General features: G+C 61.6%; 44 protein-coding genes and 1 pseudogene (1 of these 45 only partly in view). 21 read left to right on the forward strand and 24 right to left on the reverse strand.

Features of this window, described 5'->3' with window-relative positions; genetic code table 11:
- The 3 genes from DQ397_RS09665 to DQ397_RS09675 all read right to left on the reverse strand — a co-directional run.
- Window positions 1-2,012: the 5' portion of an ABC transporter permease subunit gene (locus DQ397_RS09665; RefSeq protein WP_043209934.1), read on the reverse strand. Its footprint begins 277 nt before the window's first position; only the first 2,012 of its 2,289 coding nucleotides appear in the window; its start codon is at window positions 2,010-2,012; its stop codon lies off the left edge, out of view.
- A 139-nt stretch (window positions 2,013-2,151) separates the two neighbouring features.
- Entirely contained in the window at window positions 2,152-3,150 is a 999-nt protein-coding gene (locus DQ397_RS09670) for a phosphate ABC transporter substrate-binding protein PstS (RefSeq protein WP_043209935.1), read from the reverse strand.
- A gap of 198 nt (window positions 3,151-3,348) precedes the next feature.
- Complete coding sequence (locus DQ397_RS09675) at window positions 3,349-4,638, reverse strand: MFS transporter (protein ID WP_043209937.1); 1,290 nt, start codon at window positions 4,636-4,638, stop codon at window positions 3,349-3,351.
- A gap of 359 nt (window positions 4,639-4,997) precedes the next feature.
- On the opposite strand from DQ397_RS09675, the gene DQ397_RS09680 reads away from it, so the two are divergent.
- Window positions 4,998-5,396 (forward strand): acyl-CoA thioesterase, encoded by a 399-nt coding sequence (locus DQ397_RS09680; protein ID WP_003253317.1) that lies wholly within the window; start codon window positions 4,998-5,000, stop codon window positions 5,394-5,396.
- 72 nt (window positions 5,397-5,468) lie between these two features.
- The gene (locus DQ397_RS09685) at window positions 5,469-6,365 is read left to right on the forward strand and encodes a D-hexose-6-phosphate mutarotase (RefSeq protein WP_102081156.1); all 897 of its coding nucleotides are present in this window, start codon (window positions 5,469-5,471) and stop codon (window positions 6,363-6,365) included.
- 60 nt (window positions 6,366-6,425) lie between these two features.
- On the opposite strand, the gene DQ397_RS09690 is transcribed toward DQ397_RS09685, so the two are convergent.
- The 5 genes from DQ397_RS09690 to DQ397_RS09710 form a co-directional block, all read right to left on the reverse strand.
- Window positions 6,426-6,959, reverse strand: coding sequence for a DUF3299 domain-containing protein (locus tag DQ397_RS09690; RefSeq protein ID WP_043209939.1), 534 nt, complete (start codon window positions 6,957-6,959; stop codon window positions 6,426-6,428).
- Between the two features lie 45 nt (window positions 6,960-7,004).
- The gene (locus DQ397_RS09695) at window positions 7,005-7,253 is read right to left on the reverse strand and encodes a GlsB/YeaQ/YmgE family stress response membrane protein (RefSeq protein WP_043209941.1); all 249 of its coding nucleotides are present in this window, start codon (window positions 7,251-7,253) and stop codon (window positions 7,005-7,007) included.
- A 96-nt stretch (window positions 7,254-7,349) separates the two neighbouring features.
- Window positions 7,350-8,432, reverse strand: coding sequence for a 5-(carboxyamino)imidazole ribonucleotide synthase (locus tag DQ397_RS09700; protein ID WP_043209942.1), 1,083 nt, complete (start codon window positions 8,430-8,432; stop codon window positions 7,350-7,352).
- Window positions 8,433-8,442: 10 nt separating this feature from the next.
- On the reverse strand, window positions 8,443-8,934 hold the full coding sequence (gene purE, locus DQ397_RS09705; protein WP_043209945.1) for a 5-(carboxyamino)imidazole ribonucleotide mutase: 492 nt from the start codon (window positions 8,932-8,934) through the stop codon (window positions 8,443-8,445).
- A 171-nt stretch (window positions 8,935-9,105) separates the two neighbouring features.
- The gene (locus tag DQ397_RS09710) at window positions 9,106-10,047 is read right to left on the reverse strand and encodes a LysR substrate-binding domain-containing protein (protein WP_043209946.1); all 942 of its coding nucleotides are present in this window, start codon (window positions 10,045-10,047) and stop codon (window positions 9,106-9,108) included.
- Between the two features lie 180 nt (window positions 10,048-10,227).
- Between DQ397_RS09710 and aspA the strand changes: the two genes are divergently transcribed.
- The 4 genes from aspA to DQ397_RS09730 all read left to right on the forward strand — a co-directional run bounded on the left by aspA (window position 10,228) and on the right by DQ397_RS09730 (window position 15,204).
- On the forward strand, window positions 10,228-11,652 hold the full coding sequence (aspA, locus tag DQ397_RS09715) for an aspartate ammonia-lyase (RefSeq protein ID WP_043209948.1): 1,425 nt from the start codon (window positions 10,228-10,230) through the stop codon (window positions 11,650-11,652).
- A 196-nt stretch (window positions 11,653-11,848) separates the two neighbouring features.
- Window positions 11,849-12,841, forward strand: a complete 993-nt coding sequence (locus tag DQ397_RS09720) for an AraC family transcriptional regulator (protein ID WP_043209950.1) — start codon at window positions 11,849-11,851, stop codon at window positions 12,839-12,841.
- Window positions 12,842-13,057: 216 nt separating this feature from the next.
- Window positions 13,058-14,101, forward strand: a complete 1,044-nt coding sequence (locus DQ397_RS09725) for a histone deacetylase family protein (protein WP_043209953.1) — start codon at window positions 13,058-13,060, stop codon at window positions 14,099-14,101.
- Window positions 14,101-15,204 carry a polyamine ABC transporter substrate-binding protein gene (locus DQ397_RS09730; protein WP_043209957.1) on the forward strand — a complete coding sequence of 368 codons (1,104 nt, stop codon included), beginning with the start codon at window positions 14,101-14,103 and terminating at the stop codon, window positions 15,202-15,204. The genes DQ397_RS09725 and DQ397_RS09730 overlap by 1 nt, the downstream gene beginning before the upstream one ends.
- Before the next feature lie 80 nt (window positions 15,205-15,284).
- On the opposite strand, the gene DQ397_RS09735 is transcribed toward DQ397_RS09730, so the two are convergent.
- Entirely contained in the window at window positions 15,285-16,823 is a 1,539-nt protein-coding gene (locus DQ397_RS09735) for a PLP-dependent aminotransferase family protein (RefSeq protein WP_043209959.1), read from the reverse strand.
- A gap of 89 nt (window positions 16,824-16,912) precedes the next feature.
- Between DQ397_RS09735 and DQ397_RS09740 the strand changes: the two genes are divergently transcribed.
- From DQ397_RS09740 to DQ397_RS09750, 3 genes are read left to right on the forward strand one after another with little or no spacing between them, the layout of a single operon-like run.
- Window positions 16,913-17,542, forward strand: coding sequence for an FMN-binding negative transcriptional regulator (locus tag DQ397_RS09740; RefSeq protein ID WP_043209961.1), 630 nt, complete (start codon window positions 16,913-16,915; stop codon window positions 17,540-17,542).
- Window positions 17,543-17,553: 11 nt separating this feature from the next.
- Entirely contained in the window at window positions 17,554-18,000 is a 447-nt protein-coding gene (locus DQ397_RS09745) for a GNAT family N-acetyltransferase (RefSeq protein ID WP_043209962.1), read from the forward strand.
- Window positions 18,001-18,004: 4 nt separating this feature from the next.
- Entirely contained in the window at window positions 18,005-18,676 is a 672-nt protein-coding gene (locus DQ397_RS09750; protein ID WP_043209965.1) for a GNAT family N-acetyltransferase, read from the forward strand.
- 147 nt (window positions 18,677-18,823) lie between these two features.
- On the opposite strand, the gene oadA is transcribed toward DQ397_RS09750, so the two are convergent.
- Both oadA and DQ397_RS09760 read right to left on the reverse strand, forming a co-directional pair.
- Entirely contained in the window at window positions 18,824-20,632 is a 1,809-nt protein-coding gene (gene oadA / locus DQ397_RS09755; RefSeq protein ID WP_043209967.1) for a sodium-extruding oxaloacetate decarboxylase subunit alpha, read from the reverse strand.
- Window positions 20,633-20,643: 11 nt separating this feature from the next.
- Complete coding sequence (locus tag DQ397_RS09760) at window positions 20,644-22,059, reverse strand: acetyl-CoA carboxylase biotin carboxylase subunit (RefSeq protein WP_070093419.1); 1,416 nt, start codon at window positions 22,057-22,059, stop codon at window positions 20,644-20,646.
- A 189-nt stretch (window positions 22,060-22,248) separates the two neighbouring features.
- Here DQ397_RS09760 and DQ397_RS09765 point away from each other — a divergent pair, with 189 nt between their 5' ends.
- Window positions 22,249-23,211, forward strand: coding sequence for a LysR family transcriptional regulator (locus DQ397_RS09765; protein ID WP_043209969.1), 963 nt, complete (start codon window positions 22,249-22,251; stop codon window positions 23,209-23,211).
- On the opposite strand, the gene DQ397_RS09770 is transcribed toward DQ397_RS09765, so the two are convergent.
- Together DQ397_RS09770 and hexR are read right to left on the reverse strand one after the other, a co-directional pair.
- Window positions 23,153-23,371: a PA3496 family putative envelope integrity protein gene (locus DQ397_RS09770; RefSeq protein ID WP_080642090.1), complete on the reverse strand. Its 219-nt coding sequence runs from the start codon at window positions 23,369-23,371 to the stop codon at window positions 23,153-23,155. The two genes, DQ397_RS09765 and DQ397_RS09770, sit on opposite strands and share 59 nt — an antisense overlap.
- Before the next feature lie 127 nt (window positions 23,372-23,498).
- Window positions 23,499-24,365, reverse strand: a complete 867-nt coding sequence (gene hexR, locus DQ397_RS09775; protein ID WP_043209971.1) for a transcriptional regulator HexR — start codon at window positions 24,363-24,365, stop codon at window positions 23,499-23,501.
- A 104-nt stretch (window positions 24,366-24,469) separates the two neighbouring features.
- On the opposite strand from hexR, the gene zwf reads away from it, so the two are divergent.
- Window positions 24,470-25,912 carry a glucose-6-phosphate dehydrogenase gene (gene zwf, locus DQ397_RS09780; protein ID WP_043209973.1) on the forward strand — a complete coding sequence of 481 codons (1,443 nt, stop codon included), beginning with the start codon at window positions 24,470-24,472 and terminating at the stop codon, window positions 25,910-25,912.
- Window positions 25,913-25,918: 6 nt separating this feature from the next.
- Here zwf and DQ397_RS09785 read toward each other — a convergent pair whose 3' ends face one another.
- Window positions 25,919-28,795, reverse strand: coding sequence for a bifunctional diguanylate cyclase/phosphodiesterase (locus tag DQ397_RS09785; protein WP_043209976.1), 2,877 nt, complete (start codon window positions 28,793-28,795; stop codon window positions 25,919-25,921).
- A 239-nt stretch (window positions 28,796-29,034) separates the two neighbouring features.
- On the opposite strand from DQ397_RS09785, the gene uvrD reads away from it, so the two are divergent.
- From uvrD to DQ397_RS09800, 3 genes are all read left to right on the forward strand, one after another.
- Window positions 29,035-31,218: a DNA helicase II gene (uvrD, locus tag DQ397_RS09790; RefSeq protein WP_043209978.1), complete on the forward strand. Its 2,184-nt coding sequence runs from the start codon at window positions 29,035-29,037 to the stop codon at window positions 31,216-31,218.
- Between the two features lie 228 nt (window positions 31,219-31,446).
- Window positions 31,447-32,295, forward strand: coding sequence for a Tim44 domain-containing protein (locus DQ397_RS09795; RefSeq protein WP_043209981.1), 849 nt, complete (start codon window positions 31,447-31,449; stop codon window positions 32,293-32,295).
- Between the two features lie 112 nt (window positions 32,296-32,407).
- Window positions 32,408-32,815, forward strand: a complete 408-nt coding sequence (locus DQ397_RS09800) for an SMI1/KNR4 family protein (protein ID WP_043209983.1) — start codon at window positions 32,408-32,410, stop codon at window positions 32,813-32,815.
- Between the two features lie 172 nt (window positions 32,816-32,987).
- Here the strand turns inward: DQ397_RS09800 and DQ397_RS09805 are convergent, their stop codons facing one another.
- The gene (locus DQ397_RS09805) at window positions 32,988-34,748 is read right to left on the reverse strand and encodes a cation:proton antiporter (protein WP_043209985.1); all 1,761 of its coding nucleotides are present in this window, start codon (window positions 34,746-34,748) and stop codon (window positions 32,988-32,990) included.
- Between the two features lie 324 nt (window positions 34,749-35,072).
- On the opposite strand from DQ397_RS09805, the gene DQ397_RS09810 reads away from it, so the two are divergent.
- The gene (locus tag DQ397_RS09810) at window positions 35,073-35,558 is read left to right on the forward strand and encodes an acyl-CoA thioesterase (RefSeq protein ID WP_043209987.1); all 486 of its coding nucleotides are present in this window, start codon (window positions 35,073-35,075) and stop codon (window positions 35,556-35,558) included.
- 44 nt (window positions 35,559-35,602) lie between these two features.
- Here DQ397_RS09810 and pdxY read toward each other — a convergent pair whose 3' ends face one another.
- Entirely contained in the window at window positions 35,603-36,475 is an 873-nt protein-coding gene (gene pdxY / locus DQ397_RS09815; protein WP_043209989.1) for a pyridoxal kinase PdxY, read from the reverse strand.
- 119 nt (window positions 36,476-36,594) lie between these two features.
- Between pdxY and DQ397_RS09820 the strand changes: the two genes are divergently transcribed.
- The gene (locus tag DQ397_RS09820) at window positions 36,595-36,987 is read left to right on the forward strand and encodes a DUF3301 domain-containing protein (RefSeq protein WP_043209992.1); all 393 of its coding nucleotides are present in this window, start codon (window positions 36,595-36,597) and stop codon (window positions 36,985-36,987) included.
- Here DQ397_RS09820 and DQ397_RS09825 read toward each other — a convergent pair whose 3' ends face one another.
- A complete protein-coding gene (locus tag DQ397_RS09825) occupies window positions 36,988-37,962 on the reverse strand; it encodes a GTP-binding protein (protein WP_043209994.1) in 975 nt (324 codons plus the stop codon). It abuts the gene before it with no gap.
- Between the two features lie 77 nt (window positions 37,963-38,039).
- Window positions 38,040-39,245 carry a zinc metallochaperone GTPase ZigA gene (zigA, locus tag DQ397_RS09830; protein ID WP_043209996.1) on the reverse strand — a complete coding sequence of 402 codons (1,206 nt, stop codon included), beginning with the start codon at window positions 39,243-39,245 and terminating at the stop codon, window positions 38,040-38,042.
- Window positions 39,246-39,357: 112 nt separating this feature from the next.
- Between zigA and folE2 the strand changes: the two genes are divergently transcribed.
- Window positions 39,358-40,245: a GTP cyclohydrolase FolE2 gene (gene folE2, locus DQ397_RS09835; RefSeq protein WP_043210025.1), complete on the forward strand. Its 888-nt coding sequence runs from the start codon at window positions 39,358-39,360 to the stop codon at window positions 40,243-40,245.
- Between the two features lie 4 nt (window positions 40,246-40,249).
- Here the strand turns inward: folE2 and DQ397_RS09840 are convergent, their stop codons facing one another.
- Window positions 40,250-40,777 (reverse strand): DUF3617 domain-containing protein, encoded by a 528-nt coding sequence (locus tag DQ397_RS09840; protein WP_043209997.1) that lies wholly within the window; start codon window positions 40,775-40,777, stop codon window positions 40,250-40,252.
- Between the two features lie 126 nt (window positions 40,778-40,903).
- Between DQ397_RS09840 and cls the strand changes: the two genes are divergently transcribed.
- A complete protein-coding gene (gene cls, locus DQ397_RS09845) occupies window positions 40,904-42,343 on the forward strand; it encodes a cardiolipin synthase (protein ID WP_043209999.1) in 1,440 nt (479 codons plus the stop codon).
- A 1-nt stretch (window position 42,344) separates the two neighbouring features.
- On the opposite strand, the gene cfaB is transcribed toward cls, so the two are convergent.
- Entirely contained in the window at window positions 42,345-43,529 is a 1,185-nt protein-coding gene (gene cfaB / locus DQ397_RS09850; protein ID WP_043210002.1) for a C17 cyclopropane fatty acid synthase CfaB, read from the reverse strand.
- Between the two features lie 210 nt (window positions 43,530-43,739).
- Here cfaB and lpdA point away from each other — a divergent pair, with 210 nt between their 5' ends.
- Entirely contained in the window at window positions 43,740-45,140 is a 1,401-nt protein-coding gene (gene lpdA / locus DQ397_RS09855) for a dihydrolipoyl dehydrogenase (RefSeq protein ID WP_043210005.1), read from the forward strand.
- A 73-nt stretch (window positions 45,141-45,213) separates the two neighbouring features.
- Here lpdA and DQ397_RS09860 read toward each other — a convergent pair whose 3' ends face one another.
- The 3 genes from DQ397_RS09860 to DQ397_RS09870 form a co-directional block, all read right to left on the reverse strand.
- The gene (locus tag DQ397_RS09860) at window positions 45,214-46,437 is read right to left on the reverse strand and encodes an amidohydrolase family protein (RefSeq protein ID WP_043210006.1); all 1,224 of its coding nucleotides are present in this window, start codon (window positions 46,435-46,437) and stop codon (window positions 45,214-45,216) included.
- A gap of 66 nt (window positions 46,438-46,503) precedes the next feature.
- Window positions 46,504-46,974: a cyanase gene (gene cynS / locus DQ397_RS09865; protein ID WP_043210009.1), complete on the reverse strand. Its 471-nt coding sequence runs from the start codon at window positions 46,972-46,974 to the stop codon at window positions 46,504-46,506.
- A 32-nt stretch (window positions 46,975-47,006) separates the two neighbouring features.
- On the reverse strand, window positions 47,007-47,666 hold the full coding sequence (locus DQ397_RS09870) for a carbonic anhydrase (protein ID WP_043210011.1): 660 nt from the start codon (window positions 47,664-47,666) through the stop codon (window positions 47,007-47,009).
- Between the two features lie 111 nt (window positions 47,667-47,777).
- On the opposite strand from DQ397_RS09870, the gene cynR reads away from it, so the two are divergent.
- Together cynR and DQ397_RS09880 are read left to right on the forward strand one after the other, a co-directional pair.
- Window positions 47,778-48,674, forward strand: a complete 897-nt coding sequence (cynR, locus tag DQ397_RS09875) for a transcriptional regulator CynR (RefSeq protein ID WP_043210014.1) — start codon at window positions 47,778-47,780, stop codon at window positions 48,672-48,674.
- 240 nt (window positions 48,675-48,914) lie between these two features.
- A pseudogene (locus tag DQ397_RS09880) lies at window positions 48,915-49,082 on the forward strand (LysR family transcriptional regulator); the annotation flags it as partial.
- Between the two features lie 14 nt (window positions 49,083-49,096).
- Here the strand turns inward: DQ397_RS09880 and DQ397_RS09885 are convergent.
- Window positions 49,097-49,257 (reverse strand): IS3 family transposase (locus tag DQ397_RS09885; protein WP_148921533.1); only part of this gene is annotated, 161 nt, incomplete at its 5' end.

The following is a 49,257-nucleotide window of genomic DNA, read 5'->3' on the forward strand; positions in this document are numbered from 1 at the left end:
AAAATACCCGGGCTTGCGGTGAGGATGACCACGCGGGTCAGGGTCTGCCAGGGTGTCGCACCCAGGGCCAGGGAGCCCAGGGTCAGGCTGCGTGGCACACTGAATACAGCGTCTTCGGCGATGGAGTAGATGTTCGGGATGACGGCGAAGCCCATGGCGATACCCACTACCAGGGCGTTGCGCTGGTCATAGGTGATGCCCAGGTCATTGGTGATCCACAGACGCATGTCGCCGCCGAAGAACCAGTTCTCCATGAACGGGCTCATGAACAGGGCGAACCAACCGATCACCAGGATGACCGGGATCAGGATCGCCGCCTCCCAACCGTCCGGGATACGCAGGCGGATCGACTCCGGCAGGCGGCTCCAGGCAAAGCCGGCGGCGAGAATGCCGATCGGCAGGATCAGCAGCAGGCTGAACACACCTGGCAGGTGCCCTTCCAGGTACGGTGCCAGGAACAGGCCGGCGAAGAAGCCGAGGATCACCGTCGGCATCGCTTCCATCAACTCGATGACCGGCTTGACCTTGCGGCGCATGCCCGGAGCCATGAAGTAGGCGGTGTAGATAGCGGCGGCGATGGCCAGAGGCGCGGCCAGGATCATCGCGTAGAAGGCGGCCTTCAGAGTGCCGAAGGTCAGCGGCGACAGGCTCAGCTTGGGCTCGAAATCGGTGTTGGAGGCCGTGGACTGCCAGACGTACTTCGGCTCGTCATAGTTCTCGTACCAGACCTTGCCCCACAGCGCGCTGAAAGACACTTCCGGGTGCGGGTTCTTCAGGCTCAGTGGCAACAGCTTGCCGCCTTGCTCGATGATGATGCGGTTGGCGCGTGGCGACAGGGCCAGCACGCCGGCGCCTTCTGCGACCGGCTCGACCAGCAGGGTGCGGTGGGCGGTGCTGTGAAACACGCCCAGCTTGCCTTCGCTGTCCAGCGCGACGAAGCCCTTGCGACGCTCTTCGGCATCGATCTGCACGACCGGCGCCTTGCCCAGCTGGAAGCTACGGATCAGCTTGAAGCGCGACTCGCCATCCGGGTCGCGAGCCATGAACCACTGGCTCAGCCCGCCCTTGGAATCACCGAAGATCAGCGAGATGCCGCCGACCAGTTGAGCACTGGCAGTGATTTCGGTGTCGCCATCCTCAGACAGTTTGTAACGACCATTGAGGCTCTTGTCGCGCAGGCTGAAGACGTCGGCAGTGGCACGACCGTTGACCACGTACAACCACTGCTGACGCGGATCGACGAAGATGGCCTTCACCGGCTCGGTCATCTGCGGCAGCTCGATGCGGTTCTGCTCGGTGGTGACTTCGCCGGTCATCATGTTTTCCTGACGGGTCAGCTCGGTCACGTGCAGTTGCGAACCAGTGGAGCCAGCCAGCAGCAAGGTATCGCCGTTGACGTTGACACTCACGTGCTCCAGCGCGCGGCCCTGTGGGTCGAGCACGAACGGCGCCTGACCATAGGGGTAGTCGATACCCGCATCGATGGTCTTCTTGTTGTCCGGATAGGTGATCTTGTAGGTGTGGTGGAACACCAGCGCCTGGCCGTTGGACAGACCAAGCACCACCAGCGGGCTGCCCGGCTGGTCGGCGCTGATCGACGTCACTTGAGTGCCTGCCGGCAACGGCAGGTCGACATGCTCGACTTCGCTGCCGGTCTTGGTATCGAAGAACAGCGCCTGGCCCTTATCGGAAACGCGCATACCCACGAGGTTCTGCTCCTCGAGGGCGATCATCAGCGGCTTGCCGGCATCCTGTTGCAGCCACGTCGGCTCCAGCGCTTTCTTGCTGGTCAGCTCGGCGCCCTGGAACAGCGGCAGGACCACGTAGGCCAGGTAGAAGAAGATCAGGGTGATGGCTGCCAGCACGGCAAGCCCGCCAACCAGTACATACCAGCGGGTCAGGCGATCCTTCAGCGCACGCAGGCGGCGCTTGCGTTGCAGCTCGGGCGTATTGAAGTCAATCCGCACGGGGGGAGAATTTTGGGTCATGGTGGAGTTGGCCAGATCATTCATGCGCACACCCTAGCGGTCCCGTATGACAAAAACATGACAATGCAGTGACGCAAAAAAGCCCGCCGCTCAGGAATCCTGGCTTCGGACGAGGAATTCGTGGAGGAGGCCGGCGTTCGGCGCCGGCCTCTTCCTCAGTTACTTACTTCTTTGCAACGTTACCGGCGTGGGACAAACCCAGGTCAGCCAGGGTCTTGTCGACCACTTTGGCCGGCAGCGGGATGTAGCCGTCCTTCACCACGACCTGCTGGCCCGCCTGGGACAGGACCAGTTTCACGAACTCAGCTTCCAACGGGGCCAGAGGCTTGTTCGGGGCCTTGTTGACGTAGACGTACAAGAAGCGCGACAGCGGGTAGGTACCGTTCAGGGCGTTGGCTTCGTTGTCCTCGACGAAGGCGCCGCCTTCTTTCTTGGCCAGAGGCACGGTCTTGACGCTGGCGGTCTTGTAGCCGATGCCCGAGTAGCCGATGCCGTTCAGCGAGCTGCTGATCGACTGCACGACCGAAGCCGAGCCTGGCTGCTCGTTGACGTTAGGCTTGAAGTCGCCTTTGCACAGCGCTTCTTCCTTGAAGTAGCCGTAGGTGCCGGATACCGAGTTGCGGCCGAACAGCTGGATCGGCTTGTTGGCCAGATCGCCGGTCACGCCCACATCACCCCACGTCTTGACGTCGGCTTTGCCGCCACACAGACGGGTCGAGGAGAAGATGGCATCGACCTGAGCCATGGTCAGGCCCTTGATCGGGTTGTCCTTGTGGACGAAGACTGCCAGGGCGTCGACGGCGACCGGAATGGCGGTCGGCTTGTAGCCGTACTTCTGCTCGAAGGCCTGCAGCTCGACGTCCTTCATCTTGCGGCTCATCGGGCCGAGGTTGGCGGTGCCTTCAGTCAGCGCGGGTGGCGCAGTGGAGGAGCCGGCAGCCTGGATCTGGATGTTTACGTTCGGGTATTCCTTCTTGTAGGCCTCGGCCCACAGAGTCATGAGGTTCGCCAGGGTATCGGAACCGACGCTGGAGAGGTTGCCCGATACGCCAGTGGTCTTGGTGTAGGTCGGGATTGCAGGATCGACGGCGGCAACCGCATTGGCGGTAGCGACGCCAGCGGCGGCGAACGTGAGGGCCGCCATCAAACGCTTCAGTTTCATGCCTAACTCCTAGCAGGAATATTTGGGGTGTGAGATGGATCGGGCCCAAGTATCTGCAGGCCGCATGAACACTCTATGACTTGAATGTGACAATTGGATGAAAGGCCATCACGGTCGCCCGGGATGGCCTTTACAGGATGTTGCGGTACTGCAGGATAAACATCGCCATGCCGTCTTCGCGGATACGACCGCCCTCGGTCAGCGCTTGGTCGCGAGCAGGTAGACACCCACCAGCAGACCCACGGCGCATAGGCAAGCCACGTAATAGGCAGGTGCCATGGGGCTGAACTTGAGCAGCGCGGTGACCACCATTGGCGTCAGGCCGCCGAAGATCGCGTAGGCCAGGTTGTAGGAGAACGAGAGCCCACTGAAACGCACCACCGGCGGGAAGGCCTTGACCATCACATAAGGCACCGCACCGACGATGCCGACGAACAGACCGGTCAACGCGTACAGCGGGAACAGTAGGTCCGGTCGCGTCGGCAGGCTGTGGTAGAAGGCCCAGGACGATGCCAGCAGCGCCAGGCTGCCGACGATGAACACACGCCCGGCGCCGAAACGATCGGCCAGGCTGCCGGCACCCACACAGCCAATGCTGAGCAGGACGATAGCCAGACTGTTGGCCTTCAGCGAGTCGGTGGGGCTGATGTGATAGAGGCTTTGCAGCAGCGCCGGGGTCATGAGGATCACCACCACGATGCCCGCCGACAACAGCCAGGTCAGCAGCATCGACAAAATGATCGCACCACGATGATCACGCAGCACCGCACGCAGCGGCAGCTCTTCGGCCAGGGCCTTTCGCTGCTGCATCTCGGCAAATACCGGCGTCTCGTGCAGCCAGCGGCGTAGGTACACCGCGAACAGGCCGAACACGCCCCCGAGCAGGAACGGAATGCGCCAGGCGTAGTCCGCCACTTCGTCGGCGCTATAGACCGTATTGATCAAGGTTGCCACGAGCGAGCCGAGCAGGATGCCTGACGTCAGGCCCGCCGTGAGCGTGCCGCAGGCATAACCGGTATTGCGCGCCGGCACATGCTCGGAGACGAACACCCAGGCGCCCGGAACCTCGCCACCGATGGCCGCACCTTGCACGACACGCATCAAGAGCAGCAGGACCGGGGCCCACAGGCCGATCTGCGCGTAAGTTGGCAGCAGGCCCATGACCAGGGTCGGCAAGGCCATCATGAAGATGCTCAGCGTGAACATCTTCTTGCGACCGAGCAGGTCGCCGAAGTGGGCCATGATGATGCCGCCCAAAGGCCGCGCCAGGTAGCCGGCCGCGAAGATGCCGAAGGTCTGCATCAGACGCAGCCACTCGGGCATGTCGGCGGGGAAGAACAACTTGCCGACTACCGTGGCAAAGAACACGAAGATGATGAAGTCGTAGAATTCCAGTGCTCCACCAAGGGCGGACAGTGAAAGGGTCTTGTAGTCACTGCGGGTCAGCGGCCGCGAGGGCTGCTCGATACTGCTCGGCACGGAGGTCATGGGTTGTTCTCTTATTGGTCTGCAGGCCGTTTGTCACGCGGCTTCTGGGTCAGTGACCCGCGAAGATAACAAATTGCCGCACCCGCCTCATAGCGGTACAAAATCCATACAGATATTCACGAATGCGCGGTCGTCGCTGGCTGTGCAGGTCTATATACTGACGCTCGTAGGAAAAGGTTGAGCAACACGTGGGATGCTGTGCGAAAACGCCGGTCAATGTTGCAGGCGGTTTCGCAGAGTCTCCCTTTGGCCGCCCATCGAAGCGAAATCAGCGTAGTATGTTTCAAGCTGAATCGTTTTCCCGGCGACCGTCATTTGCGCCAACCAACGAAAGCGTCACGGGTCCGAGGCCCCACCGCATGATTGAGCTCGAACAAGAAGATCCTATCCCACAGGGCGACCTTGCCCTTCAGATCACTGCCCTACCCCGTGAAACCAACGGTTTCGGCGATATCTTCGGCGGCTGGCTGGTCGCCCAGATGGACCTGGCCGGCACCGCCATGGCCAGCCGCGTCGCCGGTGGCCGCGTTGCCACCGTGGCGATCGACCGCATGGCTTTCCTGGTCCCGGTGGCCGTGGGCGCGCAGCTTTCCTTTTACACCCAGACCCTGGAAATCGGCCGTAGCTCCATCCAGATGATGGTGGAAGTGTGGAGCGACGACCCGCTTTCCAGCGAATGGCGCAAGGTCACCGAAGCTGTGTTCGTTTTCGTCGCCATCGACGGCAGTGGCCGTACCCGTTCCGTCCCTCGTCGCTGAGCCAGGGGCACGGTAAACTCGTTGCAAGGCATGAGGTCCAAGGCCTGATATGCATCACGACGAGACGAGCGCATGGCTACTTTCCAGGTCGAAACGGAACAACACGGCGAACTCAACTGCTGGCGCATCACCAGCAATCATGCCGAACTGCTGATCGCCCAACAGGGCGCCCAGGTCTTGAGCTACCAACGACTGGGTGAGCCCCCATTGCTGTGGTTGAGCGACCAAGCCATCTTCCGCCAGGGCAAGTCCGTGCGCGCCGGAGTGCCGGTGTGCTGGCCCTGGTTCGGCAATCTGCAGCGCAACCCCCAGGCCGTGCAGGCCATGTACCAAGGCGAACAGGCACCAGCCCATGGGTTGGCGCGCACCCGTGACTGGCAGCTGCTGGGCATCGAGGAGGCCGCAGAAGGCCTTCGCATCGAGTTCAGCCTACCGGAAGCGCTGGGCGACCTGCCAGGCTGGCCTCATGAGGTCGAGCTCAAGCTGCTGATCGAAATGGGCACGCAATTGAAGCTGACCTTGAGCAGCTTCAACCAGGGTAATGACAACGTCACCATCAGCCAGGCCCTGCACAGCTACTTTGCGGTCAGCGATGTACGACAGGCTCGGGTCGAGGGCGTGGAGAACCTTGGTTACATCGAAACCCTGGCCGACTGGGAACTGCGCCAGCAGCACAGCGCCCTGGGCTTTGCCGGCGAGACCGACCGCATCTACCTGCAGACACCTGATCTGCTGAAGATCGTCGACCCGCAATGGAACCGCCGCATCACTTTGCACGCGACGGGCTCACGCTCGGCGGTGATCTGGAACCCATGGACCGATCGCGCCCGGGAGCTGGCGGACATGGCCGATGATGGCTGGCAGCGAATGCTGTGCATCGAAACTGCGAATGTATGGGACGATGTGGTAAACCTGGCCCCAGGGGCGAGTCATTCGCTGAGCGTTACGATCACCAGCGAAGCACTCTGACCAGACCCGCTCCCACTGGGTTCTCACATAACCTGTGGGAGCGGCTCGGAAAAGACCGAATCAGAGGTCGGCGTCCTCTACCACCCTCACCTTCCCTGCCTCCAGCGCATAGGCCGCATCGGCCAGGTCGTTGCTGACCTTCTCCACCTTCAAGGTGCCACTGACCCACAGCGGCGTGTAGATGTCGTCGATTTTCATGCCTTTGGGATAACGCACCAGCACCAGCTGGTTGGGTGGCGGCGGCGGCACGTGGATACAGGCGCCGGGATACGGCACGAGGAAGAACAAGGTGCTGTTGCCCTTGGCGTCGCTTTCCAGCGGTACCGGATAACCGCCCAGGCGGATCTGTTTGCCATTCATGGCGGCCACCGTCTTGGTGGAGTACATCACCGCCGGCAGACCCTTGGCCTGCTTGAGCCCACCCTTTTCGGTGAAGGTGCCTATGGCTTCAGGAGAGTCGTGGTCGATTTCAGGCATCTGCTCGAGCGCCTTCTGGTCCGACTTTGGCATCAGCTCCAGCCAGTCGGTTTCGGGCAGCTCGGCATGGGCCAGTGCACTGGCCAGCAGTAGGGGAACAAGGAAAAACGCACGCATGAAAATGCTCGGCAATTCAGTCAATTGCCGAGCATTCTAAACCAGTCACCCGCGTTTCTTGATGAATCCGTAGATCACCAGAAGGATGATGGCACCCACCAGGGCGCCAAAGAAACCTGCGGCCTGCCCCGCCTGGTAGATACCCAGCGCCTGCCCGCCATAAGTCGCGGCAAGGGACCCGGCGATACCGAGAAGAATGGTCATGATCCAGCCCATGCTGTCGTCCCCTGGTTTCAGAAAACGGGCCAGCAGGCCGACGATCAGGCCGATGAAAATGGTTCCAATGATACCCATGGCAATCCCTCTGCTTTGAAGATGGAACAAGCCAAAGCCTAGACAGCACTTTGGCTTGTTGCCATTTCAGAGGGCCTGCGCAGGGCAGAGGTTCAATCAGCCGGCAATCAACTCTTCGACTTCGGCGATCTTGGCCTTGAGAGTGGCCATGTCGGCGCAGCGCAGGGTGGCGTGACCAACCTTGCGGCCGGCCTTGAAGGCTTTGCCGTAGTGGTGCAGGTGGCAGTCGTCGATGGCCACGACCTTATCCACAGCCGGCACTTCACCGATGAAGTTGAGCATGGCGCTCTCGCCGACCTTGGCGGTCGAGCCCAGCGGCAGGCCGGCCACGGCGCGCAGATGGTTCTCGAACTGGCTGCACTCGGCCCCTTCGATGGTCCAGTGCCCGGAGTTGTGGACCCGCGGGGCGATTTCGTTGGCCTTCAGGCCACCGTCGACCTCGAAGAACTCGAAAGCCATCACACCCACGTAGTCCAGCTTCTGCAGCACGCGACCCACGTAGTCTTCGGCCAGCGCCTGCAGCGGATGCGCATCGCTTGCGACCGACAGGCGCAGGATGCCGCTCTCATGGGTGTTATGCACCAGCGGGTAGAAGCGGGTTTCGCCATCGCGGCCACGCACGGCCACCAGCGACACTTCACCGGTGAACGGCACGAAGCCTTCGAGCAGGCATGGGACGCTGCCCAGCTCGGCGAAGGTGCCGACCACATCCTCGGCACTGCGCAGGACCTTCTGGCCCTTGCCGTCATAGCCCAGGGTGCGGGTCTTGAGGACTGCCGGCAGACCGATGCTGGCCACCGCCGCGTCCAGGTCTTCCTGGGACAGGATGTCGGCGAACGCCGGCGTCGGGATGCCCAGATCGCGGAACATGCTCTTTTCGAACAGACGGTCACGGGCGATGCGCAGGGCTTCGGCACTTGGATAGACCGGAACGAACTGCGAGAGGAAGGCCACGGTTTCGGCCGGAACGCTTTCGAACTCGAACGTCACCAGGTCGACTTCGTCAGCCAGCTGACGCAGGTGATCCTGATCGCCGTAGTCGGCGCGCAGGTGCTCACCCAAGGCAGCCGCGCAGGCGTCCGGGGCCGGGTCGAGGAAAGCGAAGTTCATGCCCAGCGGAGTACCCGCCAGGGCCAGCATGCGGCCGAGCTGGCCACCACCGATTACACCGATCTTCATGTTGATAGCCTCAGGCCTGGCGCGGGTCCGGATTGTCCAGGACGGTTTCGGTCTGCTCCGTGCGGAACTGCTTGAGTGCCGCGTGATACTGCGGGTACTTGGCACCCAGGATGCTCGCCGAGAGCAGCGCCGCGTTGATGGCACCGGCCTTGCCGATGGCCAGGGTGGCGACAGGTACGCCTGCGGGCATCTGCACGATCGACAGCAGCGAGTCGACACCCGAGAGCATCGAGGACTGCACCGGCACGCCCAGCACCGGCAGGTGGGTCTTGGCGGCGCACATGCCCGGCAGGTGGGCAGCACCGCCAGCACCGGCGATGATCACCTCGATGCCGCGGCCTTCGGCCTCTTCGGCATACTGGAACAGCAGATCCGGCGTACGGTGGGCGGAAACCACCTTCACCTCGTAGGGAATGCCGAGTTTTTCCAGCATATCGGCGGTGTGGCTAAGGGTGGACCAATCGGACTTGGAGCCCATGATCACGCCAACCAGTGCACTCATCGTCGAGCCTCTTCGCTTGTGCGCCCTTGGGCGCGTCAAAAAACAACAAGCCACGCGGGACGACCGGCGTGGCTTGTTTGCTGATCATGGCCGGATCGTTCCGGCCTGGGGGCCGCGAAGTATAACGTAACGCGAGGCCATCCAGGCACCCCCGGCGACCAACTGTCGGCCTTATTTTTCGGGGCTTTGGCTGACTTTCGGGTCAATAGATGCGGTCGTCGTGCCACCCTCCAGCTTGCGCCAGAGCAGACGCACGTTGGCCTTGCGGACCAAGGCGCAGCGATAGAGGCGAATTTCCAACGGCACGTGCCATTGGCTGCCTCCACAGATCGCCAGTTCGCCACGCTCCAGCTCGCCGCGCATCGACAGCCGCGGCACCCAGGCGATACCCATACCTTCAAGGGCCATGCTCTTGAGACTGTCGGCCATGGCGGTTTCATAGACAGTGGTATAGCGCAGGTTGCGCTGACGCAGCAGCAAGTTGACCGATCGACCGAGGAAAGCCCCAGCGCTGTAAGCCAGCAGAGGCACGCTGCTCTCGCCTTCAAGGTCGAACAACGGCTTGCCGTCGGCGCCCACGGCGCATACCGGCAGCATCTCGGTAGTGCCCATGTGCAGCGAGGGGAAGATTTCGGCATCCATCTGCAAGGCCGCATCCGGGTCATAGAACGCCAGCATCAGGTCGCAACCACCTTCACGCAACGCATGCACGGCATCGCCCACGTTGGTGGCCACCAGACGGGTGGCGATGTTCAGGCCGTCGTTGCGCAACTGGGCCACCCAGCGTGGGAAGAAGCCCGATGCCAGCGAGTGTGCGGCAGCCACTTGGACCACTTCACCCTGGCCGCCTTCGAGATGATGCAAATGGCGCAGAACTTCGCTCAATTGGTCGACAACCGTGCGCGCCGTGACGAGAAACAACTGCCCGGCCTCGGTCAGCTCGATCGGTGTGCGGGAACGATTCACCAAGGTCAGCCCCAGCGCCGCTTCCAGGCTGCGGATACGCCGACTGAAGGCCGGCTGGGTGACGAAACGACGTTCCGCCGCCTGGGAAAAACTACGGGTGGCGGCCAGGGCGCTGAAGTCTTCCAGCCACTTGCTTTCGAGGTTCATGAAGCGGTCTCCCAGCGCGCACCAAAATGGAACACGCTCGTTTGTCAATTGGCGTCACATGAATCGGTATGCCGTTTGTGCATAGGTTAGCGTGCAACAGCATTGGCCGCAAAATCCGGGCAGGCCTAGGATTGGCGGCATTCCGGCAGGTGCCGGGTTTAAATCGAGATGATATCCGTCATGTCCTCCGCTGCATCGTTCCGCGTCGAAAAAGACCTGCTTGGTACCCTTGAAGTCCCTGCCGATGCCTACTACGGCATCCAGACTCTGCGCGCTGCCAACAACTTCCACCTCTCCGGTGTTCCGCTGTCGCACTACCCGAAGCTGGTCGTGGCCCTGGCCATGGTCAAGCAGGCCGCTGCCGACGCCAACCGTGAGCTGGGCCACCTGAGCGATGCCAAGCACGCTGCCATCAGCGAGGCCTGCGCCCGTCTGATCCGCGGCGAGTTCCACGACCAGTTCGTTGTGGACATGATCCAAGGTGGTGCAGGTACCTCCACCAACATGAACGCCAACGAAGTCATCGCCAACGTCGCGCTGGAGGTCATGGGCCACCAGAAGGGTGAGTACCAGTACCTGCACCCGAACAACGACGTGAACATGGCGCAGTCGACCAACGACGCCTACCCGACCGCGATCCGCCTGGGTCTGCTGCTGGGTCATGACGCCCTGCTGGCCAGCCTCGACAGCCTGATCCAGGCCTTCGCGGCCAAAGGCAAGGAATTCGACCACGTACTGAAGATGGGCCGTACCCAGCTGCAGGACGCCGTGCCGATGACCCTTGGCCAGGAATTCCGCGCCTTCGCCACTACCATGACCGAAGACCTGCAGCGCCTGCGCTCGCTGGCTCCGGAGCTGCTGACCGAAATCAACCTGGGCGGTACCGCCATCGGCACCGGCATCAACGCTGACCCTGGCTACCAGGCCCTGGCCGTGCAGCGCCTGGCGACCATCAGCGGCCAGCCGCTGGTCCCGGCTGCCGACCTGATCGAAGCCACCTCCGACATGGGCGCCTTCGTGCTGTTCTCCGGCATGCTCAAGCGCACCGCGGTCAAGCTGTCGAAAATCTGTAACGACCTGCGCCTGCTGTCCAGCGGCCCGCGCACCGGCATCAACGAGATCAACCTGCCGGCACGCCAGCCAGGCAGCTCGATCATGCCAGGCAAGGTCAACCCGGTTATTCCGGAAGCCGTCAACCAGGTGGCCTTCGCCATCATGGGCAACGACCTGGCCCTGACCGTCGCCGCCGAAGGTGGCCAGCTGCAGCTGAACGTCATGGAACCGCTGATCGCCTACAAGATCTTCGACTCCATCCGCCTGCTCCAGCGCGCCATGGACATGCTGCGCGAGCACTGCATCGTCGGCATCACCGCCAACGAACAGCGCTGCCGTGAACTGGTCGAGCACTCGATCGGCCTGGTCACTGCCCTGAACCCGTACATCGGCTACGAAAACGCCACCCGTATCGCCCGCGTCGCCCTGGAAACCGGCCGCGGTGTTCTGGAACTGGTGCGCGAAGAGAAGCTGCTGGACGACGCGATGCTCGACGACATCCTGCGTCCGGAAAACATGATCGCTCCACGTCTGGTTCCGCTGAAGGCGTAACCAGACCGCTGTAAAACGTCTCACCAGGTCGAGGGACTAGACACCTCTCAACCTTTCAAGGGCCCGAGCGCACGCTACGGGCCCTTTTTTTATGCGCGCGGCCACCAAGGCCGTAGTGGACTGCAAAGCAACGCCACATGGCCGTCCGGCACACAACTTGCTCCATAATGCTTCCCAGCCCCACGGGATACCGAGCATGCTGCACAGCCACCTGACCACCCTCAACGCAGTTTCGCTGATTCTCAAGGTCTTACAGGAAGAAGGCTGCGATGCCGAGCGCCTGCTTTGCGGCAGCGGCATTGGCGCGGCGGATCTGGGCCATGCCGATGCCCGCATCACCACCCAGCAAGAACTGCAGGTATGCGCCAATGCCGTAGCCCTGCGCGAGGAGATCGGCCTGGAGCTGGGGCGGCGCATGCACGTGTCATGCTACGGGATGCTCGGTTACGCCCTGCTCTCCAGTGCCACTTTGGGTGACGCCCTGCGCTTGGCGCTGCGCTATCCCGCACTGCTGGGCACAGCCTTTCACTTGCGCCTGGAGGACGACGGCCAGCGGATCTGGTTCAGCGCCAGCGATTACCAAGACAGCCCTGCCCTGGCGGCCTTCAATGCCGAATTCTGCCTGGTGTCGCTGAAAGTCATCTGTGACGACCTGCTGGGGCGCCCACTGCCGCTGCTCGCGGCGCGCTTCGAGCATCCACGGCCGGGTTACCACGCGCTCTATGCCGATGCATTCCCGTGCCCCCTGGGCTTCGAGGCCAACGACAATGCCTTTGCCTTCGAACGCCGCTGGCTGGACATGCCCCTGCCCCTGGCCGACCCCATCACCCACAAGGCCATGGCCGAGCGTTGCCGCCAGCTGAACCTTGAGTTCACCGGGCGCCAGGCGTGGCTGGGGCGCATCCGCCAGCTGCTGATCAAGCAACTCGATGCCGCCCCCGGGCTCGAAGGTCTGGCACGACAAATGAACTGCTCCTCGCGCACCTTGCGCCGGCACCTGCAAGCCCTGGGCTGCAGCTATCAGCAATTGCTCGACGAGCTGCGCTTCGAGCGGGCCAAGCAGTTGCTGGCCGAGGACCAGATGCCAATCTACCGCATCGCCGAGACGCTCGGCTTCAGCGAGACCGCGAGCTTTCGCCATGCCTTCCAGCGCTGGAGCGGCGTTGCGCCGAGTCATTTTCGCGGCTGATCGGTGCCGGGCTTTTCGCGGGTAAACCCGCTCCTAAGGTATTTGTGCTGAATTCAAAATCAGCGGGAGGCCTGCGGGAGCGGATTTACCCGCGAACATTCCCCACACCGGACACTGTCTTTGGCCACATCGATCCCCTTTTGGCCGTTTGCAACGTTCTCCCGCCACTCGCCGACTCACACAATGAGGCCACGCCAGTAAACCCGGAGAATAAAAATGCTGACGATCTATTCTGATGATCACCGCCTGCACCACGGCCGCTGCGAGCTGATCGACGGCAAGCTGATGCCCTGCTTCGAGATGCCTTCGCGCGCTGACCACGTCCTGGAGCAAGTCAAGAAGCGCAACCTGGGTCCGGTCGAAGGGCCACGTGATTTCGGCCGCGCGCCCTTGCTGCGGGTGCATGGCGCCGACTACCTGGACTTCTTCGAAGGGGCCTGGGCACGCTGGGCACAGCTGGGCCAGGAAGGAGACCTGCTGCCCTTCACCTGGCCAGCCCGCACCCTGCGTAAGGTCAAACCGACTGGCCTGCATGGTGAGCTTGGCTACTACAGCTTCGATGCCGGCGCGCCGATCACCGCCGGTACCTGGCAAGCCGCCTATAGTGCAGCCCAGGTTGCCCTCACTGCCCAGGCCGCGATCCAGCAAGGCGCCCATTCGGCATTCGCCCTGTGCCGTCCACCAGGGCACCATGCCGCGGCCGAAGTGATGGGGGGCTACTGCTACCTCAACAACGCCGCCATCGCAGCCCAGGCCTTCCTTGACCAAGGCCACCGCAAGGTCGCCATCCTCGATGTCGACTACCACCACGGCAATGGCACCCAGGACATCTTCTACCAGCGCGGCGATGTGTTCTTCGCCTCGATCCACGGCGACCCGCAGGACGAGTTCCCGTTCTTCCTCGGCTATGCCGACGAAACCGGCGAAGGTGCAGGCGAAGGCTGCAATATCAATTACCCGCTGCCCGCCGGCAGTGACTGGGCCGCCTGGAGCGCTGCCCTGGAAGACGCCTGCCAGCGTATCGCCGCCTACGCGCCGGACGTGGTGGTGGTGTCCCTGGGCGTGGATACCTTCAAGGACGATCCGATCTCGCAGTTCAAGCTGGACAGCCCAGACTACCTGGAGATGGGCAAGCGTATCGGCCAGCTCGGCAAGCCGACCTTGTTCGTGATGGAAGGTGGCTACGCTGTGGAAGAAATCGGTATCAACGCAGTCAACGTGCTGGAAGGCTTCCAGCATGCCCAGCCAGGAGCCCGGTAATGGTCCGACTCAAGCGTCTGCTCGCCCCGTTCATCGCTGCCACCCTGTTCACCGGAGCCCTTCAGGCCCAGGCCGAACAGCGCACCCTGCGCGTGTACAACTGGTTCGACTACATCACGCCGCAGACCTTGACGGACTTCCAGAAGGACAGCGGCGTCAAGCTGATCTACGACATCTTCGACACCAACGAAGCCCTGGAAGCCAAGCTGCTCACCGGCAACTCCGGCTACGACGTGGTGGTGCCGTCCAACGTGTTCCTCGCCAAGCAGATCGAAGCCGGTGTGTTCCAGCCTCTGGACCGATCCAAGCTCCCCAACTGGCAGCACCTGGATCCGGCGCTGATGAAGCTGATCGAGGCCAACGATCCGGGCAACAAGTTCGCCGTGCCGTACATGTATGGCACCGTGCTGATCGGCTTCAACCCGGACAAGGTCAAGGCGGTGCTCGGCGACAAGGCGCCCGTGGACAGCTGGGATCTGATCTTCAAGGAAGAGAACATCGCCAAGCTCAAGCAGTGCGGCGTCGCCCTGCTCGATTCACCGTCGGAGATCCTGCCCTTGGCGCTGCAATACCTGGGGCTGCCACCGAACAGCGAGAAGCCGGCCGACTACAAGAAAGCCGAGGATCTGATGCTGAAGATCCGCCCGCACATCACCTACTTCCATTCCTCGAAGTACATGGCTGACATCGCCAACGGCGATATCTGCGTGGCGGTGGGATATTCGGGTAGCTTCTCCCAGGCCGCCAACCGCGCGCGCGACGCCAAGAATGGCGTGGTGGTGGACATGCGCCTGCCCAAGGAAGGTGCACCGATCTGGTTCGACATGCTGGCGATTCCCAAGAATGCCGCCAATCCTGAGGATGCACACAGGTTCATCAACTACCTGTTGCGCCCTGAAGTGATCGCGCCGATCAGTGACTTCGTTGGCTACCCCAACCCCAACAAGGACGCCACCGACAAAGTCAGCCCGGCGATCCGCAACAACCCCAACCTGTACCCGACCGCCGAAGCGATGGCCAAGCTGTATACCCTCAAGCCACTGCCACGCGAGGCCGAACGGGCACGCACCCGGGCCTGGACACGCATCAAGTCCGGGACTTGAGTTGGATGCTTCGCGGTTGAACCCGCTCCCACAGGTACAGCGCTGCCTGTAAGTACAGCGCTGTGTCTGTGAGAACGGGTTCACCCGCGAACAGGTCGCCACGCCCTGCGCAATCGCATCACTGCATCCGCAATCTGCGCTTCAGGCACCGCCGCGAACCCCAGCACCAATCCGGCGCGCTTATCCACAGGGACATTGCCGTCTTCGAGCCAGTAACTGCTCAGCGGGTTGACCTCCACCCCCACCGCCTCTGCCCTGGCCACCAACTCTTGCTCACGGGCAAGGTTATCCACAGCCACTTTCACATGCAGCCCAGCCGCCACTTCCGGCATGGCGCCCAGACCTGGCACATCTTCCGGCCACCCGGCTTTCAGGACATTTCGCCGCGCCAGCGCTGCCTTGCGCATGCGCCGGATATGCCGTTGAAAGTGCCCCTGGGCCATGAATTGCGCCATTACGCACTGGGTGCCGACCTCCGAATGGCGCACCGCCAACGCCCGCCCCTGACTGAATGCCTCCACCAACGGTCGAGGCAGCACCAGATAGCCTAGGCGCAGGGCCGGAAAGGCGATCTTGCCGAACGTGCCTACGTACAGCACCCGTCCCTGCCGGTCCAAGGAGGCCAAGGGCGCCAGTGGCGCACCGCTGTAGCGATACTCCCCGTCGTAGTCGTCCTCGATGATCCAGCCATCCTGACGCTGTGCCCAATCCAGCAATGACAGGCGCCGGGCCAGGCTCATGGTGACGCCAGTGGGGTACTGGTGCGCCGGGGTCACATAGGCCATCCGGCAATCGGGAAGTTGCGCCAGCTGCGCGCAATCCAGCCCTTCATCGTCCACTGGCACACCCCTGACTTTCGCCCCCGCCAACGCAAAAGTGTGGCCGGCCGCCCGGTACCCTGGGTTTTCCACAGCCACTCCATCGCCCGGCTGCAACAGCAACTGTGCACAAAGGCTGATGGCCTGCTGGGCACCGCTGGTGATCACAATTTGTTCAGCGCCACACGACAACCCACGTGAGCGTCGCAGGTAGGCGGCGACGAGTTCGCGCAGTTGCGGTTCACCCGCCGGATCGCCATAGCCGAGCGATGAAGGATCGGGATTTCGCCAGAAACCCGCTTGCAGCCTGGCCCAGACCTCGAAGGGAAACAAATCGAACGCCGGCACACCGACGCGAAAAGCCCTCGGCGCACCAGCCTTGGGTGGTGGAAGATGGTTGTTTTTAAGCCGCTGCAAAGGCTCGCTGGAGCGCCCTGAACTGGATAAATCTTCAGTATCAGAAGGCAACAATGTGGATAACTCTGTTGATAACCCCTGGGATAACCCTGTGGATAGCTGTGTGGATAGTTTGGGCAGCTGACTCACATAAGTCCCATCGCCAACCCGACTTTCAATGTAACCCTCGGCATACAGCTGGTCGTAGGCCCGCACCACGCTGTTGCGCGAGAGCGATAACATCGCCGCCAGGTCGCGGGTGGCGGGCAAACGCGTGCCACTGCCCAGGCGTCCATCCAGCACCCGCGCCCGCAATGCCTGGTACAGCTGCTGGCTGAGCCCGCGCCGGCGGTCGAGCACGATACCCGTGGGGTCGAAGAGCAGCGCGAGAGGACATTCGTTCATGGCATTGGACCTATGAAAACAGGCTGTATTGGCTCTTACAGAGTACCAATAGCCTGCCTAGGATGAAGCCATTGGACAAGGAATCTCGCATGTACAACGCCAAGCCCCACCAAGAACATGACCTCGCGCGCCTGCACCAGCAAATGTGCGACACCCGCCTCGCCGTTCTGGTCAGCCACGGCGACAACGGCTTGCTCGCGACCCATCTACCCGTGCTACTCGATACAGCTCAAGGCGAGTACGGCACTGTCTATGCTCACCTGGCCCGGGCCAACCCTCAATGGCGGGACTTGGAGCAAGGCGGCGAAGCGTTGCTGGTTTTCCCAGGCGCAGATGCCTATGTCAGCCCGAGCTACTACCCGAGCAAGACCGAAAACCCCAGGGTCGTGCCCACCTGGAATTACCTGGCCGTGCACGCCTATGGCGCGGTGCAGGTAATTCACGACGCCCCTCGCCTGCTGGCGATCGTCAGCCGCCTGAGCGATCGGCACGAACAAGACCGCGCCAAACCCTGGAAGGTGAGCGACGCACCCAGCGATTACATCGATGGCATGCTGCGCGCCATCGTCGGCCTGCGCATGCCCATTGCCCGTCTGCAAGGCGCGCGCAAGCTCAGCCAGAACCGCTCGGCGCAAGACATCGCCGGCGTACGTGACGGTCTGGCCAGCAGTTCCGATTACCTGGACAACCAACTCGCAGCGCACATGCGCCCACTCTGAAGGAAAAGACCATGCCCAGCGTTACCCTGCGCCCAGTGAGCGCCAACGACCATGCCGCCTGGCTCGCCCTCTGGCATGCCTATCTGCGCTTCTACGAAACCGAATTGGCCGATGAGGTCAGCGCCAGCACCTGGCAGCGTTTGCTCGATGAGAACGAGCCCACCCACTCGGCGTTGGCCTGGGTCGATGGCAAAGCCGTGGGGATGGTCAATTGGATCTATCACCGCTCCAACTGGAGCATCGAGAATTCGTGCTACCTGCAAGACCTGTACGTCAACGCCGACCAGCGCGGCCTGGGCATTGGTCGCCAGCTGATCGAGCATGTCTACGCGACCGCCAAGGCAGCCGGCTGCATCAAGGTGCACTGGCTCACCCACGAGACCAACGCCACCGCCATCAGCCTGTACGAACAAGTCGCAGAGCGGCCGGGCTTCATTCAATTTCGCAAAGGCTTGTAGGCCCATGACAGACGCACTGAACTGGAAGCCCGCGGCAACGCCCAACGCCGAGCCCCTCGAAGGACGCTTCGTCCGCCTGGAAAAACTCGACCCGGCCCGCCACGGCAATGACCTTTGGGACGTGTTGCAGGGCCCTGGCTCGGACCCAGTGCTGTGGGACTACCTGCCCTATGGGCCTTTCAATGAGCGCGCCAGCTTCGACCGCTGGCTCGAAGGCAACGCCGCCAGTCGCGACCCGCTGTTCTACAGCGTCATCGACCGCGCCACCGGCCAGGCCCAGGGCATCCTGAGCTACATGTCGATCGTCCCCGAACAGGGCCGCTTCGAGATCGGCCACATCGCCTTCGGCGCCGCCATGCAGCGCACCCCTCGCGGCACCGAGGCCGTCTACTTGCTGAGCCAGCTCGGCTTTGCCTTGGGCAACCGGCGCCTGGAGTGGAAGTGCAACAACGCCAATGCCCGCTCCAAACGCGCCGCCGAGCGCTTCGGCTTTGTCTTCGAAGGGGTGTTCCGCAAGCACATGGTGGTCAAGGATCACAACCGGGACACGGCCTGGTACTCGATCACCGATGATGAGTGGCCAAGCGTGGCGGCAGGCTTCGAGCGCTGGTTGAGCGAAGAGAACCAGCAGCCCGAGGGGCAAGTGAAGACCTTGGAAGCCTGCCGTAAAGGCTGAGAGTGCCGGCGGTACACCCACTCCCACGGGGATGCGTTATCCCTCTGGGAACGGGCCTGCTGGTGAAAGAGACCGACAAATTCAGCACAAAAAAAGGGGAGCATATCGCTCCCCATGAGGTAAACCGCTTGCTGTCGAAGGCTTGGATCAGCCTTCGATCTCGATCAGGATCTCGCCCGGCGTGACGCGATCACCCTTGGCCACGTGGATGGCAGTGACCTTGCCGGCAATCGGGGCCTGGACTTCGGTCTCCATCTTCATCGCTTCGGTGATCAGCACCGGTTGGCCGGCCTTGACGGTGTCACCTTCCTTGACCAACACATCGACGATGTTGCCCGGCATGGTGGTGCTCACGTGACCTGGGCCAGTGGCCTGCTTGCGCTTGCTGCCACCGCCGCTGACGAACTCGTTGAGCGGCTCGAACACCACCTCTTCCGGCATGCCATCGATGGACAGATAGAAGTGACGCTTGCCTTCGGCCTTGACGCCCACACCGGTGATATCGACGCGGTAAGTCTCGCCGTGCACGTCGATGACGAACTCGGTCGGTACACCTTCGCCGCCCGAGCCTGCCACGGCACCGGCTTCCGGAATCGGCAGCAGGGCTTCTGGAGTCAGGGTGCCGGCTTCACGCTCCTCGAGGAACTTGCGACCGATGTCCGGGAACATCGCGTAGGTCAGCACGTCTTCCTCGCAGCGAGCCAGGTTGCCGATATCGGCACGCAGCTTGGCCATCTCCGGCTTGAGCAGGTCGGCCGGGCGCACGTCGATCACTTCTTCGCTGCCGATCGCCTGGCGACGCAGTTGTTCGTTGACCACACCCGGCGCCTTGCCATAGCCGCCTTGCAGGTAAAGCTTCACCTCGTTGGTGATGGTCTTGTAGCGCTCGCCGGCCAGCACGTTGAAGAAGGCCTGGGTGCCGACGATCTGCGAGGTCGGGGTCACCAGCGGCGGGTAGCCGAGGTCTTCACGTACGCGTGGGATCTCCGCCAGCACTTCGTTCATGCGGCTCAGGGCGCCTTGCTCCTTGAGCTGGTTGGCCAGGTTGGAAATCATGCCGCCTGGCACCTGGTTGACCTGCACGCGGGTGTCCACGGCGGTGAACTCGCTCTCGAACTGGTGGTACTTCTTGCGCACGGCATAGAAGTACAGACCGATTTCCTGCAGCAGTTCCAGATCCAGGCCGGTATCGAACTCGGTGCCCTTGAGCGCGGCGACCATCGACTCTGTCCCTGGATGGCTGGTGCCCCAGGCGAAGCTGGAGATCGCGGTATCGATGTGGTCGGCACCGTTTTCCACGGCCTTGAGTTGGCACATGGCGGCCAGGCCAGCGGTATCGTGGGAGTGGATGAACACCGGCAGCGATTGTTCAGCTTTGAGCGCCTTGACCAGCTCGCCGGTGGCGAATGGGGTCAGCAGGCCGGCCATGTCCTTGATCGCGACCGAGTCGCAGCCCATGGCTTCCATCTGCTTGGCCTGGGCGACGAAGGCGTCGATGGTGTGCACGGGGCTGGTGGTGTAGGCGATGGTGCCCTGGGCGTGCTTGCCGGCAGCCTTGACCGCTTCGATGGCCACACGCAGGTTACGCACGTCGTTCATGGCGTCGAAGATACGGAACACGTCAATGCCATTGACCGCGGCCTTGGCGACGAAGGCCTTGACCACGTCGTCGCTGTAGTGGCGGTAGCCCAGCAGGTTCTGGCCACGCAACAGCATCTGCAGGCGGGTGTTGGGCAGGGCGGCGCGCAGCTTGCGCAGACGCTCCCACGGGTCTTCCTTGAGGAAGCGCACGCAGGCGTCGAAGGTCGCGCCACCCCAGACTTCCAGAGACCAGTAGCCCACCTTGTCGAGCTTGTCGCAGATCGGCAGCATGTCTTCGGTGCGCATGCGGGTGGCCAGCAGGGACTGGTGAGCGTCGCGCAGGATTGTGTCGGTGACAAAGATTTTCTTGGACATTATTCGGTTCCTCACAGGCCTGCGTGTGCAGCAATGGCGGCGGCGATGGCCAGGGCCAGCTCTTCGGGTTTGCGCTTGATCGAGTAATTGGTCAGTTCCGGGTGGCTTTCCACGAAGCTGGTGTTGAACTGGCCGCTACGGAATTCCGGATTGCGCAGGATCTCCTGGTAATACGCGGCGGTGGTCTTCACGCCCTGCACACGCATGTCGTCCAGGGCCCGCAGGCCACGGTCCATGGCTTCTTCCCAGGTCAATGCCCAAACCACCAGTTTCAGGCACATGGAGTCATAGAACGGCGGAATGGTGTAGCCGGTGTAGATCGCGGTGTCGGTACGCACACCTGGGCCACCGGGCGCGTAATAACGGGTGATCTTGCCGAAGCTGGGCAGGAAGTTGTTCTTCGGGTCTTCTGCGTTGATGCGAAACTGCAACGCGTAGCCGCGGTGCTGGATGTCTTCCTGCTTGACCGACAGCGGCAGGCCCGAGGCGATGCGGATTTGCTCGCGCACGATGTCGATGCCGGTGATTTCTTCGGTGATGGTGTGTTCCACCTGCACGCGAGTGTTCATTTCCATGAAGTACACCTCGCCATCGGCGAGCAGGAACTCCACAGTACCGGCGTTCTCGTAGTTCACGGCCTTGGCCGCGCGGACCGCCAGGTCGCCGATGTAGGCGCGCTGTTCCGGGGTCAGCTGAGGGCTGGGGGCGATCTCGATGAGCTTCTGGTTGCGGCGCTGGATCGAGCAGTCGCGCTCGAACAGGTGCACCACGTTGCCGAAGCTGTCACCCAGGATCTGCGCCTCGATGTGCTTGGGGTTGACGATGCATTTTTCCAGGAACACTTCCGCCGAGCCGAAGGCCTTGGTGGCCTCGGAGATCACGCGGGGGAAAGCTTGCTCGAGCTCTTCGCGGCTGTTGCAGCGACGGATACCACGACCGCCACCACCCGAGGTGGCCTTGAGCATGACCGGGTAACCGATGCGATCACCTTCGGCCAGGGCTTCGTGGATGTCGGCGACGTTGCCTTCGGTACCGGGCGTTACCGGTACACCGGCCTGGATCATGGTGCGGCGCGCTTCAGTCTTGTCGCCCATGCGGCGAATGACGTCGGCGGCAGGGCCGATGAACTTGATGCCACGCTCTGCGCAGATTTCCGCGAGCTCGGCGTTTTCCGACAGGAAACCGTAACCTGGATGCAAGGCATCACAGCCGGTTTCCACGGCCAGGTTGACCAGCTTGCGCGGGTTCAGATAGCCGGCCAGGGGCTCGGCACCGATGCTGTAGGCCTCGTCGGCGCGCTTGACGTGCAAGGCATGACGGTCGGCGTCGGAATAGATCGCCACAGAGCGAATGCCCATCTCGGCGCACGCACGCACGATCCGAACTGCGATTTCACCCCGGTTGGCGATCAGGATTTTTTTTATCACTGGAGTCTTCCCAAAGCCGATGGAACACACGAGCCGGATTCCCCGGTCGGCGCGTGGCCAGAGGTTGCTGGCCAGTCGCAAACCAACCCTATCGCTGTAGGTTGATAAACAAAAATCAATATTTGTTAGGGTCGACATAAGCAAAAGCTTATAGTGCCGTAACAAGGTTTTGCGGGAGGCTGTGGAAAAATGCGTAAGTCCTTGATGCGTATGACATTGCGTCAGTTGCAAATCTTTAACGAGGTATGCGATCTGCGTTCCTACAGCCGGGCGGCGGAAGAAATGGCATTGACGCAACCCGCCGTAAGTCTACAGATCCGCCAGCTCGAGGAGCTGATTGGCCAGCCGCTGTTCGAGTACGTGGGCAAGAAGCTCTACCTGACCGAAGCGGCCGAGGCCCTGCAGCGCGCCAGCCGGGACATCTTCGGTCGCCTGGAAAACCTCGACATGCAGCTCTCGGACATGCAGGGCTCACTGCAGGGCCAACTGAAACTTGCGATCGAATCCAGCGCCAAGTACTTCGTGCCCCACTTGTTCGCCGCGTTCAAGCAACGCCATCCAGAGGTCAACCTGACCCTGACGGTGGTCAATCGGGCACAGGCGATCCGCCGGCTTTCGGACAACCGCGACGACCTGATCATCATGTCGATGGTGCCCCAGGACATGGGGCTTGAGTTCATGCCGTTCCTGAACAACCCGATCGTGGCCGTGGCACCGCCGGACCATCCGCTGTGCAAGCTGGAGAAGCTGCGCCTGCAGGATCTCGAGCCTCATACCTTGCTGATTCGCGAGCAGGGTTCGGGCACCCGCAAGGCCTGCGAGGAATACTTCAAGGACAAACGCGTGCACTTCACTCAAACGCTGGAAGTCGCCTCGGCCGATGCCCAACGCGAGTGCGTGATCGCAGGCCTCGGCATCGCGCTGCTCACCCGCCATGCGCTGAACTTGGAGTTGGCCACCGGGGTGCTGAAAGAACTGCCGGTAGAGGAGTTGCCGCTGTATCGCAGTTGGTGCGTGGTGCAGTCCAAGGCCAAGCGGCAATCACCGGTGGCCTTGGCCTTTCTTGCATTCATACGTAATGAACGGGCGAAAATCAGCGGGCTTGTGGAGCGATTTTCGGGGAAGATGCCGCCGATACCTGCCAAACCGTGATGTCTCGCAGGTCGGGGTAGTCGGTAATGTCGCGCAGCAACTGACGCTGGTCGCAGTAGCTTTCGATCGCACGGCGGAACTCCATGCGGCGCTGGTCCTTTTCCTGCTGCTTGCGAGCTTTGGCGGTGGGTTGGAACGAACCGTCATGATCACGTGCCATTGCCTGTCTCCCAGTTAGGATGCGGGGAGCTTCAGGTTGGCCTTGCAGGTTTACGGTTTGGCTGTGAATTGGTGACAAAACCGTGAAATTTGCTTTGCCTGTTCTGGCCCCTGCATCGGCAGCAGGCTCAGTCGTCGGTCGCCTTGATCGACTTGGGCGACAGTCGCAGGCTACGCAAACTGCGTTTCACGCTCTTGAGGTGATTCACCAGGCTCGGTCCGCGGGCCATGGCCACGCCCATGGCCAGTACGTCGATCACTACAAGGTGAGCGATGCGCGAAGTCAGCGGGGTGTAGATCTCGGTGTCTTCGTGCACGTCGATGGCCAGGTTGACAGTGGACAATTCGGCCAACGGCGTCTGGCTCGGGCAAAGGGTAATCAGGTTGGCGCCGCTTTCACGCACCAGATTGGCGGTGATCAACAGATCCTTGGAGCGACCCGACTGGGAAATGCACACCGCTACATCGCCAGGTTTGAGGGTCACCGCCGACATGGCTTGCATGTGCGGGTCGGAGTACGCCGCAGCGCTGAGCAATAGGCGGAAGAACTTGTGCTGGGCATCGGCGGCCACCGCGCCGGAGGCACCGAAACCATAGAACTCCACGCGCTGGGCCTGGGCCATGGCGGTCACCGCCTGCTGCAGAGCCTGGGGATTGAGGTGCTCACGCACTTCCATCAGGGTGTGCAGGGTGGTATCGAAGATCTTCAGGCTATAGTCGGCGACCGAGTCATCTTCATGGATTGCGAACTGACCGAAACTGGCGCCTGCAGCCAGGCTCTGGGCCAGCTTGAGCTTGAGATCCTGGAAGCCCGAACAGCCGATCGCGCGGCAGAAACGCACGATGGTCGGCTCGCTGATGCCCACGCTGTGGGCAAGGTCGGCCATCGAACTGTGCATGACGGCAGCCGGATCTAGCAGCACATGGTCGGCCACTTTCAGTTCCGATTTGCGCAGCAAATGGCGCGATTGGGCGATATGTTGCAACAGATTCACAGGCTGGACTCGGTTATGATCGGCTGGCCGGGATGTAGCTTTCTTGTAGTTATACTACATGACCAGCGACCCGCCCAGCTAAACCAATGTGGAGAGTGGTGGTTTTGACTATTCCTTGCGACATCCTGGTCTTCGGCGGTACGGGCGATCTGGCCCTGCACAAACTACTGCCGGCGCTCTACCACCTGTACCGCGAGGCCCGCCTGCACAATGCCGTGAGGATCATCGCCCTGGCGCGGCGCAACCTGCCCCGGGATGAATACCTCAAGCTCGCCGAACGCAATTGCAGGGCGCAGATCGCCCGCCAGGATTTCGACGAAGAGGTCTGGCGACGTTTTTGCGCACGCCTGGACTACTTCGCCATGGATGCCTCGCAAAGCGCTGATTTCGTTCGCCTGGCACGCTACCTGGGCGAGCCTGGCGGCTTGGCGCGCATCTACTACCTGGCGACCGCACCCAACCTGTTCGTGCCCATCGCCAACCATTTGCGCATCGCAGGCCTTGCCGACAGCGAGGCGCGTATCGTGCTGGAAAAACCCATCGGCCACTCCCTTGAGTCAGCCACGGCCATCAACGAAGCGATCGGCGCGGTGTTCGACGAGTCCCAGGTGTTTCGCATCGATCACTACTTGGGTAAGGAGACCGTGCAGAACCTCATGGCGCTACGTTTTGCCAACGCCCTCTTGGAGCCGGTCTGGCGCAATGGCCAGGTCGACCACGTGCAGATCAGCGTCTGCGAGACATTGGGCGTGGAGAACCGCGGCGCCTACTACGACCGCGCAGGCGCAACCCGTGACATGCTGCAGAACCACCTGCTTCAGCTTCTGTGCCTGGTGGCCATGGAGCCGCCGGCACAGTTCGAAGCCGAAGCGGTGCGTGACGAGAAAGTGAAGATCCTGCGTGCCCTCAAACCGATCACCGGTCAGGACGTGCAGGACAAGACCGTGCGCGGGCAATACGGCGCCGGCCGGATCGGCGGCCAGGAAGTGCCGGCCTACTACTTCGAAAAAGACGTGGACAACGACAGCGACACCGAGACCTTCGTCGCGGTCCAGGCGCACATCGATAACTGGCGCTGGGCTGGCGTGCCCTTCTACTTGCGTACCGGCAAACGCATGGCACGACGCTCCTCGCAGATCGTCATCCAGTTCAAACCGGTGCCCCATGAGCTATTCAGTGGCGGGCAGGTCAACCAGTTGCTGATCCAGCTGCAACCCGATGAACGTATCAGCCTGCGCATGATGACCAAGAGCCCGGGCAAAGGCATGCGTCTGGAGCCGGTGGAGCTGGACCTGAACCTGGCTCAAGTGTTCGGCCAGACCCGTCGCTGGGAAGCCTACGAGCGGCTGCTGCTGGATGTGCTCGCGGGCGATTCGACCTTGTTCATGCGTCGCGATGAGGTCGAAGCCGCCTGGGCCTGGATCGATCCGATCCTGCAAGGCTGGGAAGAGCACTTCCAGGCGCCTCGCCCCTACCCTGCCGGCAGCAACGGCCCGGAGCAGGCCAACAGCCTGCTGGCCCATCAGGGCCGGCATTGGCACAGCTGAAATCGATCAGCTCATCAGGATGCTCGGGGATTTATCCAGCAAAGCCTTGAACGCCTGGGCATCCAGCGGCCTGCTGATCAGATACCCCTGCGCCTCGTCGCACCCGTGATCATGCAGGAAGGCAAGCTGCTCCTGGGTTTCCACCCCTTCAGCCACGACCTTCAAGCCCAGACTCTTGGCCATGGCGATGATCGCGCGGATGATCGCCGCATCCTGGCTGCCCTCCTGCAGACCGCGAATGAACGCCTGGTCGATCTTCACGTAGTCCACCGGGAAGCGCTTGAGATAGCTCAGCGAGGAGTAGCCGGTACCGAAGTCGTCGATCGCCAACTTGACCCCCAGCTGGTGCAGTTGCTGGAACGTCGAGATGATGTGCTCGACGCTGTCCAGCAATTGGCTCTCGGTCAGTTCCAGCTCCAGCAACTGCGGCGCAAGGCCCGTTTCCGCCAGCACCTGACGCACCAGGCTGACGATCTTGCCTTGGCGTAGTTGATAGCCGGAGAGGTTCACCGAAACCCGCACGCTCATGCCCTGACGCCGCCATTCAAAAGCCTGCCAGCACGCTTCACGCAGCACGAACTCGCCCATCGGCCCGATCAGTCCGGTTTCTTCGGCAAGGCCGATGAAGTCGCCCGGCGGCACCATGCCCCACTGCGGATGCTGCCAGCGCACCAACGCTTCGGCGGCGAGCAGGCGGCCGCTGCGCAGGCAAAGCTTGGGTTGGTAGTAGACCAGCAATTGGCCTTCGTCGATGGCTTTGCGCAAGTGGTTTTCCAGCTGCAGGCGCTCCAGGGTGCTGGCGCGCAGGCTTTCGGTATAGAACTGGAAGTTGTCGCCGCCCAGATGCTTGGCATGCTGCTTGGCCATGTCCGCCTGGCTGAGCAATGCGTTGAGGTCGAAACTGGGGTCCGACAACACACTGATGCCGACCGAGGCACTGATCACCAGCTCATGCCCACCCAGACGTTGCGGGACGCGCAGCTTGTCGAGCAGGCGGGTCGTCACTCGCACCAGGCTGGAAAGGTTGCTGTAGCCATCGAACAGCACGACGAACTCATCGCCAGACAAGCGCGCGACAGTGTCTGCTTCAGGTACCGCATTGGCGATGCGCAGGGCCATTTTCTTCAACAACTGGTCGGCCAGTTCGTGGCCCAAGCTTTCGTTGAGCAGCTTGAAGCGGTCCAAGTCGATGTGCAGCAACGCCAGGCTGCGCCCGTTCACCCGAACCCGTTGCCCGGCCTCATGCAAACGCAGGCGGAACAGGGCGCGGTTGGCCAGCCCGGTGAGGTCGTCGTAGTGGGCCAGGTAGCGCAGGCGCTCCTCCGACTCCCGTCGGGCCGACAGGTCGGTGAAGAAGCCTACGATATTGCTGATGTTGCCCCGCGCGTCACGCACGCCATTGAGCTGCAACCACTGGGGGTACAGTTCGCCGTTGCGTCGCGCCTCGACCAGCTCGCCCTGCCAGCGCCCCTGCTGCTCCAGCGCCTGGCCGATCGCCTGGCTGTGACGCCTGGCGTCCCGGCTGCAGGGCAACTCCAGGGCATTGCGCTGCAATAGCTCTTCCCGGTCGAAGCCAGTGATTTGGCAAAAGGCCTGGTTGACGGCCAGCAGTTGGAAGCCCGCATCCAGGATCGCGATCCCTTCACTGGCCGCTTCGAACACCGTGGCCGCCAGACGCTGCTGTTCTTCCTGCTCCTTTTGGGCGGTGATGTCACGCCGTGTGCCGAGCATGCGCAGGACTCGGCCGTCGGCGGCGTGTTCCACGGCACGGCCTCGGTCTTCGATCCAGCGCCAATTCCCCTGGGTATGCCGGATGCGGTATTCGACCCGGTAGTCCTCGGTACGGCCTTTGAGGTGTTCGACCAATGTCCTGCGCAGCAACGGCAGATCGTCCGGGTGCAGGCGCGGCTTTAGGTCGGCGCGGACCGAGCGGACCTGCTCCGGGTCCAGGCCGAACAAGGCGTACAGCTGCGTGTGATGCACTTCGTCGGTGAGCAGGTTCCAATCCCACAACCCCAACTCGCTGGCCTGAAGCGCCAGGGCCAGGCGCTGCTCGCTCTTGCCCAGGGCCTGGTTGGCCAGGTCCAGCTCATGGCTGCGTTGAAGCACTCGCTGCTCGAGCCCAGCCTGGGCCTGGCGCAGTTGGTCTTCGGCATGACGACGCTGCCGCACCTCGACGAGCAACGCCTGGTTCAGTTGCTCACCACGGTGTTGGGCGCTCTGCAGGTGTTCGATCAGCGCCTGGTTCTGGAAACGGCGCAACAGGCTGCGCTCGAGCAAGCGGTTAACCTGCCAGGCCACCACCATCAGCGCCCCCAGCAGGATCAGGCCGAGCCAGCCCCAGCCGCGCTGCGCACCGGCATCGAAGTAGAACAGGAACACAATGGGCGGCAACAGGCAGGGCAAGGCGAAACTGAGAAACGCCGGCAGGCTCACGGCATAGGCGACACTGGCCGACAACGCCGCCGCCCCCAACAGTCCGAACACCCAGGCCTGCTGCACGAAATCGTCCACCGGCACCAAGGCGATCGCCGCACAGGCCAAGGTCAGGCCGCTGAAGGCCGAGCCGGACAGGAACATGTGCTGCCAGGACGCCTTGGCTTGACGCGCTGGCGTGGCCGCATCGAAGGCCGCGACCTGGATCACCCGCAGGGCCACCAGCGCCAACAGCCAGGCCAGCCATACACTGACCAGCAGATAGCGCTCAGGGCTCCACAACAGCCAGGCGCACAGCAGGCCGTTGATCAGCATCAGCAGGGTGGGCAGCAATGAGCCCTGATAGAGAAGACGGGTACGCTCGATGCAGAGCTGGGTCGCAAATTGCCTGCGCACACTCCTTGCCGTCTCCGGCGATGCTCCGATCGCCGCGAAATCCTGGGTCATAGGGTCGTGTTCTTGTTGTGTTCTTGTATTGGCAGACCGCAAAAGTGCAGCGAGCATACACAAGCCATGGCCTGGGCCAAACTGCTCTACGTCATGTTTTCAAAAATACCGGCGGCCGTTTACTCAGACCGCTCAAGAACAGGCCTCTGCCCAGGCCGCCGATGAATGGCCTGGCACCGCCTGCAAGATTTCTCCGGGGGCCGTTTGCCCTGCCCCCTGCGCGGCCCTAGAATGGCCGGATGCGCAATGATGACCTCTCCCTCCTGCTGAACTCCCTCAACGATGCCCAACGCCAGGCCGTAGCGGCCCCGCTGGGGCGTCAATTGGTGCTGGCCGGTGCTGGCTCGGGCAAGACCCGCGTGCTGGTGCACCGTATCGCCTGGCTGATCCAGGTCGAACAGGCCTCCCCCCACTCTATCCTGTCGGTGACCTTCACCAACAAGGCGGCGGCCGAAATGCGCCAGCGGATCGAGCAACTGCTGGGCATCAATCCGGCCGGCATGTGGGTGGGGACCTTCCACGGCCTGGCGCACCGCCTGCTGCGCGCTCACTGGCAGGAAGCTCGGCTGGTGCAGAATTTCCAGATTCTGGACAGCGATGATCAGCAGCGCCTGATCAAGCGGGTGATCCGCGAGCTCGGCCTCGACGAGCAGCGCTGGCCCGCCCGCCAGGCCCAATGGTTCATCAACGGCCAGAAGGACGAAGGTCTGCGTCCACAGCATATCCAGGCCGGTGGCGATCTGTTCCTGGGCACCATGCGCAGCATCTACGAGGCCTACGAACAGGCCTGCGAACGCGCTGGGGTCATCGACTTTTCCGAATTGCTGCTTCGCGCCTTGGACCTGTGGCGCGACCACCCTGGACTGCTCGAACACTACCAGCGGCGCTTCCGCCACCTGCTGGTGGACGAGTTCCAGGATACCAACGCCGTGCAGTACGCCTGGCTGCGCCTGCTTGCCGCAGGCGGCAGCAGCCTCATGGCGGTGGGGGACGACGACCAGTCGATCTACGGCTGGCGCGGCGCCAAGATCGAGAACATCCACCAGTACACCGCTGACTTCCCCGACGCCGAGCTGATTCGCCTTGAGCAGAACTACCGCTCCACCGGCGGTATCCTCAAGGCGGCCAACGCCCTGATCGCCAACAACAGCGGGCGCCTGGGCAAAGAGCTGTGGACCGACATGGGCGAAGGCGAGCCGCTGACCCTCTATGCCGCCTACAACGAGCATGACGAAGCGCGCTATGTGGTGGAGACCATCGAGAGCTTCATCAAGCAGGGCAATGCCCGCAGCGACGTGGCCATCCTGTACCGCTCCAACGCCCAGTCGCGGGTGCTCGAAGAAGCCTTGCTGCGCGAACGCATTCCCTATCGGATCTACGGTGGCCAACGCTTCTTCGAGCGCGCCGAGATCAAGAACGCCATGGCCTACCTGCGCCTGCTCGAAGGCCGCGGCAACGACGCCGCGCTGGAGCGGGTAATCAACGTGCCACCGCGCGGCATCGGCGAAAAGACCGTCGAGGCGATCCGCGAACATGCCCGGCACAGCCAGTTGTCGATGTGGGAGGCCATGTGCCAGCTGTTGGCGGCCAAGGCCCTCAAAGGCCGCGCCGCCAGTGCCTTGGGCGCGTTCATCGAATTGATCGAAAACCTCGCAGCCAAGGTCCTGGAAATGCCCTTGCACCTGATGACCCAGACTGTCATCGAGCAGTCCGGCCTGATCCTCTATCACCAGGAAGAAAAAGGCGAAAAGGGCCAGGCTCGGGTAGAAAACCTTGAGGAACTGGTCAGCGCGGCGCGCAACTTCGAGACCAGCGAGGACGACGCCGACCTATCGCCGCTCTCCGCCTTCCTCGGCCACGCCTCCCTGGAGGCCGGCGATGCCCAAGCCGACGAGCACGAGGACAGCATCCAGCTGATGACGCTGCACAGCGCTAAGGGATTAGAGTTCCCCTATGTGTTCCTGGTCGGCATGGAAGAAGGCCTGTTCCCCCACAAGATGAGCCTGGAAGAACCCGGCCGTCTGGAAGAAGAACGCCGACTGGCCTATGTGGGCATCACCCGGGCCATGCGCCAGCTGATCATGACCTACGCCGAAACCCGCCGTCTGTATGGAAGCGAGACCTATAACAAAGTGTCACGTTTCGTACGGGAAATTCCGGCAGGCCTGGTTCAAGAGGTGCGCTTGTCCAACTCGGTCAGCCGTCCCTTCGGTGGCAGCCAGAGCCAAGCGAGCAGCCTGTTCGCCAATGCCAGCATCCCACAGACCGCGTTCAACCTTGGCCAGCGCGTGCAACACGCAGTGTTTGGCGAAGGCGTGATCCTCAACTTCGAAGGCTCTGGTGCCCAGGCACGGGTGCAGGTCAATTTCGCCGAAGGCAGCAAGTGGTTGATGCTGGGGTATGCCAAGCTGGAAGCGATTTGAGGCCCGCTGGCACTGACCCCGTGCGAGTAGGGCCTACCGCAGGCTTCGCCAGCTCCCCTGGTTCAGTGCTGCCGCCTCCTACAGATCTTGACGAATGGTCCTATCCAGCAATCAGTCTTGCCTCAGACCATTCAGGCAAAAGCTGGAAACATTATGGCGCTGGTCATGTCTCCTACAACATGTGCAACATGACGCGCGTGCAATCCACCCACAGGGGATATCCCATCTATGCAACGTTTTCTTAGCATCGTACTGGCGCTGTGCGTCGGCCTGACGCTGAGCCTGGATGCCAACGCCAAGCGTTTCGGCGGCGGCAAGAGCTCGGGCTCCGCGCCTATCCACCAGACCCGCCAGGCTGCGCCAACCACACCTGCCGCCGCGCCAACCGCTCCTGGCCGTGTACCGGCCGCCGCCAGCGGTGCTTCGCGCTGGCTGGGCCCACTGGCCGGTATCGCCGCCGGTGGTCTGCTGGCCTCCATGTTCATGGGCGACGGCTTCCAGGGCATGCAGATCTTCGACTTCCTGATCATGGGCCTGATCGCCTTCCTGGTGTTCCGCTTTATCGCCGCCCGCCGCCGCCAGCAGCAGCCGCAGATGGCCGGTGCCGGCCATGCGCCCTACCAGCGTGAAACCCATGCCCAGCCAGCCCAACCGTCGGTCTTCGGTGGCGCTTCGGCCGCTGCTGGCGCACCGGTCATCAACGCTCCGGCCTGGTTCAACGAGCAAAGCTTCCTGTCCGCTGCCCGCACGCACTTCATGTCGCTGCAGCAGCACTGGGATGCCAACGAAATGGACAAGATCGCCGAATTCGTCACCCCGCAGATGCTCGAGTTCCTCAAGCGCGAGCGTGCCGACCTGGGTGATGGCTTCCAGTCCACCTACATCGACAACCTCGATGTGCAGCTCGAAGGTGTCGACGATCGTGCCGACAAGACTGTCGCCACCCTGACCTTCCATGGTGTATCGAAGACCTCGCGCTTCGACCAGGGTGAAGCATTCAGCGAAAGCTGGCACATGGAGCGCGCCCAAGGCGAAAACCAGCCTTGGCTGCTCGCCGGTATCCGCCAGAACGGCTGATCTACCGCGTTGCACTCAAAACCCCGGGCTTGCCCGGGGTTTTTGCTTTTGGCACAGCGGGCTACTAGGGTATAAACCGCAGCGTTGTCATCAAGGCCAGAGGATGTAAGCCGTGGAAGAAGTGATCGATCAGCTCCGTGAAGCCAATGAACCCGTGCCGGTGCCACTGGAATTGCCGGACGAGGACCTGTTGGTAGAAATCGAGGAAGAGTTGCTGATCAACATGCCGTTCGGCCTGCGTGAGTTCCTGCTGACGGTCAGCGACGTGGTGTACGGCAGCCTGGAGCCGGTGACCGTCACCGATCCCCAGTCCCACACCTACCTGCCAGACGTTGCCGCCAACGCCTGGGATGCTGGCGTGCCACGCGACCTGGTCCCGCTGTGCCAGGATGGGGACAACTACTACTGTGTCGAGGAAGACGGCACCGTGGTGCTGTGGGACGCCGAGGAAGAAGCGATCAGCGAAGACAACTGGGAAACCGTCTGGCACTGGGTCCGGGACGTCTGGCTGGAAAGCTGAACCGTACTTCCCGCAAAGCTCGTGCACCTCGGTGCGACGTAATTTCTTGCGCCAGGAGATGGCTCATAGCCACCACCCAACGTAGAATCGCCAGGCGTTCTGCGCCTGGCGGCGGCGTTACCGTTCCATCCCCTCGGACTGCGACGTCGCCTTGCGCAGAGAGCGCAAACGCTCAATGGGTTTGATCCCGGTTGTTTTCCAGCGTTTCTAGCAAGGCGATTTGCATGCGGGTATGCACCCGGATGAACCATCGCCACAGCAAGGCCACCACCACCGCTGCCACGATTGCGATGACCAGCAGCAACTCGTTGGTCGGCAGGATGCTCGCCGAAAGCGCCGACAGCAGCAGGAAGATCACCAGCAGCGACAGCAACGGAATCACCTCGGCAATTACCCGACGGACACGTTGAGTGTGCCGTCCGGCCATCTCCGGCTTCACGCTCATCTCCGCCAACAGCATCGATAGCGCCTTGAGCTTGCGATAGGCGGCAATCAGGAAAGGCAGCGACAACAACAAGGCGGCCCCCCAGATCAGCGCCTTCTGCTGGCTGACATCGCTGACCCATTCGCTCAACCAGTTGCCAATGCGCGCGGCAAAGTAACCACCGCTAAAGAAAATCGCGATGACCAGCGCCAGGTTGACGCCCACCTGCATCAGGATACGCCGGATCATCGCCGCGACCATCGCACCCTCGCCGTGGGGCTGAATGCTGCGCAGCCACTCCCCGTATAACGACAGCACCCGCGCCAGGCGTCCGGGCACCACCTTGCCAAGCTTGAGCGAGAGCGGATCGGCAGCGCGAATCAGATAAGGCGTGAGCAAAGTGGTGATGGCCGACACGGCCACAGCCACCGGATAAAGAAAATCGCTGGTGACCTGCAAGGTCATGCCCAAGGCAGCGATGATGAAGGAAAACTCGCCAATCTGTGAAAGCCCCATGCCAACACGCAGCGAAGTGCGTCCATCATTGCCGGCGATGAATGCCCCCATGCCGCACGACAGCATCTTGCCCAGTACCACCGCCAGGGTGATCACTGCAATCGGCCAGGCGTAGTCGAGCAACACCCGCGGGTCGATCATCAGGCCGATGGCAACGAAGAAGATGGCGCTGAACAGGTCGCGTACGGGCTCGATCAGACGTTCGATCTTCAGCAACTGCCTGGATTCGGCCATGATCGCGCCGATCAGGAACGCACCCAGGACCATGCTGTATTCGAGCTTGACCACCAACAGACAAAAACCGAAGCACAGCCCCAGTACAGTGATCAGGAGCATCTCGTTGCTTTCGAACCTCGCCACATAGGCCAACAGCCTTGGCACCAGCAGGATGCCGATCACCAGTGCAACGATCATGAACAGCGACAATTTGCCGACCGTGGAAAACACTTCGCCGGAACTGACCGTGCCGCTGACGGCGATACCCGACAACAGGGCGATGATCCCGATGCCAAGGATATCCTCGACGATCAGCACGCCGAAGATCAGCTGGGCAAAGCGCTCGTTCTTCATCTTCAGGTCATTGAGCGCCTTGACGATGATGGTGGTCGAGGAGATCGCCAGGATCGCCCCAAGGAACAGCGAGTCCATGGTGCTCCAGCCGAACCAGCGGCCGATCTCGAAACCGATCCAGATCATCAGGACGATTTCCAGGAAGGCGGCGATGAACGCAGTGGCGCCGACCTTGAACAGCTTGCGCAGGCTGAATTCCAGGCCCAGGCAGAACATCAGGAAGATCACCCCCAGCTCAGCCAGGGTCTTGATGGTGTCCTCATCGTGGATCAGGCCAAAGGGTGGTGTGTGAGGCCCAATGATGAAGCCTGCGACGATGTAGCCCAGCACCACCGGCTGCTTGAAACGGTGGAAGAGAATGGTAACCACCCCGGCGACCAGCATGATCACGGCCAAATCCTGGATGAAACTGATGGCATGCATGGCGAGGTACTCCTTTTCTCGTTGCTCGGGCAGACCGCTCCTCTGCCAAGGCAAACCCAAGCGAGCAGCACGTACATACTGTGTTCAAAGCAGGAAGGCCCATGTTGCATGGGCTCGCTCAGGTTAACATCGCGCCTTCGCATGAATAGCCGATGCAATATGTAGAAACAGATCGGCGATTTTGCTGCCAGAGATGGCATGATCCGCGTGACGGAAGCACGTCAGGCGACGTCCCGTACCAGGATGGGGAAACCCTATGAGGGGGAAACAGAAGTGTCCGCAGATACCAGCCCCGTTTCAGCGCAACCAACCCGTGAGCACACTATGGAACCTGGAAACGCCCAGCTGACGATGACCGTCCTGATGACCCCGGACATGGCCAACTTTTCCGGCAACGTCCATGGCGGCACCCTGCTCAAGTACCTCGACGAGGTGGCCTATGCCTGCGCCAGCCGCTATGCCGGCACCTATGTGGTCACCCTGTCGGTGGACCAGGTGATCTTCCGAGAGCCTGTACATGTCGGCGAACTGGTGACCTTCCTCGCCTCGGTCAACTACACCGGCAATACGTCCATGGAAGTGGGCATCAAGGTCGTGACCGAAAACATCCGCGAGCGCTCCGTGCGGCACTCCAACAGCTGTTTCTTCACCATGGTTGCGGTCGACGACAATCGCCGTCCGGTGCAGGTCCCGCCACGCCAGCCCCAGAGCAGCGAAGAGAAGCGGCGTTTCCTGCAGGGCCAGCAGCGTCGACAGATCCGCCAGGAACTGGAACAGCGCTACCAGAACCTCAAGACCGATTCGATCTAGACGTCAAGCAACCAGCAGGGCTGCACAGCGGCCCTGTCATGGGCCTAGATCGCCAACCGCTGCGCCTCGAAGCGCACACGCGGATGGGCGATGCGGTCTTGGGCCCTGATCGGTTGCAGCTCGTAGCTCGCGCAGGCCTGGGTCTCCAGCAGCACTTCATGCACGGCCGCAGCGGTGAACTCGAACGCCTGGACCCAGCTGTCCCCGAGCAACACGCGGGCCAAGAACAGGCCGGAGGTCAGGTCACCCACCCCTACCGGCTGACGTGGGAAGGCCAGCAATGGTCGGCGCAGATGCCAGCTGTATTCTCGGGTCACCAGCAGCATTTCAAAGGCGTCCTCGGCGCGCCCCGGATAGGACAGATGCTTGACCAGTACCACCTGGGGACCGCGCTCAAGCAGGCCGCGCGCCATGGCCACGCAATCATCCAGGGACTCGGCCCGACGACCACAGAAGCTGTCCAGTTCAAGCTGGTTGGGGCACAGGATATCCGCCACTGAGGCGGCTTCCTCCAAGAGAAACTCACTGACTTCGACCGGCACGATGCAGCCTTTTTCCGCATGCCCCATGACCGGATCGCACAAGTACAACGCCTTGGGGTTCACCGCCTTGATCCGCTGGACACCCGCCAGGATCGCCCGGCCCTGCTCGGCGCTGCCCAGGTAACCGGAAAGCACCGCGTCGCAATGGCCCAGCTCGCCGATGTTGGAAATGCCTTCCACCAGCGCAGGAATTTGCGCCGGAGCGAGCACTTCACCGGCCCACTGTCCATACTGGGTATGGTTGGAGAACTGCACGGTGTTCAGCGGCCAGACATTGACCCCGACCCGCTGCATGGGAAACACCGCAGCGCTGTTTCCGGCGTGGCCGAAGACCACGTGGGACTGGATAGCAAGCAGATGCGGTGTACGTTTCATGTGGGAAATTCCAAAGCTGTTTCAGTAGATGTGCGCCGCGCAGTATGAACCCGTTTGCCACCTGTACGACAGGCCAGGGACACAGTTAAGCTGGATCTACCGTTTTGGAGCATATGCAAATGTTGACCCTGGAGAACCTCTTCGTCCTGATGGTACTGGCGACCGCCGGTGCCTGGTTGTGGCACAACCATGGGCTGCGCGAAAAGGCCCTTGAACGGGTCAAGCAGCATTGCACCAAGCTTGACCTTCAACTGCTCGACGATAACGTTGCCCTCAAGCGCATCGCCTTCGTGCGCGATGCCAATGGCCGCAAGCGCCTGGCGCGTGTCTATGGGTTCGAGTTCACCGTGACCGGCGAGCAACGCCACCCTGGGACAGTGACGCAGTTCGGTGCCCACACCCTGCAGATCGAACTGGCGCCCTATCCATTTGAAATCAAGGTTCCGCCGAAGGCAGACAACGTCATCGAGATGCAGCAGTGGCGCCAGGAACATAACCGCTGGCGCAACTGATCAGGTCTCCAGGCGGCAAGCGACCAAGGCTTCCTGGAGGGTGTCCAGCAGCTGCGGCTGATCGAAGATCAACTCCAGACGTGAATCCTTGCGCCATTCGCTCGGCTGCCAAGCCAGTGCCTCGCCTTCCAGGCCATTGAAGGACTGCCAGCCGGCGTCGCTGTGGATAACACCTTTTGCGCGGCGCCACGGCCAGCTTTCAAGCATTGCGAGCAAACGCGTCGCGTCGAAACGCTGCGAGGGGTGCCAGCGCCAGCCAACACTCCAGCCACCCTCGCCTTGCTGGGCGAGACAGATTGGCTGGCGAGAATCTGTCCACAGGGCGCCAGCAGGGTTCGAAGGGGTCTCCCTGGGTAGTTTGTCCACAGCCTCGAGAGGGCTCGTTGTGCCAGACGTGACGGGCAAAAGGTCCACCGACAATCGCCCATGATCGGTCCAAAGCCTCGGCAACTCGGGGAACTGTGCAGTTATCAACAGGCGCTGGGTGTCATCCAAAGCCCCAGCCTTGTTGAAAACCAGCAATGCAGCCTCGGGCAAGGCTTGCCGTTGCGCGTCAGGCAGCGGTTCACCACGGGCCAGAGCCTGTGCGTCCAGCACCATCACCAACGGCTGTACGGCCAGTACACCCACCCAGGGCGCCCGACCCAACTGGGCCAGCAAAGACTGAGGATGGCCCAGACCGGACGGCTCGATGAACACCCGATCAGGCCGAGCCTTGCGCAACAAGCGGCCCAAGCCGACCTGGAACGGCATGCCATTGACGCAGCACAGGCAGCCGCCGGCCACCTCGCCAATAGCGATGCCATTCTCGTCCCGACTCAGCAGCGCCGCATCCAGGCCAATCTGCCCAAACTCGTTGACCAATACGGCCCAGCGCTCACCTGACGGGCGCTGAGCCAACAGCTGATGTATCAGGCTGGTCTTGCCGGCGCCCAATGGGCCTGCGATCACGTGGGTCGGGATGTTCTGGAGCATGGGCCATACCTTGGAAATAGCCTCCAACTATGCGCCCTCGTTGCTATCAGTCAAGCCGCCGAAAGTTATCCACACCTTCACGCTGCTTCGTCATACCAAGGCCCGAACGGATCGGGAAGACGCAGCCATGCCATCTCCCCTTGCGCCCATTCCTCGTCGGTCAGCAGACATGCATCCAGTTCGGTGGATAGCTGTGCGAAGTCGATATTCTGACCAATGAACACCAATTCCTGCCGGCAATCGCCACATTCTTGCGTCCACTGCTTGAGGATCGCCTGGGTGCTCTCGGAGTCCTGCGGCCATTGCTCCTGCGGTACAAAGCGCCACCAGCGACCGGCGAACCCATGGCGCATCATGCCGCCTGCCTGGGACCAGCTGCCCGCCTCCTGGAACTTGCTGGCCAGCCAGAAGAACCCCTTCGAACGTAGCAACCTGCCGTTGCTCCAGGGCTTGTGGATAAAATCGTGGAAGCGTTGCGGATGCAACGGGCGACGGGCCTGCCACGTCCCTGCGGCGATCCCGTACTCTTGCGTTTCCGGCACGTGCTCGCCACGCATCTCCTGCAACCAGCCAGGTGCTTGGGCCGCTTGCTCGAAGTCAAAAAGGCCAGTATCGAGAATACGTGCCAGCGGCACCTGGCCCATGACCATCGGCACGATCTGCGCCCGTGCGTTGAGGCTGCGCAGGATGGCCGTGAGTTCGTCTCGCTCATGCTGGCTGACCAAGTCGATCTTGCTCAGCAGCAGTATGTCGGCGAACTCCACCTGTTCGATCAACAGATCGCTGATAGATCGCTCGTCGTTTTCACCCAAGGATTCACCGCGGCTGGCCAGGCTGTCGGCTGCCTGGTAGTCACGCAGAAAATTGAGCGCATCGACCACCGTGACCATGGTGTCCAGGCGTGCCATGTCCGACAGGCTTCGACCCTGTTCGTCACGGAAGGTGAACGTCTCGGCGACCGGCAACGGTTCGGAAATGCCGGTGGACTCGATCAGCAGGTAATCGAAACGACCCTCGCTCGCCAGCCGCGCGACCTCCTCGAGCAAATCTTCCCTCAGCGTGCAGCAGATGCAGCCATTGCTCATCTCCACCAGCTTTTCTTCCGCCCGGTTCAGGCTGACATTGCGCTGCACCTCGCTCGCATCGATGTTGATATCGCTCATGTCGTTGACGATCACGGCGACGCGCAGGTCTTCGCGATTGCGCAGCACATGGTTGAGCAAAGTGCTTTTGCCAGCTCCCAAAAAGCCGGAAAGCACAGTTACAGGTAAACGGTTAGGCATTGGTCGTACCTCGACAGGCAAGCGCATTCGAAACGATGCATTGCGCATTGTTATAATATAACAATAGAATTTCGCCAAGCCGCGTTTGTCGATCCTTGCCAGAGAACCCATGATGACCAGCTTGACGCTTCCCGACATCGCCACACAGTCCCTACCCGAGGCCGTCCCCCTGGAGTGGGTTGGTATGTGTGGAATCGCCGTGCCGTTGCAATTTGAAGGACGCACCCTCAATGCCCAAGCCGACGCGGGCGTCAATCTTGAAGACGGCGCCGCCCGAGGCATTCACATGTCGCGGCTTTACTTGGCGTTGGAAGCCTTGGAAAACACCGAGCTCAGTCCGCTGCTACTCCGTCGGCTGCTGGCGAGTTTCCTCGATACCCACGTCGGGCTCTCTTCAAAGGCGCAGGTGAGTTTGCGCTTCGAGCATTTGCTGAAAAGACCTGCCTTGGTCAGCCCCTTGGCTGGCTGGAAAAGCTATCCCGTCTCCTTGGATGCTACGACGGACAATGAAATGTTCCACGTGGAACTCTCGGTGGTAATTCCTTACTCCTCCACCTGCCCCTGCTCCGCAGCGCTCGCCCGACAGCTGATTCAGCAGCAGTTCCTCAAGGACTTTCCAAAGCAGGTACCCGATCAATCGACCTTACTGGAATGGCTCGGCAGCAATCAGGGCATCGTCGCCACGCCCCATAGTCAGCGCAGCGAGGCCCAGGTCCGAGTACGACTGCGAGAGAACCTGCAGCACTTGCCGCTCTGCGAGTTGATCGACACGCTGGAGCGTGCCTTGGGTACGGCGGTACAAACAGCGGTAAAGCGCGCAGACGAACAGGCGTTCGCCTTGGCCAATGGACAGAACCTGATGTTCTGTGAGGATGCCGCCAGGCGTTTGCACCAGGCGCTGAGGCAAGTGCGGTGGGTAGAGGGGTTCAGCCTGCGGGTGGAACATGCAGAGAGTCTGCATGCCCACGACGCAGTGGCGATCAGTCGCTATCGGTTTTGAAGCCTCAACTGCGAGGTTTCACCGAACCGCAGTCGTTACCCAGCCAGACCGCCTTGGTGTTCATGCTGCCCTGTTGCTGAACGCCTGAAGCGTTGAACGTGCCACTGACCTGGGTATGAAACTCCCGGTCACTGAGGAAGGTCGCCTGCCCGGTGCCTTGGGCACGAGGGCAACTGAACTGGAATTTCCATACATTGCCTGTACGGTCGGTGATCTTCTGCGTACAGCCGGACTGAGGGTCCTGCAGCGGAATGTCATTGGTCCGGACCTGCTCTGGCGTCAGGCAGGAGCGCACGCCCTTACCACCCACGGTGATGCCCTGCTTGGCCAGCATGCCTTCCATCATGGCGCGTTGCTCAGGTGGCAGGTTCTTCAATTGCCCGAGCATGAATTCCATGTCCGGTAATGGCTTGCCATCGACCTGCATATTGCTGGTGGTCAGCTCCCACAAGCCCGGTTGCAACATCTGCGCATGTACCAGTGGTGCGCTCAGGCCCAAGGCCAGCGCCAGCAGTGGCAGACGAATCTTCATGGATCAATGCTCCTCGATAGTACGGCCTCTGCCGATTGAGCCTTAGACGTCATTTCCGCTTCCGGGTTGCAAGGCGGGACAGGAACATGCTCTGTTATCGTCAGGCTCTCAGCAAGCAGGATGCATATGGATTTCCACAGCCCCTATTTCTTCGGCTATGTGCTTGGCCTGATTCATCTGCTAGGCATCATCGCCGCGCTGCATGCGGTGTTCACCGTGCGCACCGCCCAGGGTGCCATCGCTTGGGCGATGTCCTTGTTCTTCATCCCTTACTTCACGCTGATTCCCTACCTGGTGTTTGGGGCCCGCTCCTTCTATGCCTACATCCAAGCCAGACGCCAGGCCAATCAGGAAATGCACGTCGCCATGGCCAATCTCAACTGGCGGCCTTGGGTGGAGGAAGCGCTGACAGCCCGGGAGTCGGAAAGCTATGCCGCCCTGCGGGCAATGCCGAAACTCGGGCGCATGCCGTGCCTGGCCAACAACGAAGTGAAACTGCTGATCAATGGCCAGGCCACCTTCGACGCCATCTTCGCAGCCATTGCCGAAGCCCGGCAGGCCGTGCTGGTGCAGTTCTTCATCATCCATGACGACGACATCGGCAAGAAACTGCAGCAACTGTTGCTGCGCAAGGCGGCAGAAGGTGTGCAGGTATTCGTGCTGTATGACCGGGTGGGGAGCCATGCATTGCCGGCCAGCTATAGCCAGACCCTGCGGGAGGGAGGCGTGAAGATCCACGCCTTTGCCACACGCCGTGGGTGGTTCAACCGCTTCCAGGTGAACTTCCGCAACCACCGCAAGATCGTCGTCGTCGATGGCCTGCTGGGGTTCCTCGGCGGGCATAACGTGGGGGACGAGTACCTCGGCGGCCACCCTCGCCTGTCGCCTTGGCGTGATACCCACGTTCAGGTCAGCGGCCCAGTGCTTGCCTGCTTGCAGGAGTCCTTCGCCGAAGACTGGTATTGGGCCGCTCGCCAGTTGCCGCCGTTGATCCTGCCCGACACCTATCCGGATAACGGTGTGCTCTGCCAGGCATTGGCCAGCGGTCCGGCAGACCCGCAGGAAACCTGCGCGCTGTTCTTCCTTGAAGCCATCCACTCGGCTACTCAGCGCGTGTGGATCACTAGCCCGTACCTCATTCCAGATGAGGCGATCTTCGCCGCCCTGCGCTTAGCGGTGTTGCGCGGCGTGGATGTGCGTATCCTCATTCCTTCACGGCCGGATCACCGCATTGTCTACGCAGCGTCCAGTCTGTTCGCCTTCGAAGCGGTGCGGGCCGGAGTGAGGATGTTCCGTTATCAGCCAGGGTTCCTGCACCAGAAGGTGGTGCTGGTCGATGACGAGGTGAGTGCGATCGGCAGTGCCAACCTGGACAACCGTTCGTTCCGTCTGAACTTCGAGATTACCTTGCTGACCGTCGACCGTGCCTTTGCCGACCAGGTCGAGTCGATGCTGCTCGATGACTTTGCCCAAGCCCGGGAGATCACTGCCGAAGACAGCCGCGATACGCATCGCCTGCAACAACTTGGGATGCGTATCGCCCGGCTGATTTCTCCGATCCTGTGAGTCAGCGGTAGAGGTCCTCGCGGGTCCAGGGCAGGTCATGGTGCCCATCGGCGTAGGGCTTCACTGCCAGGATCTGGTGCAGGTTGATCCAGCCCTTGGAGAAGGCATAGGCGCATCCGGCCAGGTACAGGCGCCAGATGCGCAGAGTCTTCTCTGGCACCAGGGTGGCGGCTTTATGCAGTTGGTTCTCGAGGTTTTCGCTCCAGTGATTGAGCGTCTTGGCGTAGTGCAGGCGCAGGCTTTCCACGTCCACCACTTCCAGTCCGGCCTCACAGATGTTGGCCGTGATCATCGAGAGGTGCGGCAATTCGCCGTGGGGGAAGACATAGCGGTCGATGAACTCGCCCGCGCCTCGCCCGACTGGCCGGCCATCCACGTGTTTGGCCGTGATGCCATGATTCATCACCAGACCGCCTTCACGCACGGCGCCGAACAGCTTCTGGCAATACAGCGCCAGGTTGGCGTGGCCGACGTGTTCGAACATACCGACACTCACCACCTTGTCGAAGCGTCCGTCCTGAGGCAGGTCGCGATAGTCCAGGATTTGCAGGTCGACCTGATCGCTCAGCCCCTCCTTCTTGACCCGATCACGACCTAGCTTGAGCTGCTCCTTGCTCAGGGTGATGCCGAACACCTTGGCGCCATACTCACGCGCGGCGAAACGCGCCAGCCCACCCCAGCCGCAACCCACATCCAGCAAGTAGTCCCCAGCCTGCAGGCGCAACTTGCGGCACAGGTGATCGAACTTGTTCTGCTGGGCTTCGTCGAGGGTGTTGTCCGGTTCGCGGAAGTACGCGCAGGAGTAGGCCATGTCCTGGTCGAGCCACAGCTGGTAGAACTCATTGGACAGGTCATAGTGGTAGGAAATGGCTTCGGCGTCGGTAGCTTTGTCATGCGCGATACGCTCTGGCGATACTTCTTCCTCGTCTTGGAGCAGAGCTTCGCTGAGCTCGTCGCAGACGCGGATGACTTCCCCGATATCGCCTTCCAGTTCCAGCTTGCCTTCGACGAAGGCGACACCCAGTTCGTCCAAGCTCGGGTGGGTCAGCTGACTGATCAGCTGAGGCTCCTTGACCAGGATGGTGACCTGTGGGCTTGGCCCTAGGTCGAACTGGTTGCCATCCCACAGCTTCAGACGCAAAGGCAAGTGCAGGCTCTGCAACGCAGGTGGAAGTTGCGCAAGCATGAATTTCCCTCCCTTCATGTGTACCGGACGCCTCATCTCATATTTGGGACGTCACCGGGGCAAGGGTAGTTCATTCACCGGAAGTTTCCGTTTATCAAGACCATGGTCTAGAGCCATTCAGTACGAATTGCTCTCAAGATTGTATACAACCTTGATTTCGCAGACTAATCTTGTGGCCCTCTGCGCTTCTTCACTCCTGGAGTAAAACCCATGAAATCCTATGATGTGGTGATCATCGGCGGTGGCCCCGGCGGCTACAACGCAGCGATCCGCGCCGGCCAGCTGGGCATGAGCGTCGCCTGCGTCGAGGGCCGCTCGACCCTCGGTGGTACCTGCCTTAACGTTGGCTGCATGCCATCGAAAGCCTTGCTTCACGCCTCGGAGCTCTACGAGGCCGCCAGCGGCGAGGAATTCGCCCATCTGGGTATCGAGGTCAAGCCAACGCTGAACCTGGCCCAGATGATGAAGCAGAAGGACGAAAGCGTGACCGGCCTGACCAAGGGCATCGAGTACCTGTTCCGCAAGAACAAGGTCGACTGGGTCAAAGGCTGGGGCCGTCTTGACGGCGTGGGCAAGGTGATTGTGAAGGCCGAGGACGGCAGCGAAACCACCCTGCAAGCCAAGGACATCGTCATCGCCACGGGCTCCGAACCGACTCCGCTGCCAGGCGTGACCATCGACAATAAACGCATCATCGACTCCACCGGCGCCTTGTCCTTGCCCCAGGTACCCAAGCATCTGGTGGTGATCGGCGCAGGCGTGATCGGCCTGGAGCTGGGCTCGGTCTGGCGTCGACTGGGCGCCGAGGTGACGGTCATCGAGTACCTCGACCGCATCTGCCCTGGCACCGACGAAGAGACCGCCAAGACCCTGCAAAAGGCCCTGGCCAAACAAGGCATGACCTTCAAGCTCGGCAGCAAGGTGACCCAGGCCACGCCATCCGCCGACAGCGTCAGCCTGACCCTCGAACCCGCCGCTGGCGGCGCAGCCGAAACCCTGCAAGCCGACTACGTGCTGGTGGCCATCGGCCGTCGTCCATACACCCAGGGCTTGAACCTGGAAAGTGCAGGCCTTGTCACCGACAAGCGCGGCATGCTGGCCAACGATCACCATCGCTCCTCGGTACCCGGCATCTGGGTGATCGGCGATGTCACCTCCGGCCCGATGCTCGCGCACAAGGCCGAAGACGAAGCGGTGTCGTGCATCGAGCGTATCGCCGGCAAGGCCCATGAGGTCAACTACAACCTGATCCCAGGTGTCATCTACACCCGTCCGGAGCTGGCCAGCGTCGGCAAGACCGAAGAGCAGCTCAAGGCCGAAGGCCGCGCCTACAAGGTGGGCAAGTTCCCCTTCACCGCCAACAGCCGCGCCAAGATCAACCACGAGACCGAAGGCTTCGCCAAGGTCATCGCCGACGCCAATACCGATGAAGTGCTCGGCGTGCATCTGGTCGGTCCAAGCGTGAGCGAAATGATCGGCGAGTTCTGCGTAGCCATGGAGTTCTCGGCCTCGGCTGAAGACATCGCCCTCACCTGCCACCCGCACCCGACCCGCTCCGAGGCCTTGCGTCAGGCAGCGATGAATGTCGATGGCATGGCGATGCAGATCTGACGACACGCACAGCGCATCGAGAAAAAACCGAGCACGGGGCGAACATTACGGTTCGCCCCTTCTTCTAGGATGCTCAAAAAGCGACAGAACGGCGGTATTCAGAGGTCGCGACGACCTGGCCGCGCTTGAGCACCATCAGGCGCGCCGGCAGATCGAGAATCACATCACGAACCGACTGCGTGTCGATCAGTACCAGGTCGGCATCATTCCCCACCGCCAAGCCGTGGTTCTTCAATCCCAGCGCTTTGGCTGGGCTTGTAGTGAGCATCGCAAGCACGGTCGCCTGATCATCCGCGCCCCCCAGATGGCAGGCCGAAAGGGCAAGCTGTGCGATGTTCAACAGATCACCCGTACCATAAGGCGTGAATGCATTGCGGATGTTGTTGGTCGCCAGGCAGACATTCACGCCTGCGTCGCGCAATGCCCTTACCGGCGTCAGAGCGCGACGCACATTATGACTGTCACCGCGGGCGCCCAGGTGCAGGTCGGTCGCTGGCAGGCACATGACACTGATACCCGCCTGACGCAGCAGATCGATAATCGCAGCCTGTCTATCCGGGGGAACCGCTCCCAGGCTGGTCAGGTGTCCTACGCAGACACGACCTTGATACCCCTGCTCGATGGTCTTTCGCGCGAGGTACTCGATGGTCATGTTCTCGGCGTCATCGGCGAAGTCCTGGTGCAAGTCGATATCTTTGTCGTACTGCTTGGCCAGCTCGAACACGAAGTCGATGTGCTCCAGCGGCGAAACATCGTTATACGGAATTCCCCCGACGACATCGGCCCCCTTCTCCATGGCCTGGACCATCATTTCCTTCATCCCAGGCAGCTTCAAGATCCCTTCCTGGGGGAAGGCGACCACCTGGATATCAATGACGTCACGGAATCGCTCGCGCAGTTCCAGCACCACATCCAACCCCGTGAAACCTTGTGAAGGGTCGAATTCGGCATGCGCACGCACATGGGTGCTGCCCGCCTGCACCAATGCACGCAGTACCTGGGTCGAACGCTCCAGAATATCTTCGCGAGTCAGGGTAGGCTTGAGCTCGGCGGTGACAGCGATCGCTTCCTGCAAGGTGCCAGAGCGATTGGCCTTGCGATGCATCACGTTGGCTTTTTCAAGGTGCAGGTGCCCTTCGACGAACCCAGGAATCAGCACATTGCCGTTGCCCTGCACTTCCTGCGTCGCCTGGACGGCAATGGTCGGTGCAATCTGCGCGATCTTGCCATCCAGCACCGCCACATCTGTCAGTGGCAGACTGTCGTCGATGCGTACATTTCGAAAGATCAAATCCATGCGTGTCATTCCTCGTTCAAAGGCCCGGCCACCCTGCGGCAGCCGGGTCATTGACCTGTGACCGAATCAGAAAGGCTTGGTCGGCAGGTACTTGCCGTCCAGGGTGATCACCGCGCGGGAGCCACCTTCTGGATCGTCGACCTTCTTCACGTCCAGCTTGAAGTTGATGGCGCTGATGATGCCGTCGCCGAACTTCTCATGGACCAGTGCCTTCAGGGTGGTGCCGTACACCTGCAGCATCTCGTAGAAGCGATAGATGGTCGGGTCAGTGGGGACACGGTTTTCGATGCTGCCACGCAGCGGGATGGTCTGCAGCAGCGCCACGGCATCAGCGTCGAGGCCCAGCTTGTCACCGACAACCTGTGCAGCTTCCGCAGGCAGTGGGTGCTGACCCAGCAGCGCGGCGGTGACGAACGCTTCGGACAGGCCGGTACCGTCAGTGATCTGAGCGAAGGACAGATCCTTGCGAGCCTTGGACAACAGGATGACTTCGGTCAGGGCTACGCGGGCATTCTGGCTGACTTGGGACTGGATCATGGTGATATCTCCGTTTGGGGGATGAAAGGGGTTCACACAGCGCGCTGAAGCTGATGGGCGACAGCACGGACATTAGGGTTGCTGGCCAGGGGCACGAACTGGCCGGTACGGCCATCGAAGGCGTCGATGCAGCCGCTCTCGATGTCGTAGATCCAGCCATGCAGCGCGACACGGCCCTCCTCGAGGGCCAGGCGTACGGATGGGTGCGTCTGGATGTTGGCCAACTGGGCAATCACGTTCTCGCGCACCATGGCCTCGACCTTCGCCTGCGGGTCCTTGTGGTTACGCGCCTCGTTCACCACCCGGGCGGAGTCGGCATAGCGCAGCCAACCGGCCACGGCAGGCATGTGGTCCAGGCATTTGCAGGTGGCGATGGCCGTCATGGCGCCACAATCGGAGTGGCCGCAGATCACGATGTCCGATACCTGCAACGCGGCGACGGCATATTCCACCGAAGCCGACACGCCACCCGGCTCAGGGCCATAAGAAGGCACGATGTTGCCGGCGTTGCGGATGACGAACAGATCACCTGGCTCGCGCTGGGTAACCAGCTCCGGTACCAGCCGGCTGTCCGAGCAAGAGATGAACAACGCCCGCGGGCTTTGCTGGGTCGCCAGGTTCTTGAACAGGCCCACGCGCTCGGGGAAGGCGTCTCGCTGGAATTTCAGGAAACCGTCGATGATGTCTTTCATGGCTGACTCCTCAGGTCGCGATGCGATGAGGCAAAGGTTACGCAGCCCATTTCATAAGGTAAAAGTCTCATTTATGATGCACTGCATCAGATATTCTTATGAGAACGACCCATGCTGGCACGGCATATCCAGTACTTCTTGGCCGTCGCGCAACACCAGAGCTTCACGCGGGCCGCGACAGCCCTGCACGTCTCCCAGCCGGCCCTGTCCCAGCAGGTCCGGCAATTGGAGGAAAGCCTTGGTGCGCAGTTGTTCGATCGCTCAGGCCGCACGACGCGGCTGACCGATGCCGGGGAGGTCTATCTGCGTTATGCGCAACGGGCGCATCAGGAATTGCAGGAGGGCAAGCGCGCCATTCATGACGTGGGCGACTTGAGCCGAGGCTCGCTGCGAGTGGCCGTCACCCCGACCTTCACCACCTATCTGGTAGGCCCGCTCGTCGAGGCATTCCACGGCCGCTATCCGAACATCACCTTGAACGTGCGTGAAATCGCCCAGGAGTACATGGAAGAACTCCTGCTATCCGATGAGCTGGACGTCGGAATCGCGTTCGAAGAAGTGCACGCCCAAGACATCGACGCCTATCCGCTGCTGGTCGAAACCCTCGCCTTGGTGGTCGGCGCAAAGCATCCGCTGGCCGGGCAACACGCCATTGGACCAGAAGCCTTGAACGCCGAATCGCTGATCCTGCTCAGCAGCGAGTTCGCCACCCGCGAGCAGATCGACCGATACTGCCGCCAGCATGACATCCGCCCGCGTGTGCAAATGGAGGCCAATGCCATCAGCGCGGTCATCGAAGTGGTGCGCCGAACCACGCTGTCCACCCTGCTGCCCGCGACCATCGCCCTCGCCCACGACGAGCTGGTCGCCATCGAGCTGGACCCACTGCGACTCCAGCGCACCGCCGTGCTCATGCAGCGCAAGGGCGCGTATCAGAGCGCGGCGGCACGTGCGTTCATTGAAGTGGCCACCGAGGTCGCTGGCCACTTGGAGAAGCGCCCGGGCTAGAGAAGCGACCCTTCGCGAGCTGGCTGCTCGGTACATCGTCGCCCCACACATGCGGGAATATGATTCAGTCGCCAAAGGGTCGGTAGCATCGGTCCCATGGGGCGAAGACGGCTGATGCATCAAGGCCCTGCTGCTTGGTGACAGGTTCCTTTCCGTACGGCTTAGACGTAGCCTCTGACACTGGAATGACGCGTTCCCCGCGAGACAGGAGATCACTTGAGTGTCAGTAGAAAAATTATCATGAACAGACATTCCTCCTTGCCGCCTCTTAACGCGCTCAGGGTCTTCGAGGTGGTTACCCGCCATTTGAACTTCCGGCTGGCCGCCGAGGAGTTGGGAGTGACGCAGGCTGCTGTGGCGCAGCAAATTCGAGGGCTTGAGGCGATGCTCGAGCTGAAGCTGTTTGAATCGCCCCTGCTTTCCTAGACACTCTCCAAGCTCAGAAAATAGCGTTTCTCATACTCTACTGGCGACAGCTGCATAGCACTGCTGTGTCGACGTTTTGGGTTATAGAACATCTCGATGTAATCGAAAATATCACTTCGGGCTTCGTCACGCGTTGCGTAGATCTTTCGTCGGATTC

This window comes from Pseudomonas sp. CK-NBRI-02, assembly GCF_008124495.1.
Classification (GTDB): Bacteria; Pseudomonadota; Gammaproteobacteria; order Pseudomonadales; family Pseudomonadaceae; genus Aquipseudomonas; species Aquipseudomonas guariconensis.

Coding starts and splice junctions, on each gene's coding strand:
- DQ397_RS09745 (WP_043209962.1), top strand. CDS start 17,554: ATGCCCAGCGTTACCCTGCGCCCAGTGAGCGCCAACGACCATGCCGCC.
- DQ397_RS09840 (WP_043209997.1), bottom strand. CDS start 40,777: ATGAAGATTCGTCTGCCACTGCTGGCGCTGGCCTTGGGCCTGAGCGCA.
- DQ397_RS09750 (WP_043209965.1), top strand. CDS start 18,005: ATGACAGACGCACTGAACTGGAAGCCCGCGGCAACGCCCAACGCCGAG.
- cynR (WP_043210014.1), top strand. CDS start 47,778: ATGCTGGCACGGCATATCCAGTACTTCTTGGCCGTCGCGCAACACCAG.
- DQ397_RS09770 (WP_080642090.1), bottom strand. CDS start 23,371: ATGGCACGTGATCATGACGGTTCGTTCCAACCCACCGCCAAAGCTCGC.
- uvrD (WP_043209978.1), top strand. CDS start 29,035: ATGCGCAATGATGACCTCTCCCTCCTGCTGAACTCCCTCAACGATGCC.
- DQ397_RS09825 (WP_043209994.1), bottom strand. CDS start 37,962: ATGCTCCAGAACATCCCGACCCACGTGATCGCAGGCCCATTGGGCGCC.
- purE (WP_043209945.1), bottom strand. CDS start 8,934: ATGAGTGCACTGGTTGGCGTGATCATGGGCTCCAAGTCCGATTGGTCC.
- oadA (WP_043209967.1), bottom strand. CDS start 20,632: ATGTCCAAGAAAATCTTTGTCACCGACACAATCCTGCGCGACGCTCAC.
- zigA (WP_043209996.1), bottom strand. CDS start 39,245: ATGCCTAACCGTTTACCTGTAACTGTGCTTTCCGGCTTTTTGGGAGCT.
- DQ397_RS09765 (WP_043209969.1), top strand. CDS start 22,249: ATGCGTAAGTCCTTGATGCGTATGACATTGCGTCAGTTGCAAATCTTT.
- DQ397_RS09795 (WP_043209981.1), top strand. CDS start 31,447: ATGCAACGTTTTCTTAGCATCGTACTGGCGCTGTGCGTCGGCCTGACG.
- pdxY (WP_043209989.1), bottom strand. CDS start 36,475: ATGAAACGTACACCGCATCTGCTTGCTATCCAGTCCCACGTGGTCTTC.
- DQ397_RS09670 (WP_043209935.1), bottom strand. CDS start 3,150: ATGAAACTGAAGCGTTTGATGGCGGCCCTCACGTTCGCCGCCGCTGGC.
- DQ397_RS09680 (WP_003253317.1), top strand. CDS start 4,998: ATGATTGAGCTCGAACAAGAAGATCCTATCCCACAGGGCGACCTTGCC.
- DQ397_RS09740 (WP_043209961.1), top strand. CDS start 16,913: ATGTACAACGCCAAGCCCCACCAAGAACATGACCTCGCGCGCCTGCAC.
- DQ397_RS09820 (WP_043209992.1), top strand. CDS start 36,595: ATGTTGACCCTGGAGAACCTCTTCGTCCTGATGGTACTGGCGACCGCC.
- DQ397_RS09785 (WP_043209976.1), bottom strand. CDS start 28,795: ATGACCCAGGATTTCGCGGCGATCGGAGCATCGCCGGAGACGGCAAGG.
- DQ397_RS09805 (WP_043209985.1), bottom strand. CDS start 34,748: ATGCATGCCATCAGTTTCATCCAGGATTTGGCCGTGATCATGCTGGTC.
- aspA (WP_043209948.1), top strand. CDS start 10,228: ATGTCCTCCGCTGCATCGTTCCGCGTCGAAAAAGACCTGCTTGGTACC.
- cynS (WP_043210009.1), bottom strand. CDS start 46,974: ATGATCCAGTCCCAAGTCAGCCAGAATGCCCGCGTAGCCCTGACCGAA.
- DQ397_RS09810 (WP_043209987.1), top strand. CDS start 35,073: ATGGAACCTGGAAACGCCCAGCTGACGATGACCGTCCTGATGACCCCG.
- DQ397_RS09735 (WP_043209959.1), bottom strand. CDS start 16,823: ATGAACGAATGTCCTCTCGCGCTGCTCTTCGACCCCACGGGTATCGTG.
- DQ397_RS09725 (WP_043209953.1), top strand. CDS start 13,058: ATGCTGACGATCTATTCTGATGATCACCGCCTGCACCACGGCCGCTGC.
- DQ397_RS09685 (WP_102081156.1), top strand. CDS start 5,469: ATGGCTACTTTCCAGGTCGAAACGGAACAACACGGCGAACTCAACTGC.
- DQ397_RS09695 (WP_043209941.1), bottom strand. CDS start 7,253: ATGGGTATCATTGGAACCATTTTCATCGGCCTGATCGTCGGCCTGCTG.
- DQ397_RS09710 (WP_043209946.1), bottom strand. CDS start 10,047: ATGAACCTCGAAAGCAAGTGGCTGGAAGACTTCAGCGCCCTGGCCGCC.
- DQ397_RS09675 (WP_043209937.1), bottom strand. CDS start 4,638: ATGACCTCCGTGCCGAGCAGTATCGAGCAGCCCTCGCGGCCGCTGACC.
- DQ397_RS09720 (WP_043209950.1), top strand. CDS start 11,849: ATGCTGCACAGCCACCTGACCACCCTCAACGCAGTTTCGCTGATTCTC.
- DQ397_RS09860 (WP_043210006.1), bottom strand. CDS start 46,437: ATGGATTTGATCTTTCGAAATGTACGCATCGACGACAGTCTGCCACTG.
- DQ397_RS09690 (WP_043209939.1), bottom strand. CDS start 6,959: ATGCGTGCGTTTTTCCTTGTTCCCCTACTGCTGGCCAGTGCACTGGCC.
- cls (WP_043209999.1), top strand. CDS start 40,904: ATGGATTTCCACAGCCCCTATTTCTTCGGCTATGTGCTTGGCCTGATT.
- DQ397_RS09700 (WP_043209942.1), bottom strand. CDS start 8,432: ATGAAGATCGGTGTAATCGGTGGTGGCCAGCTCGGCCGCATGCTGGCC.
- lpdA (WP_043210005.1), top strand. CDS start 43,740: ATGAAATCCTATGATGTGGTGATCATCGGCGGTGGCCCCGGCGGCTAC.
- folE2 (WP_043210025.1), top strand. CDS start 39,358: ATGACCAGCTTGACGCTTCCCGACATCGCCACACAGTCCCTACCCGAG.
- DQ397_RS09730 (WP_043209957.1), top strand. CDS start 14,101: ATGGTCCGACTCAAGCGTCTGCTCGCCCCGTTCATCGCTGCCACCCTG.
- cfaB (WP_043210002.1), bottom strand. CDS start 43,529: ATGCTTGCGCAACTTCCACCTGCGTTGCAGAGCCTGCACTTGCCTTTG.
- DQ397_RS09870 (WP_043210011.1), bottom strand. CDS start 47,666: ATGAAAGACATCATCGACGGTTTCCTGAAATTCCAGCGAGACGCCTTC.